The sequence below is a fragment of the Terrimonas pollutisoli genome (assembly GCF_029360765.1).
GTDB lineage: Bacteria > Bacteroidota > Bacteroidia > Chitinophagales > Chitinophagaceae > Terrimonas_B > Terrimonas_B pollutisoli.
This window is the reverse complement of record NZ_JARKNA010000006.1, coordinates 173,015-230,685: the sequence shown is the minus strand read 5'-3', so window position 1 is coordinate 230,685 and position 57,671 is coordinate 173,015. Positions and strand designations below refer to the sequence as shown.

At 41.0% G+C, this 57,671-nt stretch carries 46 protein-coding genes (1 of these 46 cut by a window edge); 35 read left to right on the top strand and 11 right to left on the bottom strand.

Annotation, left to right across the window (positions count from 1 at the left end):
* Positions 1-20: 20 nt before the first annotated feature.
* Together tamL and P2W73_RS13415 are read right to left on the bottom strand one after the other, a co-directional pair.
* A complete protein-coding gene (gene tamL, locus P2W73_RS13420) occupies positions 21-2,282 on the bottom strand; it encodes a translocation and assembly module lipoprotein TamL (protein WP_276502566.1) in 2,262 nt (753 codons plus the stop codon).
* 1 nt (position 2,283) lies between these two features.
* Positions 2,284-7,401, bottom strand: a complete 5,118-nt coding sequence (locus tag P2W73_RS13415) for a translocation/assembly module TamB domain-containing protein (protein WP_276502565.1) — start codon at positions 7,399-7,401, stop codon at positions 2,284-2,286.
* A gap of 140 nt (positions 7,402-7,541) precedes the next feature.
* On the opposite strand from P2W73_RS13415, the gene P2W73_RS13410 reads away from it, so the two are divergent.
* Positions 7,542-8,606 (top strand): 3-oxoacyl-ACP synthase III family protein, encoded by a 1,065-nt coding sequence (locus P2W73_RS13410; RefSeq protein ID WP_276502564.1) that lies wholly within the window; start codon positions 7,542-7,544, stop codon positions 8,604-8,606.
* 101 nt (positions 8,607-8,707) lie between these two features.
* Positions 8,708-9,607: a diacylglycerol/lipid kinase family protein gene (locus tag P2W73_RS13405; RefSeq protein WP_276502563.1), complete on the top strand. Its 900-nt coding sequence runs from the start codon at positions 8,708-8,710 to the stop codon at positions 9,605-9,607.
* A 5-nt stretch (positions 9,608-9,612) separates the two neighbouring features.
* On the opposite strand, the gene P2W73_RS13400 is transcribed toward P2W73_RS13405, so the two are convergent.
* Complete coding sequence (locus P2W73_RS13400) at positions 9,613-11,841, bottom strand: hypothetical protein (RefSeq protein ID WP_276502562.1); 2,229 nt, start codon at positions 11,839-11,841, stop codon at positions 9,613-9,615.
* A gap of 69 nt (positions 11,842-11,910) precedes the next feature.
* Positions 11,911-12,990 (bottom strand): COX15/CtaA family protein, encoded by a 1,080-nt coding sequence (locus tag P2W73_RS13395; protein WP_276502561.1) that lies wholly within the window; start codon positions 12,988-12,990, stop codon positions 11,911-11,913.
* Between the two features lie 117 nt (positions 12,991-13,107).
* On the opposite strand from P2W73_RS13395, the gene rnhB reads away from it, so the two are divergent.
* Positions 13,108-13,716, top strand: a complete 609-nt coding sequence (rnhB, locus tag P2W73_RS13390) for a ribonuclease HII (protein WP_276502560.1) — start codon at positions 13,108-13,110, stop codon at positions 13,714-13,716.
* Positions 13,717-13,725: 9 nt separating this feature from the next.
* Here rnhB and P2W73_RS13385 read toward each other — a convergent pair whose 3' ends face one another.
* Positions 13,726-14,334, bottom strand: coding sequence for an L-threonylcarbamoyladenylate synthase (locus P2W73_RS13385; RefSeq protein ID WP_276502559.1), 609 nt, complete (start codon positions 14,332-14,334; stop codon positions 13,726-13,728).
* A gap of 127 nt (positions 14,335-14,461) precedes the next feature.
* On the opposite strand from P2W73_RS13385, the gene P2W73_RS13380 reads away from it, so the two are divergent.
* Positions 14,462-15,346: a cupin-like domain-containing protein gene (locus tag P2W73_RS13380; RefSeq protein WP_276502558.1), complete on the top strand. Its 885-nt coding sequence runs from the start codon at positions 14,462-14,464 to the stop codon at positions 15,344-15,346.
* A 58-nt stretch (positions 15,347-15,404) separates the two neighbouring features.
* Here P2W73_RS13380 and P2W73_RS13375 read toward each other — a convergent pair whose 3' ends face one another.
* Positions 15,405-16,433 carry a 2-oxoacid:ferredoxin oxidoreductase subunit beta gene (locus tag P2W73_RS13375; RefSeq protein WP_276502557.1) on the bottom strand — a complete coding sequence of 343 codons (1,029 nt, stop codon included), beginning with the start codon at positions 16,431-16,433 and terminating at the stop codon, positions 15,405-15,407.
* A 184-nt stretch (positions 16,434-16,617) separates the two neighbouring features.
* On the opposite strand from P2W73_RS13375, the gene gnd reads away from it, so the two are divergent.
* The 5 genes from gnd (at position 16,618) to P2W73_RS13350 (ending at position 21,800) form a co-directional block, all read left to right on the top strand.
* Positions 16,618-18,021 carry an NADP-dependent phosphogluconate dehydrogenase gene (gene gnd / locus P2W73_RS13370; protein ID WP_276502556.1) on the top strand — a complete coding sequence of 468 codons (1,404 nt, stop codon included), beginning with the start codon at positions 16,618-16,620 and terminating at the stop codon, positions 18,019-18,021.
* 104 nt (positions 18,022-18,125) lie between these two features.
* Positions 18,126-19,652 carry a glucose-6-phosphate dehydrogenase gene (gene zwf / locus P2W73_RS13365; protein WP_276502555.1) on the top strand — a complete coding sequence of 509 codons (1,527 nt, stop codon included), beginning with the start codon at positions 18,126-18,128 and terminating at the stop codon, positions 19,650-19,652.
* 6 nt (positions 19,653-19,658) lie between these two features.
* Positions 19,659-20,381, top strand: a complete 723-nt coding sequence (gene pgl / locus P2W73_RS13360; protein ID WP_276502554.1) for a 6-phosphogluconolactonase — start codon at positions 19,659-19,661, stop codon at positions 20,379-20,381.
* Between the two features lie 68 nt (positions 20,382-20,449).
* A complete protein-coding gene (locus P2W73_RS13355; RefSeq protein ID WP_276502553.1) occupies positions 20,450-20,845 on the top strand; it encodes a c-type cytochrome in 396 nt (131 codons plus the stop codon).
* A 196-nt stretch (positions 20,846-21,041) separates the two neighbouring features.
* Entirely contained in the window at positions 21,042-21,800 is a 759-nt protein-coding gene (locus tag P2W73_RS13350) for a hypothetical protein (protein WP_276502552.1), read from the top strand.
* A gap of 1 nt (position 21,801) precedes the next feature.
* Here P2W73_RS13350 and P2W73_RS13345 read toward each other — a convergent pair whose 3' ends face one another.
* Both P2W73_RS13345 and P2W73_RS13340 read right to left on the bottom strand, forming a co-directional pair.
* On the bottom strand, positions 21,802-23,595 hold the full coding sequence (locus P2W73_RS13345) for an acyl-CoA dehydrogenase FadE (protein ID WP_276502551.1): 1,794 nt from the start codon (positions 23,593-23,595) through the stop codon (positions 21,802-21,804).
* Between the two features lie 50 nt (positions 23,596-23,645).
* A complete protein-coding gene (locus tag P2W73_RS13340) occupies positions 23,646-24,086 on the bottom strand; it encodes a MarR family winged helix-turn-helix transcriptional regulator (protein WP_276502550.1) in 441 nt (146 codons plus the stop codon).
* A gap of 83 nt (positions 24,087-24,169) precedes the next feature.
* On the opposite strand from P2W73_RS13340, the gene P2W73_RS13335 reads away from it, so the two are divergent.
* From P2W73_RS13335 to P2W73_RS13325, 3 genes are all read left to right on the top strand, one after another.
* Entirely contained in the window at positions 24,170-24,997 is an 828-nt protein-coding gene (locus tag P2W73_RS13335; protein WP_276502549.1) for an alpha/beta hydrolase, read from the top strand.
* A 29-nt stretch (positions 24,998-25,026) separates the two neighbouring features.
* Positions 25,027-26,148 (top strand): glycosyltransferase, encoded by a 1,122-nt coding sequence (locus P2W73_RS13330; protein WP_276502548.1) that lies wholly within the window; start codon positions 25,027-25,029, stop codon positions 26,146-26,148.
* A 155-nt stretch (positions 26,149-26,303) separates the two neighbouring features.
* Positions 26,304-27,392: an ABC transporter permease gene (locus tag P2W73_RS13325; RefSeq protein ID WP_276502547.1), complete on the top strand. Its 1,089-nt coding sequence runs from the start codon at positions 26,304-26,306 to the stop codon at positions 27,390-27,392.
* 9 nt (positions 27,393-27,401) lie between these two features.
* On the opposite strand, the gene P2W73_RS13320 is transcribed toward P2W73_RS13325, so the two are convergent.
* Positions 27,402-27,866: an Lrp/AsnC ligand binding domain-containing protein gene (locus tag P2W73_RS13320; RefSeq protein WP_276502546.1), complete on the bottom strand. Its 465-nt coding sequence runs from the start codon at positions 27,864-27,866 to the stop codon at positions 27,402-27,404.
* Positions 27,867-28,585: 719 nt separating this feature from the next.
* On the opposite strand from P2W73_RS13320, the gene P2W73_RS13315 reads away from it, so the two are divergent.
* Positions 28,586-29,515: a DUF3078 domain-containing protein gene (locus P2W73_RS13315; RefSeq protein WP_276502545.1), complete on the top strand. Its 930-nt coding sequence runs from the start codon at positions 28,586-28,588 to the stop codon at positions 29,513-29,515.
* A gap of 70 nt (positions 29,516-29,585) precedes the next feature.
* Here P2W73_RS13315 and P2W73_RS13310 read toward each other — a convergent pair whose 3' ends face one another.
* Complete coding sequence (locus P2W73_RS13310) at positions 29,586-29,798, bottom strand: energy transducer TonB (protein WP_276502544.1); 213 nt, start codon at positions 29,796-29,798, stop codon at positions 29,586-29,588.
* Positions 29,786-30,151 (bottom strand): hypothetical protein, encoded by a 366-nt coding sequence (locus P2W73_RS13305; RefSeq protein ID WP_276502543.1) that lies wholly within the window; start codon positions 30,149-30,151, stop codon positions 29,786-29,788. Before P2W73_RS13305 ends, P2W73_RS13310 begins: the two co-directional genes overlap by 13 nt.
* Positions 30,152-30,268: 117 nt before the next feature.
* On the opposite strand from P2W73_RS13305, the gene trmB reads away from it, so the two are divergent.
* The 22 genes from trmB to P2W73_RS13195 form a co-directional block, all read left to right on the top strand.
* On the top strand, positions 30,269-30,976 hold the full coding sequence (gene trmB, locus P2W73_RS13300; RefSeq protein WP_276502542.1) for a tRNA (guanosine(46)-N7)-methyltransferase TrmB: 708 nt from the start codon (positions 30,269-30,271) through the stop codon (positions 30,974-30,976).
* Complete coding sequence (locus P2W73_RS13295; protein ID WP_276502541.1) at positions 30,960-31,160, top strand: C1orf53 family protein; 201 nt, start codon at positions 30,960-30,962, stop codon at positions 31,158-31,160. The genes trmB and P2W73_RS13295 overlap by 17 nt, the downstream gene beginning before the upstream one ends.
* A 691-nt stretch (positions 31,161-31,851) precedes the next feature.
* Positions 31,852-34,341, top strand: coding sequence for a glycosyltransferase (locus P2W73_RS13290; RefSeq protein WP_276502540.1), 2,490 nt, complete (start codon positions 31,852-31,854; stop codon positions 34,339-34,341).
* 5 nt (positions 34,342-34,346) lie between these two features.
* Positions 34,347-36,128, top strand: coding sequence for an ABC transporter ATP-binding protein (locus P2W73_RS13285; RefSeq protein WP_276502539.1), 1,782 nt, complete (start codon positions 34,347-34,349; stop codon positions 36,126-36,128).
* A gap of 7 nt (positions 36,129-36,135) precedes the next feature.
* A complete protein-coding gene (locus P2W73_RS13280) occupies positions 36,136-37,362 on the top strand; it encodes a glycosyltransferase (RefSeq protein ID WP_276502538.1) in 1,227 nt (408 codons plus the stop codon).
* A gap of 15 nt (positions 37,363-37,377) precedes the next feature.
* Positions 37,378-38,289, top strand: coding sequence for a polysaccharide pyruvyl transferase family protein (locus P2W73_RS13275; RefSeq protein WP_276502537.1), 912 nt, complete (start codon positions 37,378-37,380; stop codon positions 38,287-38,289).
* Positions 38,279-39,211 carry a phosphotransferase family protein gene (locus tag P2W73_RS13270; protein ID WP_276502536.1) on the top strand — a complete coding sequence of 311 codons (933 nt, stop codon included), beginning with the start codon at positions 38,279-38,281 and terminating at the stop codon, positions 39,209-39,211. The genes P2W73_RS13275 and P2W73_RS13270 overlap by 11 nt, the downstream gene beginning before the upstream one ends.
* Positions 39,212-39,216: 5 nt before the next feature.
* Positions 39,217-40,197 (top strand): phosphotransferase family protein, encoded by a 981-nt coding sequence (locus P2W73_RS13265; RefSeq protein WP_276502535.1) that lies wholly within the window; start codon positions 39,217-39,219, stop codon positions 40,195-40,197.
* A 10-nt stretch (positions 40,198-40,207) separates the two neighbouring features.
* Positions 40,208-41,386 (top strand): glycosyltransferase, encoded by a 1,179-nt coding sequence (locus P2W73_RS13260; RefSeq protein ID WP_276502533.1) that lies wholly within the window; start codon positions 40,208-40,210, stop codon positions 41,384-41,386.
* Entirely contained in the window at positions 41,383-42,543 is a 1,161-nt protein-coding gene (locus P2W73_RS13255) for a hypothetical protein (RefSeq protein ID WP_276502532.1), read from the top strand. Before P2W73_RS13260 ends, P2W73_RS13255 begins: the two co-directional genes overlap by 4 nt.
* 2 nt (positions 42,544-42,545) lie before the next feature.
* Positions 42,546-43,721, top strand: coding sequence for a hypothetical protein (locus P2W73_RS13250; RefSeq protein WP_276502531.1), 1,176 nt, complete (start codon positions 42,546-42,548; stop codon positions 43,719-43,721).
* Between the two features lie 23 nt (positions 43,722-43,744).
* Positions 43,745-45,055, top strand: coding sequence for a glycosyltransferase family 4 protein (locus P2W73_RS13245; protein WP_276502530.1), 1,311 nt, complete (start codon positions 43,745-43,747; stop codon positions 45,053-45,055).
* Complete coding sequence (locus tag P2W73_RS13240; RefSeq protein WP_276502529.1) at positions 45,052-46,806, top strand: hypothetical protein; 1,755 nt, start codon at positions 45,052-45,054, stop codon at positions 46,804-46,806. The genes P2W73_RS13245 and P2W73_RS13240 overlap by 4 nt, the downstream gene beginning before the upstream one ends.
* Positions 46,791-47,933, top strand: coding sequence for a hypothetical protein (locus tag P2W73_RS13235; RefSeq protein ID WP_276502528.1), 1,143 nt, complete (start codon positions 46,791-46,793; stop codon positions 47,931-47,933). Before P2W73_RS13240 ends, P2W73_RS13235 begins: the two co-directional genes overlap by 16 nt.
* A 41-nt stretch (positions 47,934-47,974) precedes the next feature.
* Entirely contained in the window at positions 47,975-49,315 is a 1,341-nt protein-coding gene (locus P2W73_RS13230) for a DUF4910 domain-containing protein (RefSeq protein ID WP_276502527.1), read from the top strand.
* Positions 49,312-50,364 carry an NAD-dependent epimerase/dehydratase family protein gene (locus P2W73_RS13225; protein WP_276502526.1) on the top strand — a complete coding sequence of 351 codons (1,053 nt, stop codon included), beginning with the start codon at positions 49,312-49,314 and terminating at the stop codon, positions 50,362-50,364. Before P2W73_RS13230 ends, P2W73_RS13225 begins: the two co-directional genes overlap by 4 nt.
* Positions 50,361-50,915, top strand: coding sequence for a dTDP-4-dehydrorhamnose 3,5-epimerase (rfbC, locus tag P2W73_RS13220; protein ID WP_276502525.1), 555 nt, complete (start codon positions 50,361-50,363; stop codon positions 50,913-50,915). The genes P2W73_RS13225 and rfbC overlap by 4 nt, the downstream gene beginning before the upstream one ends.
* A gap of 9 nt (positions 50,916-50,924) precedes the next feature.
* Positions 50,925-52,172, top strand: a complete 1,248-nt coding sequence (locus P2W73_RS13215; protein WP_276502524.1) for a class I SAM-dependent methyltransferase — start codon at positions 50,925-50,927, stop codon at positions 52,170-52,172.
* A 124-nt stretch (positions 52,173-52,296) separates the two neighbouring features.
* Positions 52,297-53,106: a sugar phosphate nucleotidyltransferase gene (locus tag P2W73_RS13210; RefSeq protein ID WP_276502523.1), complete on the top strand. Its 810-nt coding sequence runs from the start codon at positions 52,297-52,299 to the stop codon at positions 53,104-53,106.
* The gene (locus P2W73_RS13205) at positions 53,107-53,757 is read left to right on the top strand and encodes a PIG-L deacetylase family protein (RefSeq protein WP_276502522.1); all 651 of its coding nucleotides are present in this window, start codon (positions 53,107-53,109) and stop codon (positions 53,755-53,757) included.
* An 18-nt stretch (positions 53,758-53,775) separates the two neighbouring features.
* Positions 53,776-55,083 carry a glutamate-1-semialdehyde 2,1-aminomutase gene (locus tag P2W73_RS13200; RefSeq protein WP_276502521.1) on the top strand — a complete coding sequence of 436 codons (1,308 nt, stop codon included), beginning with the start codon at positions 53,776-53,778 and terminating at the stop codon, positions 55,081-55,083.
* Between the two features lie 237 nt (positions 55,084-55,320).
* Positions 55,321-57,671, top strand: the 5' portion of a protein-coding gene (locus tag P2W73_RS13195; RefSeq protein WP_276502520.1) for a glycosyltransferase. The gene runs 346 nt beyond the window's last position; 2,351 of the gene's 2,697 nt are visible here — the first part of the coding sequence; the start codon lies at positions 55,321-55,323; its stop codon lies beyond the right edge, outside the window.

The following is a 57,671-nucleotide window of genomic DNA, read 5'->3' as shown; positions in this document are numbered from 1 at the left end:
TTTGTCAGGATGATCGTTCCTTAGAATGGATAACCGATTCCTAAATTGAAGATGATATTTTCCTTTCGCCACGCAGAATTGCTAAAATCAAATTGATTAAACACCCAGCGCTTTCCTGCCGGCAGCCAGGGTTTGCGGAAAGGTATGGCCACATCCAGCCTGACAACCAGGAAGGATATATCAAACCGTAAACCGACACCACCGCCCACTGCCATTTCCTTCAAAAACTTGCCCGTGAATTTAGCGCCGGGTTTTAATGGCTCATCATTATAAAGCCAGATATTACCGGCGTCAACAAACAATGCGCCGTGTAAAAAGCCGCTTAACTTTTGTCTCAACTCCGTATTCAGTTCAAGTTTTATATCGCCTGACTGATCGGGTAAGAAGGTGGTGATAACGGTATCTCTATAAGTACCCGGACCAATAGAGCGGCTGCGAAATGCACGGATGCTGTTAGTTCCGCCCACAAAAAATTGTTTGATATAAGGCAACTGCATAGAATTGCCATAAGGTAGGCCAAAGCCAAGGATAAGACGATTGGCCCACACCGTGGTCTTTGACAATTTGCTGTAATAGCGGTTATCTGCTTCTAACCTTATGTATTGGGAAAATGGCGCCTTGAATATCTCCTTTACCTTTCCATTCTTAGCATCGGCGCCGGATAATAAGCCAGCTACATTTCCTGACAGGTCAACATTACCATTGAAATATAAACCACCACTCATAGCGGGCTTTCCCTGCAATTGATTGTAATTGTAATTATAGTTAGTTCCTAAAATAAATTGATCTTCTATCGCCTTCAGCAACGTACGATTTTTAGCCGCACTGTCTTTATATAAATCAGTTATCAAAAGAGGCTGCACATAATTGATGCTGATAAAATTGAATTGGTGTTCTTTTTGAAATGTCTGTTGCCAGTTATATCCTAATCCGGCACGGAACGATTGCATTGTGTATAGTTTCTGTTTGGTTAACAGGTCATAGCCAAGCAAAAATTTTGTTTTGGGTACAAAGCCGCCCTTTGGATTCAACTTAAGAAAGATAAACCGGGGAACAACGAAGTTGGCCTCAATGCCATACCGGAAAGTATTAAACCCGCGAAACTGACTACCGGCCTGTACTTCAAACCCGCCGGTCGCATCAACCGTAAAGAGCTCACCACCGCGCAATGTATTCCGGTTGCGCCAGCCAATTGTAATTGACGAACCGGTAAGGTTATTTGATTTGGTATTAGCGTTAATCTCACCTCTTATTGCTTTTTTGGGAAAAGGTGTGAGATAGTAATACGCATTGAGTTTTGATGAATCTATTCCTGGTACGGGTTCAAACCTGTTTTTTACAAACTTGAAAAGATCGAGGTTTACCAGCCGGCTGATAGTTTGACCGTGGTCTGTACGGTTATAAACATCACCGGGGTCAAACTGCATAGTTCGTTCAAATAACTTTGGCTTATACAATTTTTGTGAATCAACAAGATAATAGCCGGCATAAAATTCCGCATAGGCTTTAGATGTATCACCTGCTGTTGGCCGCAACCGGTAGCGGGGATAAATAAAAACATCATTAATGGTATAAACTTCTCTTGACTGAACAGGTGTTTCGGGTTTTATTTTTACATACAGGTCCACCTTATGACCTCCAACAGTGCTATCCGCTTGTATAATCAGAAAGTCAGGGTCAAAATAATAAAAGCCCCTTTCTTTCAGGTAAGCATCGATTCTTTCTCTCTCACCTTTGATCACTGCCAGGTCAAAAGGATCACCAGCTTTCAAAAAAGTTTTCGCTGATGATTCATTGATCGTTCTTTGCAACACAGCACTTGTATCCTGTATATATTCAACCTTGCTGATAAAATATCTTTCACCTGCCTGTACTGTGTAAATAGCTCGTCCTCTTTTTCTTTTTACTGTTGTATCTCCCTGCACCTGTGCCTGGAAATAACCACGGTTTTCTAAATTGCTCCGCAATACTTTTACATTGTAGTCGACATTTACCGAACTGAGTAAGACGGGTGGTTCACCCATTTTTTTTCTTAACAGCTTATTATTGTTGAATAATAGCTTGAAGGGTATTCCCAATACCCGTTGATTAGGTTTTGGGCGGGTAAGAGAAATGAGTTCGCGTCGCAACTCTTTTTTTAAACTTGGTCTTGAGCCCGGCGCTTCGAGGTCAACTGTGGCGCCCATATAAAGGGCATCGCCTGGCGGCACCTTTTTCGTAGCACTGCAAGATGCCAGTATTGAAACAATGATGATACTTATGAAATAATTCCTGCCTGCCATTCTACTGATTATTTGTTGACGTAGTGCTGTCAGCTGCGGCAGCCTTTTGTTGCATTTCCAATTCCCGTTGTTTCCTTCTCTGCTCCCGGCGTTTCTGTCTTTCTCTTACTGAAATAAATATTTCCCTGAACTTGTTATAGTCAACCGTGATAATAAATGCCACGCCGGTTTCAATAATATATCCGTCGATCACACCCTGGTATTCGTTCTTTCGATAGGCTCTTAAGAGGTAACGATTGTCGCGGCTTACCCGATAGTCAAGGGCCACATTACCGGCGATGTTACTGGATTGCTGCCTGGAATTTTGCGGACCTTCAAGCTCAAAATTGCTTCCTACTGAAACCGTAAGCCGGTCATTCAACAATTGTTTGGAAAGACCCACATTCAGATCGGTTCTGTCTCTTCGCTGCCCCGTTGTATAATCTTCTGATGACAATACATCAAAATTCAAATCAACACCAGCTACCAGATTCTCCGCCAGGCGATTCAATTGTTCGGTTAAAAGTTTACTTACACTTTGTCTTGCAAACATAGAGGGATTAAGAACTTCGCCACTGCCCTGGAAGGGATTATCAGCCATAAACCTGTTCAATAAAAGGAGGGAGAAAACCTGTTTATTCATTTCACCGGGATCCTGGCGCAGCTGGTCAAGCCTTGTTCTTACATTCGTAATAATTTCACCGCCTACTACATAACTTTTATTCTCCGGTAAAATAATATCAAAGCTTATCTGCGGCTTCAACAGTTCTCCCTCCATTTTCAAATGAACATCGAAGGGAAGTTTTTGCAGGTAGGTATTTCTCTCAAAAGCAGAAGCAGAGTCCAATTGGTTTTTTACTAAATCAAGCGGGGCCGTGTTGGCGACATATATCGCCTCAATATCAACTGAAGCTTCTGTGGGAGCGCCTTCCCAGATAATTTTGCTTCCTTTTTGAATATTGAACTTGCGGCGAATAAAATTGAAACTAAGATTGTAGGTTCCCTCCTCCAGTTCATACGAACCTGTCAATGTAACCTTGCCACTGGGATCAATGCCACCTACTAACAACGCTTCACCTTTTACATTTAAAAAATCACCATTGCCTTCATCAATAATGATGCTGAATGTTGCTTCTTTTTCTACTTCGATATTGGTGGTGATATCCATTCCTGTGTAGGGACTTGTGTTCAGAGAATCATACGCTAATAAGAACAACGAATCATTTACCGGCTGATCCATATCTACAAACTCTACAATGCCTTCACGATCTACTACGCCGGGTTCCCGCTGGGGTATTACTACAGTCATGTTGGTTTTATCGTTCACTACCAGCCGGCCATCAATAGCAGGAGCTTCTTCGGTACCCTTCACCGTCATGTTAGTATTGATATAAAGCTTGCCGTAAAAAATCTTGTTATCTTTTTTGGTACTGTTTAAGATGCGGAAATCATTGGCCCTTATCCGCATATCAAAATTGTAGTTGATGAAATTATCCGTACCGGCGATACCATCGATTATCAACGAATTGCCGGCGGAATCTTTGATAGCAAACCGGTCAAAGCGAAAGCCTCTTTCCGTTACATTAATTTTTTCCTGGTCAATGCTGAAGCGGTTATTGAACTGGCTGTAGTTAAATTCAGTTTTATTAAAATGAAGATCGCCGTTGATAAGCGGTCTTGCCATCGTTCCTTTTACAGTAAACTTACCGTTGACAGAACCAGAAGCCTCTTTGATCATTCCATCGGAAAAAGCCTGGGCAGTTGCCATTGGCAGCTCTTTAATATCCAATAAAAAATCAAAATTGCTCTCAACCGGTTTTACAAAATAGTCTCCTGTTAGCTTCACGTTATTGCCCCGGCCACTAAGCGCAATATCAGCGCTATATACATCAGGTCTTTGATTATTAACAAGCAATTTTACATTTCCTACCGTATCTGTTTTTATACTCAGGTCTGTTATGGTTAAATCGCCGATGAAAACCGGTTCTTTCGCAAGATCATTAAATGTGATCTTGCCGTTTATTGTTCCGTCAGCAAAAGTGGAATCCGTATTGACAAAACCAGTGAGTGTTGCCAGCTTGAATTGATCGAATATCACATCCATCGGTGCATTGTTGCTGGACGAGACGCTGTTGATGGTCAGTTTCTGACCATTCTTACTCAATATAAAGTTGCTGGCATTTATTCCATCTTTTCCATAAATGATTTTGTTGTTACCTGCAACAGACCAGGCATCATAATTCAATAATAAACTATCCGGTTTTATGGCAAACTGGTAAATACCATTGGTAGGCTGCTGAAACAGGCCCTTTACATTGTACTTAACCCTTGCCTGCCTATCTTTTATATTGAGAGCAAAGTCAATGTTATTATTCGCAATCAATGCATGAATGGTTGTGTTGTCCAATACAATGCTTTTTCCGCTGGAAAAATTTTTTGCAGTCGCTGAAAGCCGGATTGCATTATTGCCCGTACCGGCATTGAGCACAAACTCTCTCAATTTATTGGGGCCGATATCCAATGCAGGAGCTTCTACTTTTGCCGACCATCCTGATTGACTTGTGAAACGACTTTGTACCGAAACAGAATCGATCCGTTGCAGGGAAGGAATGATCACTTTTAACGCTGGATTATCCAACACATAAGCATTTAAAGTGAAATCATATGGCTGGCTTACTGTGGCAGTATTTACAGGGCCGATCGCAAAATAAGGTTGAATGGCTTGTTGAAAATTAGTTCCTATATCGGTCAGTCGATATTGTCCCTCCAGCATTGCAGACATAACATCACTTTGTAGTTGCAGGGAATGTCCCTTGTCACTGCGATTGGCCAGCACCTGTATGGTGTCCAATTGTAATCGTTGATTATTTTGAACGATCACTGATTCTGTTACCAGCAACTTACCCTGCAGATCATTGGGATCAGATACCGGGAAGTCGGCATCTACCTTTCCTCTAAAAATAACCGGGGCCGTTGCAAAATGAAGTGGTTGCAGTTTTAGGCTATCGATCATTCCAGTCACTTGCACCCCAGGAAACTCTTTGCTAAGGTCTGCTTTTGCATTCAGCGCTAAATGAATATTAGGATCGGTAATGGCTGCATTTATATTGGCTTTTTGATTGGCTATATTTCCATTGAATCGAACATCCTTGTAAGTGTATTGATTAATGTATGCGGAATGGATAATACCATCAAAAGCGGCATCCACGGTTTTTGGATCAAACCCCATTCCCTTTGCTGTAACGGAAGCTGACACAGGTCCGAACATTTCTTTGTCCTGGATTATTGTTCCTAATTGCAATGATCTCGTATCAATTTTTGCATTATATCCTATGTGCTTTGGATCGTCTAACTGGCTAAACCTTCCTTTAATGGTTGAATTGCCCAAATCAGTGTTGACAGCGAGATCAGTATTCATTTGCGTATTATTCCCTTTGATCGCACCATTCGCATTAAACCTGGACGGAAGTGTGATTGTAGCAGGTAATATATTTTGAGGAATAAAAAGATCCATGTCTCTTTTCGAACTGCTGATATTCCGGATGTTGAGATCAGCCACCATATTTTTCATTGCCGGCAGTCCTGTAATCTTTCCAGCTATATCCACCTTCGTATCTCTTAATCCCTGCAATTGTAGTTCATCAATATTCAGTTCGTTGATACGGCCATTGATGCGGCTGTTTATGTACCATACTGCGCCAGGATAAGCGAAGGCGGGTTGCTGGCTCAATTCAGGCATGAAAGTCAATACATCCTTTACCGAGACTTTGCTGTCCTGCAAATCGAAATCAACGTACATATTACCAATGTCGTTTTTCAACGACTCCAGCGATTCATAGCGGATGGTGGCGGATCTTTTTAACTCCGTGCCGGGTGTTTCCAGGTAAAGGTCATGCAAGTATGTTTCTTTATCGGTATAGAGAAATTCGATTTGCAGATCATTCAGCACAAACCCACTTTTCTCCTTAAAACCAGCTTTGCTGATTTTAGCGGCCATCGAATCAACATCGAGTAAAATATTACTTGCCTTTAAGTTTAAAGCATCAGCTTTCAGGTGGGCATAGTCCATTCCCTTCGCCACTTTAGGATTGTTATCATTATCAAACTGAAAATTGTTATCAGCGATATCTAATGATTTTACCTGTATGTGCCAGCCTGCCTCTACCTGGCTTTTGGCTTCCTGTTTTACCTCTTTGATGACGACTTTAGTTTCCTGTTTTTTACCCAGCCTGACGGAAGTAGTGGATTTATTCAATACGATATTCTCCAGGTCGATGATGCGATTGTCCAGGTCAATATTGTTTGATTGCACATTTAATTGTCCCAGGTCAATCGTTGCATAGGTCGCGGAGACGTCGTTTTTGAAATCAAGTTTTATTTTTTCAAGGTTTACTTCATTGAAAGCGAGTTCAAGTGGGTTAGGTTGTTTTGCTTCAATTATGTCTTTGGCTTCAGGTTCCGGTTTTGCCAAAGGTTTTATTTGATAGACTCTCGCTATTAACCCACTGATATTTGTTTTAGGAACGTCAAACAACAACTTCGCAGGATCAAATTTTTTCACTCTTGTATCCAGGTGATCAAGCCAGGCTTCCATATCGCTGCCAGTGATCACGTCATTATACAAAATTCTTATTTTGTTCAATTCAACATAGCCTATGTTAAACGCAGAAGTTGAAGTATCAGCACTGGTTGCTGGGGAAGAGTTTTTTGTGGCAAAGGCATCGATAATAAACTGGAAATTAAAAATGGTGTCAGGCAACTGTCTTTTTACTTTAGCGGTGATGTTATTTAATGAAACGCTCCTGATATCAACTTCGTTTTTGGTAATCAACCGCCAGATATCAAGGTCGGCTTTTATTTTTTTACCGGAAAGCAGCGTATCTTTTTGCCGGTCTTCTACATAAATATTTTCCAGCACAATGTTTTTGGGCAGGCCGATGTAGATTCTCCCCACCTCAATCCGGGTGTCCAGTCTATTCTCCAGGTAGGTGACAACTTTTTTTCGGATGAAGCTTTGAACAGGCGGAGTCAGTATTAAAATAAAAATTAGCAGGATGAGGAAAAAAATCCACATCACAGTTTTCAACAAAAATTTGCCGACACGTTTCCAGGTGTTTTGCTTTACTGTTTGTTCCTGCATTACTACCAACTTATACGGTACCGAAAGATGTCATTCTAAGATTAGAAAATATCGTGCTATAAATGTTAAGGGTATAGCGATTTGCAGTGAAACAGGTACAATTTGCCCGTATTCGCTAAATTGCTCCAAATAATCTCGCCATGCGCCGTTCCAGGATTGCCGGTATAGGAATGTATGTTCCATCGAATGTTGTTACCAACAATGATCTCATAAAATATATGGACACCAGTGATGAATGGATACAGGAAAGAACCGGGATAAAGGAAAGAAGATACGCTGATCGCACCCGGGAAACAACTGCTACCATGGGTATTGAGGCATCAAAAATTGCAATTGAAAGGGCGGGCATTACGCCACAGGATATCGACTTTATCATCTTCGCCACCTTATCGCCCGATTATTATTTTCCAGGCTGCGGCGTGTTGCTCCAGCGGGCTATGAAGATGAAAGAGATCGGTGCTTTAGATGTAAGAAATCAATGCAGTGGTTTTATTTATGCCATCAGCGTAGCCGATCAGTTTATAAAAACAGGCATGTATAAAAACATCCTGGTAGTTGGTAGCGAAAAACATTCTTTTGGTCTCGACTTTAGTACCCGCGGCAGAAATGTATCAGTGATATTTGGTGATGGCGCCGGAGCAATAGTGTTGCAACCAACCGATTCTTCGACAAGCCCAGGACAAGTTCAGGGTATTCTGAGTACTCACCTGCACAGTGATGGAGAAAGTGCCGAGATACTGGCGATGTTTAATCCGGGCACACATGCAAACCATTGGACCAATGAATCGCTTGCCGATTTTAACAATGCTGAAATTGGCGATATGTTCATGAGCCATTCCATGATTGACAAAGCGCAAAATTTTCCCAATATGGATGGCCCCACCGTTTTTAAAAAAGCCGTTGTAAAATTTCCTGAAGTAATTATGGAAGCCTTAGCGGCCAACAGGCAACAACCATCGGACATCGGCTTACTCATTCCTCACCAGGCTAATCTTCGCATCGCCCAATTTGTACAACAAAAATTGGGATTGAAGGATGACCAGGTGTACAATAACATTGATAAATACGGTAACACGACGGCGGCATCTGTTCCGATTGCTTTATGTGAGGCCTGGGAGCAAGGAAAAATAAAGGAAGGCGACCTGGTTTGCCTGGCAGCTTTCGGCAGTGGATTCACCTGGGGTAGCGTATTGATCAGGTGGTAGTTCATCGATTGAAAAACTGTAGATGCTCTTCGGCTTATTTATTACTGGTGCAATTCACTTGTGAGAAGTACATTTGTGGCCCTTTTGATCTACGAAAAAGAATGCAGCAGCGTATTATCTATATTATCAACCCCATTTCCGGAACCAGAACCAAAAAAGATCTCCAGCAATTTGTTGAACAAAAAACAAAAGAAAAGGGAATTCCTTATCATATATTTCCATCAGTAGCAAGTGGTGATTATTCCTTTCTCCAACCCATCATTAAAGAAGAAAAAATTACAGATATAGTAATAGCCGGCGGTGATGGAACGGTGAGCCAGGTAGTAAGCAGCCTGATGGGTGAAGATGTAAACTTTGGTATTATCCCCTGCGGATCCGGCAATGGTTTGGCGTTAGCTGCAAAAATTTCCAAACAACCAGCCAAAGCACTCGATGTTATTTTCAGTGGTAAGGCATCAGCTATTGACGGATTTTATGTCAACAAACAATTTGCCTGTATGCTTTGCGGAGTAGGTTTTGACGCAAAAGTGGCCCATGAGTTTGCCCATCAACCCAAACGGGGATTAAAAACCTATGCGACGCTTGTCAGTAAAAATTTTTTCTCCATTTCTCCTTACGAGTTTTCCATTGAAAGTAATGGAATGGAATTTTCAACCGAAGCATTTTTTATCAGCATTGCTAATAGCAACCAGTTTGGCAATAATTTTACCATCGCCCCAAAAGCATTGCTGGCTGATGGCCTGTTGGATATTGTGATCGTAAAAAAATCGGCAAAGCCAATATTGTTGTACAACCTGGTGAAACAAATATTTGCCGGTAAAATAAAAAAGGTAGAGAGTTCCCTGCATCAGCCAATTATTTATTTTCAGACCAAAGCGATCGTTATCAAAAACAAAAGCAATGCTCCCATGCATATTGATGGGGATCCTGCGGAAACTCCCGAAAAACTAAAAATTGAAATCAGGAAAAAATGTTTCAGGTTAATTCAGCCGGCAAACTAAGGTTTTCATTGAATATTTAATAATCGCTTAAGCTCCCTGAAACTTTTAGCATTGGCAGAAGAGCTAACTGATATAGTAACGTCCTTTTTCTCCCTTTTACTAAGGTGAAAATTTAGTGCCGCCTTATTTTCTTCATTATCTGAAGCATACTGGAATAAAACTTTGTGAACGGTTCTACCCGGATGCTCGCTATAGTAGCTCAGCATATCGTTTTGAAAATATTCCATCATTTTGAACCAGTTGTGCTGCAGCAACAAAAACGGTTTGGTTGCATGATCGGTAATATCATCTGACATATACGGGAATTCCCAGCCACCGGGACTGCGATCTCTTATTTGTATAATTAAAACACCACTGGTATTTTCTTTTATCCAGCCATCGAACGCTTCCAGGAAGCGGAGTGATGTTTCCTGGCCATAATTATCACGCAGGCCGGCATCCATTACATCTATAACCGGGTTAGATGGCAGCCATACATTCGGTAACACAACGGGGAATGTTGCATTCATACGAAGTGCAGTAAGAATTCTCAAATTATACGGATCCTGGTTTTTGAAAAAAGCACCGAAATCAATTACATCAGGATCCATTTCCGGTATGCGACTGGTATCCTGCCAGCCCTGCATCATAAAACTTACGGGTTGTGTACTGATGATGAGTTTACGACTATCTCTTGTTACTACCGAATTATAAAAGATCAATGGAATATTTGCCTCCTTTTCATCGGCCGCATAGTCTTTTATATGCTTATCGAGAACTCCCCTGGTGTTCATGTTAAGCTTCTGTTCAAAAGCATATCCCCTGTCCTTAACATATGTATAATCGTTTACTTTAAACTTTTGCGCAGGTGCAATTAGATCTCTTGCTACAAATGAAGAGAACAAAGGGTTTAACACGTCGCTGGCAATATCATCCACATATTTTTCATCCTGCAGGTTAATGGCCTTTCCGTTTAATCGTTGTAAAAACAATTCACGGAAATAAGTAGCACCTATCATACCACCTGATGCACCATTGATAAGAAAGATTCTTTTCATGATAGCGCCATGAGTAAGACTATCCAGGTGTTGTAACATGCTCATGGTGAATGTGGCGCTCCGATGACCACCGCCGCTGGTGTTTAACAATACCAATAAAGGTTTTGCACTATCCTGTTTCCTTTTCCATTTTTCCAAAATGCTGATCATATTCTGCCGATCAGCTTCTACCTTTTCCCTGGTACATAAGGTCATTAGGCCTTCCTTTGAATAAGAAGGCCTTTCTTTTTTATTTTGATAATTGATACCGTAGGCCTTGTTACGCGGATCAATCCATTCCTTTTTATAAAAAAAGTTTAAAGCAATCAGCAACAATAAAAGATAAGGAATGCTCCAGCTCTGCAAAAAGTAAGAAAATGCGCCGGCTACACCGATAAGAATGGAAAAGAAAATCGTAATGCTGGCTGCGGCCGGGATCTGAAAAAAAGGTGAGTCAAGAAAAAAGCCGATACCGATCAATAGTATAAACGCAAAAAACACACACATGATGGCAGCAAAGTGATGCCGCTTGAACAAAGATTCTACAAATTGTGGCGTGTAATGTCTTACGTCTCTTGTTGGCCGCAAACGACTGGGTGAGTCAAAATACCATTCTACATGAATAAGACTTTCATCATATGAAACTTCTTTTGCAGGCCGAAGATGAGTGATATATTCACCAGGATTGTTGATAACCGGCATCATCCGTCTCAAGATCGATTTATCGGCCCGGAAAAAATAAATAAACGAAATAGCCAACACCAATGCAAGACCGCTGATAAACCCGCCAGCTAAAAAAAGAATCTCCACATTTGAAGTCAGTTCTTTGTAGCGGGTAAACTTGTACGCATTAAAAAAATAGAAGATGATAAAAAGAATAGGAATAACCGAGTTATTAATGCAATACTTCAAAAACGGATTGGTAGTGGCAGCCAAAAATCTGAAGTTCCGGCTGAACAAAACAAACGTACTGATATTCCAGCTCATGATAAACATGCCGATCGACGCACCGACCAGTGCCGCACTTATTGAATTCACATTGCCGAGGTATTCTGGTGCCAGGTAAAGTGAGTCGGCGCCGAAGGTATTCATGAAACTGCTGTTCACAACCGCAAAAAGAATAACCCAAAAAAGTAATAGGACCTGGTATTTCCTGAAGTGCAGGAATAAAAGTTGAACAGGAAATGAATAATAAAAGCCTCTTAGCCAAACTTTCATGAAAAAGTTAACTGGTGATGCTTAAAAATACTATTTAAAGCCAGCAATGCAAACAAGCTTTTCTCTAATTTATGTTAAACGATTTTTCTCATTACGGATGATAAAAAACATCCACACCAACGCTAATAGTAAAAGCATAGCAACAAATTGATGGGCCACTGCCAGCCAAAGAAAGCTGTATTGCTCAGGTGAATATAAAACAGATAATATTCCTAGTATAACCTGTACAAGCACTAAAAGCAACGGCAAGCCCCTTGTTCTGCTAAATAAATAAGCAGTCTTTATTTTAAACGCCTGCCAGCTCCATATAAATAAAAGAATAGTGATTATATAAGCGAGATTGCGATGGATAAAATGAATGACTAAAGGGTGATCCACTAAAAAACTAATACCGGCAAATTCACGGTCCCCAAATGAATGAATATTAACGGGCCACCAAACTCCGTTAATAGATGGCCATGTTGGTGCGGCGGTTGCAGCTTTCAGCCCCGCCATAAAGGCGCCGTATATCAACTGCAAGGTGAGCAAAGCGATCAACCAGCCGGTGAAGCTTCTTAATTTGTTGTTGTAGGCCAATTGAGAGGCAGGTACTAATAATTTTAATGCGAACCATAATGTGTAACATAAGAGAACCAGGGCAAAAATGAAATGAATCGCCAACTTATAATGGCTTACATATAATAACTCCGAATCATCCAATCCGCTTTGCACCATGATCCACCCCACAAGACCCTGCAATCCACCCAATAAAAACAGGATGATCAGCGGCCGGATCATTTCCCTTTTAAATCTTTTTTGAATAATGAAAATGATAAAAGGAATAATAAAAACTACACCGATCAATCTTGCCCAAAGACGGTGAAACCATTCCCAGAAAAAAATAAACTTAAAATCAGCAAGAGTGAAATGATAGTTGAGGTATTTATATTGCGCAATTTGTTGATACTTCTCAAAAGCAGCCATCCAGTCCTGTTCATTCATGGGCGGTAAGGCTCCCATAATAGGCTTCCATTCTGTAATGGAAAGTCCTGAACCGGTCAACCTTGTTATTCCTCCCAGCAATACCTGGATGATAATCATAAAAACGCCGGTGAGCAGCCAGATCGCTACGGGGCGTGAAGAACGGGGTTGCGTTAGTTCATTATGCATAGCGGGTGCAAAGGTAGTTCTGTTGATTTGCGAAGGGCAATTTTTGTGGAATAATATTTAACGCTATTTGTCCTAATTACAGGTAGGCTGGTTTATTTTCGCCTTGATTTTTGAACGATGCTGAAATCATTCTACCAGGACATTTTAATTGAAGCAGGCTGTGATGAAGCGGGTCGTGGCTGCTTTGCAGGACCGGTGTTCGCCGCAGCAGTTATTTTGCCAAAAGATTTTTGTCATCCTTTGTTGGATGATTCAAAAAAGCTGACAGTAGAAGAACGAAATGAATTACGACCTGTCATAGAGCAGCAGGCTATCAGCTATGCTGTATCGTTTGTTGACAACAACGAAATCGATACCATCAATATTTTAAAAGCTTCTTTTAAAGCAATGCACCTGGCGATTGCTCAATTAACGCAGCAACCCGGCTTATTGTTGATTGATGGCAATCGTTTTACAGCTTATCCCAAAATACCGCATCATTGCATTATCAAGGGCGATGGAAAGTATGCCAGTATTGCTGCGGCCAGCGTCCTTGCCAAAACTTACCGGGATGAATATATGGAACAGTTGCATGACGAATTTCCTGTTTATCATTGGAAGAATAACAAGGGTTACGGTACTCCTTTTCACCGCAATGCCATTGCAGAACATGGACTCTGTAAATATCACCGCAAAAGCTTTCGGCTGATAACGGAGCAATTTGAACTGTTCAATGAAGATGATTAAACAACTACATTATCCATTCCACTCACCCAAACCTTCTCTCATCACTATTGGCTCAGTTCCTGTACAATCAATAATTGTCGATGGAACAGTTCCGCCAATACCGCCGTCAATGACCATATCAACTTCACGCATAAAATTTTCATGCATTATTTCGGGATCTGTATAATCCTCTACCATTTCTCCGGGCAACGATGCACTCAGTATCGGTCGACCCAATTGATTAATGATAGCCTGGGCAATATTATTTGCCGGAATACGTAGCCCGATGGTGTCTTTTTTACTCTGCAAAATTTTCGGAACCATTTTACTGGCAGGCAAAATAAAAGTGTAAGGACCGGGCAGGTACTCTTTTAGCAAGCGGTAAGTGACCGTAGGAAGTTGCTTGGCGTAGTCACTTAGGTGACTCAAGTCGGAACAAATAAAAGAAAGCTGTGCTTTTTTAGGGTCCACGTTTTTTATCCGGCAAACTCTTTCAATCGCTTTATGTTGCAGGATATCGCAACCGAGACCATATATAGTATCGGTTGGATATATAATAACTCCTCCTCTTTCTAAACTTTCAACGACAGTCTTAATTTGCCTGGGCTGCGGATTTTGTGGATGAATGTGCAATAACATAGATTGAAACAACAATTAACCATTACAAACACATAAAGCTACAAGTGTTTTATGAAATATGTTAATTGATCAGAATCCGACGCTTTATATTTACCCTTAATTTTATCTTTGTTAAAACGTCTCTGCTATGCTTCTAAAGCCCGTCGTTACGGTCGATTCGATTGCACCAGGAGTTTTTAAGAAAGATTTTTATCAGCCAGGAACCCCGATAGTCATAAAAAATCTTGCAAAAGAGTGGCCTGCTTACACCAAATGGAACTGGGATTATTTCAAAGAATTGGTTGGCGATAAAAAAGTTCCTCTTTATAATAATATTAAAAGCGATGCTTACACGCCTATTAACAAAGCAGATGACTACAAAACTTTTGGTGAGTATATTGAAATGATCCGCAAAGGACCTGCCGGCTGGCGGATATTCCTGTTTAACATCTTTGATCACGCACCACAACTCATCGATGATTTTACGTGGCCCGAACACCTGATGAAAGGTTTTGTAAAAAAATACCCGATGCTTTTTACCGGCGGCGCTACCAGCATCACGCATATGCATTTTGATATTGACATGTCACATATTTTGCATACGCAATTTGCCGGCAGAAAAAGAGTGCTGATGTTTCCGTTTAAAGAACAATACAAATTGTACCGCAAGCCTTTTGAAGTATTAAGCCTCGCTGATTTCTCTCATTATTATGAGGGCAATGGCTCCCCGGATTATACACGATTCCCTGCTTTAAAACTGGCTGAAGGTTTTGACTTCATCCTCGAACCCGGCGATACTTTATTTATGCCTGCCGGTTATTGGCATCATATGGAATATCTTGACAGTGGGTTTGCGATGAGTTTGCGGGCACTGCATCCATCATTGAGCGGCAAATTAAAAGGAGCCTGGAATTTATTCGGCATGCGCAGCATTGATACCCTGATGAAAAAGACAATGCCCCGGTGGTGGTATGAAAATAAAAAGAGAAAGATTTTTGAAAATGCCGAAAAAGAACTTATGCTTACCTCCTGAGGCAAATCATAAAATTGCGCAAAGTGAAAAGACAACTTAATACCCTGAGCAACTATACTTACTGTATCGTCCACACTTCTTTTCCTCTTAATAATTTATCCAGGTCGGCAGGCTTGCTCGCAACAGCATTCTCCAATTGTAATTGCATCTGATCCTCGTAGCAAGGCCTGTCGTTTTGATAAAACACTCCGAATGGTCTTGGTAAATGACCTTCTATTTTGGGATCATAAAATATGCGAACCAATATCTGGGCTTTATAAATATCTTTTTCATCATGCACCCACAGATCATCAGCACTATAACCATTGTTGAGGTCCACCACTTTGGGTGTAAATCCATCCAGCTTAATCCCCTTATCACTCGAAGCGCCGAAGACGAGCGGTTTGCCTTGTTCTAAGAACAGTGTTTCCTGTGCTTTGCTGCCTTTTTCAGTAAAAATTTCAAAGGCACCATCATTAAAAATGTTGCAGTTCTGATATATCTCGAGAAAAGAAGCCCCTTTATGCTGGTTAGTTCTGATAAGCATGGCCTGTAAATGTTTCGGATCACGATCCATAGTACGAGCTACGAAACTGGCATCGGCGCCCATCGCCAGCGCTAATGGATTAAAAGGATGATCAATACTGCCAAACGGCGTTGATTTAGTCACCTTATTTTCTTCAGAAGTCGGAGAATATTGTCCCTTTGTCAATCCATAAATCTGGTTGTTGAACACTAAAAGGTTCACATTAAAATTGCGGCGTAATAAGTGGATAGTATGATTACCCCCGATGCTCAAACTGTCCCCATCTCCACTAACAATCCATACACTCAATTCAGGACGACTGGCTTTTAAACCAGATGCTATCGCTGTGGCACGACCGTGAATCGAATGCATGCCATAGGTATTCATATAATAAGGGAACCGGCTGCTGCAACCAATACCTGAGACTATTACAATATTTTCTCTTGGAATTCCAAGGGTTGGCATCACTTTCTGTACTTGGGCCAAAATAGAATAATCACCACATCCGGGGCACCATCTTACTTCCTGGTCGGTTGCGAAATCTTTGGCGGTTAGGGCGGGGGCTGTAATCACATCACTCATAACAAAATAAAATATTGGGTTGTAAAATTAATGAATATTAACCAAGGGAATGAGTTAAATGCTTTTTATGAGTTTATCATGACCGGTAAGTTCATCGGTTAGGCTAAAAAAACAAACATACGTAACCCTGTCACGAAGCGCTTTTTACAATTTGTACCTAACTTGCGACCCTAATTTTAGTTATATGGCATCTTACGATTTCGGTATGGTAGGCTTGGGTACTATGGGCCGCAACCTTTTGTTAAATATTGCAGATCATGGATTTTCGGCGATTGGCTTCGATAAAGATACCGCAAAGACAAGACTACTGGAAGAGTCAGCCACGGGAGGCACTACCGTGAAGGGCGTTAACTCTATGGAAGAGATGATCGCAGAACTTAAAAGCCCCAGGAAAATTATGTTATTGGTTCCGGCAGGGCCCATAGTCGATTCAGTGATTAAGGACTTGCTGCCTCTATTACAAGAGGGTGATATTATTATCGATGGCGGCAACTCCCATTTCACCGATACCCTTAACCGGATAAAATATGTAGAAGATAAAAAAATTCATTTCATGGGAATGGGCGTGAGTGGCGGTGAAGAAGGCGCAAGAAGGGGCCCGAGTATTATGCCGGGGGGAGATGTAGAAGCATGGGACCATGTAAAACCTATTCTTGAAGCAGTATCGGCTAAAGTAAATAATGAGCCCTGCGTAGCTTATATGGGTAAAAATGCCGCGGGCCACTATGTAAAAATGGTGCATAATGGTATTGAATATGCCATCATGCAAATGATTAGTGAGGTGTACGACTTTATGAAGCGAGGCCTGGAACTCAGCAATGACGAGATGCATGCTGTTTTTACAAAATGGAATGACGGAGAATTGCAGTCGTTCCTGATTGAAATAACCGCAGCCATCTTTCCCAAAAAAGATGAGCTGACCGGCATTAGCCTCGTGGATATTATTTTGGATAAAGCCGGTTCAAAAGGTACCGGTAAATGGACCTCGCAGGAAGCAATGAACCTGCCCGTGCCCCTGCCAACCATTGATATGGCGGTTGCCATGAGAGATATTTCAGGTTATAAGGATGAAAGGGCGCAGGCCGCCGCTTTGTACAAGCCTAAAACAAAAAGTTTTTCCAGCAATAAAGAAAAACTGCTGCTGCAACTACACGATGCGTTATACGCCGCTACTTTAATTGCTTATGCACAAGGATTCTCGATGCTTCAAAAAGCATCAGTAGAAAGACAAATGGATATCCCGATGAAAGATGTGGTGAAAATATGGCGGGGCGGCTGTATCATTCGTTCAGCACAATTGGAAATTTTTACAGCTGCATTTAAAAAGAATTCCTCCCTGGATAATATTTTACTGGATAAAAAAATTGCCGCTATTGTTAAAAAGAAACAGGCCGGACTCAGGAAAATGGTGCAACAATTTGCGACAGCAAAAATTCCTGCAGCGGGGCTAATGAGTGCTTTGGCTTACCTGGATGCGTATACCAGTGAACGAATGGCAACAAACCTGATACAAGCCCAGCGGGATTTTTTTGGCGCCCATACGTACCAGCGTATTGACAAGGAAGGGAGCTTTCATACCGAATGGTGAAAAACCGGATTTCAGAAGCCAGAGACCGGAAGATGAAGGCACTGTGTAACGGGCAAGTGGCGACTGTTCATAACATGATTTAAGATTCTAATACTTATTGATAAATGGAAAAGAAAACAAATTTACCCCCAACTATACTTTTTATTTTCGGCGGCAGTGGCGACCTCGCAAACCGCAAGCTTATACCAGCCATTTATAATCTTTATCTCGACGAACAACTCCCTGAAAAATTTATGGTGATCGGAGTTGGTCGTACAGCTTTTCCAAACATTGATGATTACCGAAATAAGCTCCTGGATGGAATCAAGCAATTTTCACGACGCAAAGAAAAGATAGAAGAAAAATGGCCCTCTTTTGCGCCGCTAATTTCTTATCATGTAATGGATCTTACGAATGATGAGTCGTATAAAAAAATGTATGAATGGACCAATGAGAAGAGCAAAGAATGGGGAGTGATGCCTAATCTTTTATTTTATCTCGCCGTAGCTCCACAGCTGGCTCCTCCTATCGCTAAAAAGCTATCAGAGCAAAAGATTTGTGATGACTCACAGCATACCCGGATTGTTTTTGAAAAACCATTTGGGCACGACTTGAAAAGTGCACATGACCTGAACCAGTTGCTGAGTGGCATGTTCAAGGAAGAGCAGATATTTCGTATCGATCATTACCTTGGTAAAGAAACAGTTCAAAACATTCTTGCTTTCCGCTTTGCCAATGCTATGTTTGAACCCATCTGGAACAATCATTATATTGATCATGTGCAAATAACAGCTGCTGAAACGGTCGGCGTAGAAGACAGAGGCGGTTATTATGAACAGGCGGGAGCCTTAAGAGATATGGTTCAAAACCACGCTTTGCAATTGCTTTGTATGATTGCTATGGAACCACCCACTTCGTTCGATTCAAATGAAATAAGAAATAAAAAAGTGGATGTGCTGACAGCTATCCGGAAAATCAGTACGGAAGATGTGCATGAAAATGCTGTGCGAGGTCAGTACGCTGAGGGATGGATGAAAGGACAGGAAGTTCCGGGCTACCAGCAGGAGAAAAGCGTGGCGACAAATTCGCCGATCGAAACGTTTGTAGCTGCCAAATTCTATATCGATAACTGGCGCTGGAAAAACGTCCCCTTTTATATACGCACCGGTAAACGAATGCATGAAAAAACAACTTCCATTACCATTCAATTTAAAGAAGCTCCTCATTATTCATTTCCGGCGGAAGCTGCAGATACCTGGCGGCCCAATAGACTGACATTTAGTATTCAGCCGCAAATGGACATCCGCATTCGTTTCCAGGCCAAGCGGCCCGGCACTGAGATGGTATTGAATCCGGTTGACATGGTATTTAGCTATAAGGACACGTTTGATGAACAGGAGCCGGAAGCTTACGAAACATTATTGGAAGATGTGATTGAAGGAAATCAAACTTTGTTCATGCGTGCCGACCAGGTGGAAGCTGCATGGGAAGTAATTACCCCTTTATTAGAGGCCTGGCAAAAGCGGCCACCTGTAGATTTTCCCAATTATGGCCCTGATAGTTGGGGACCCGAAGATTCCGATGCCCTGATAGCCCGTGATGGACATTTTTGGGCTAATTTTCCTATACAAAAAAACGACACTTCTAAATAGATGGCTATGCATAAATACTTGTCAAAAAACAGCGACGAACTAAGCGAAAAAGCGGCGGAATGGTTGGTTGAGTATATAAATGACGTATTGAAAAAACAGGATCGTTTTACGATTGCATTGTCCGGGGGCAGCACACCCAAAAAACTGTATCAACAATTACGCTCTGACAAATACAAGAATGAGATTGACTGGAGCAGACTCCATTTTTTCTGGGGAGATGAACGTTTTGTTCCTTTTGAAGATGAAAGAAACAATGCGAAAATGGCCTATGATGATCTGTTAAACCATGTCCCGGTCAGTAACGAAAATATCCATGTAATGAAGACAGATGGATTGAAACCGGAAGAATCTGCTGCTGATTATGAAAAATTATTGCATCAATATTTTGACGACAAACCTAACTCCTTTGATCTCGTTTTGCTTGGACTAGGCAATGATGCTCACACCTTGTCTTTGTTTCCGGGATATAATCATGTAAGAGAAAATAATAAATGGGCTTTAAGCTTTTATTTGAAAGAGCAGGATATGTACCGTATTACCCTCACCCCACCCGTAGTTAATATGGCGTCAAGAGTAGCTTTCTTAATAAGCGGTGGTGATAAAGCCGCTTCATTGTATCATGTTTTGGGCAGCGAGCATGATCCTGATCTTTATCCAGCCCAGATTATTCAGCCTTTCAATAGTGAGCTATATTGGTTTTTAGATGAGGCCGCCGCCGCGGATTTATAGATAAAAAATTGTATGGGCTGTCAACCAAATTAAACAGTGGATCGTCACTTATCATACATCCCGGTCATATGATCATAAAAAAACAATTCATTATAGTTTTTTTGTTGATGGCTCTGGTTACAGCCGGAGTAGCAGCCGTAACCTTACCAAAACCAAAACATAAAAATCTTAAAATACTACCACAAGACATCAGTGAGTTTATGCTGGATAGTATCATGGAATCTTATACAAAGGCGTTGGGAGTGAGTTGTAAGTTTTGCCATGTGCCTTTTAAAAACTTTCCCGATAGTTTAGATTACGCATCAGATGATGAGCCTATGAAAGAGAACGCCCGGAAAATGATGCGAATGACTATCCATCTTAACAAAACTTATTTCAATTTTGACACTACTACAAGACCTGAATATCTAAAGGTGGTCAATTGTAAAACTTGTCATCGCGGCGAACCTTACCCTGTAGATTGATGAAGATATCATACCTGATTTGTCAATCACATAAAAACACTTGCAACCCTTTGCGTATTATTACCTAAACACCCTCACAGTTTTACTGAATTTTAGTATAAACCATTAAACGAAAGCACTATAAAGATAAAAAGGCCGTTTCTTTATGGTGAAGATCAGGTGTTGATGTGTACCTATCCTAACGAAAACCAATTTTATGTCTCTATTTAATTGGATGGGCCTATTCGCAACTATTGCTTTGAGTGCGCCCATTATTATGCTCCTAATAAACCGGCTTGCCTGGTACAGAAGTTTCCCTGCATTATTCTTTTACTATGTCCTCGTGGTAGGTTATATCATTATGCTACTTGGCTACGTAAACGTGGGCAAGACATTTATGAACCGGCTTGGCGTAATTAATAATTTATTAGATGCGCCGCTGATGTTATTGTTCCTGGTATACTTTAGTAAAACTGTCTTTTTTCGAAGAAAATTGATTTTAGTGGCAGTCGGCTTTGTTGTTTTTGAAGCTATTGTTCTCGCATTATATGGATTTAATTCTACAGCTACCACTATTATACTAGCGCCTGGCCTGATATTGGTGCTGACAATCTCTATATTGTTTTTTGTGCACCAGGTAAAAATTGCAGTCGTCTATCACAAAGCAATTGGCAAGGCCCTGATGGTTGCCGCTTTACTTTTTGCTTATGTCGGATATTGTTTTGTGTATGTGGTATATTATCTCATACAACCTGTCTATAAACACGATGCGCATCTTGTTTATTTTCTTATCACTATTTGTTCCTGTATTGTGATGACAACGGGAATTTTCATGGAAAGAAAAAGGGTCAACCAGCTGACTGAAATTAAAACTACCCGCAGGGAACTAAAAGCTATATACGGCGGTCAGGAAGAAAAGCCAAAAAAAATGACTGCTCCATTAGAAGCAGTCATTATCAATTTCAGTAAAAAATAAATTAGAAACAGTATTTACCTTCTGCAACCATCTTATCAGCCAATCTTCTCCTTGCATCTTTTGTATTGAATGGTTCAGCCTTGGTAAAGCGTTTTAATCCCATCAATATCATCCGCTGCTCATCGCCATCAGCAAAGGCATTAATAGCGTCTTTACCTGATTTGTTTACTTTGTCAGCGGCATCATATAAATAAGTCCGCATAATATCCTGGTAAAGCTGTGTGGCAGCATCACCCTGCTGATCGGTCATCTTCATTACCCGCAATAGAACACTCTCTGCATTGAAGGTTTCGATAGCCATATCAGCAAGATTCATCAATACTTCCTGTTCACTTTCTATTTTCATCATCAGCTTTTGAACAGCGGCGCCTGCAGTCATCAGGATTGCTTTCTTCAGATTGCCAACAAGCTTTCTTTCTTTTGCAAACGGAGTTTCATCTTCACTGCCAAAATCGGGGATGCTCATCAACTCTTTTTGAACACTCATGGCCGGACCCATCAGATCCAGTCTTCCACCCATCGCTCTTTTCAAAGTCATGTCAAGTGTGAGCAGCCGGTTGATCTCATTGGTGCCTTCATAAATCCTGTTGATACGGCTATCCCGGTAAGACCTTGAAATATTATATTCAGCACTGAAGCCATTACCACCATGTATTTGTACTCCTTCATCTACCACATAGTCCAAAACTTCACTGCCATAGACTTTTAACATAGCACATTCGATAGCATATTCTTCCGCTGCTCCCAACAAAGATTCATTAAATGGTTTGCCTGCGGCCAACAGTTCTTTTTCTTTCTCATCAACCCAATTGGCGGTGCGGTAGAGAGCAGATTCAGCTACAAAAACTTTGATAGCCATTTCCGCTAATTTATGTTTGATAGCACCAAAATTGGAAATGGGCTGCTTGAATTGCTCTCTTGTTTTAGCGTATAAAACCGACTCTGTCAATGACCTCCTGGCGCCGCCGGTAGCAGCAGCACACAATTTCAACCGGCCAATATTCAAAATATTGAAAGCGATTTTATGACCTTTGCCAATTTCTCCCAGCACGTTTTCAACCGGCACTTTTGCATCCTGGAAATAAAGTTGAACAGTCGAAGAACCTTTGATACCCATTTTATGTTCTTCGGGACCCTGGGTAAATCCTTCAGTTCCTCTTTCTACTATAAATCCTGTAAACTTGTCGCCGTCCACTTTGGCAAAAACAGTATACACTTGCGCAAATCCGCCATTTGTAATCCAGCATTTCTGTCCATTCAGAATATAATATTTTCCATCATCGCTCAATTTTGCTGTTGTTTTTGCACCCAATGCATCACTTCCACTATTGGGCTCCGTTAATCCATAGGCGCCTGCCCATTCACCAGTAATTAACTTGGGAATATACTTTTGCTTTTGTTCGGGTGTACCAAAATATAATATTGGCAATGTGCCAATACCGGTATGTGCCGCAATAGCAACAGAAAATGAGTGACCGGCACCCAGGTATTCATTTACTATAGTAGAAGTAACAAAGTCTTTTCCTAACCCACCATACTCTTCCGGAAAAGAAACTGATAGCAACCCTTGTTCACCGGCTTTTGTAACCAGCGATTTCATCAGGCCAGGTTCCAGGTTATCAATGCGATCTAAAATAGGATAAACTTCTACATCGAGAAACTGGTTACACATGTCCCTGATCATTCGCTGTTCCTCAACGAAGTTTTCAGGCGTAAAGGTTTCAAAAGGCGAAGATTCTTTGATAAGCCATTCGCCCCCTTTCAATGTCTTTTTGGCTTCTGTGGCAGCACTCATGGTATGTAAGTTTAAAGGTTTAAGGTTTGTAATTTTATCTATCCGACTCTCTACTTTAGGTTGTCATACACAATTTGCAAGACTTCTTTACACACATCTATTTTATCCGGCGAAACGCTTTTCAATGCTTCGTTCAGCGTTTCGTCAGCTATTTGCATAGTTTCTTCTTCCAGCTTTTGCGCATTTTTGGTCAGGTAAATCAAATTGATCCGCCGGTCATTTTCCGATGCTACTCTTTTTACCAGGTTTAGCTTTTCCAGGTTATCCACCAGGCGGGTTATGCTGGGCTTATCCCTGAAAGTAGCATTACATAGTTGTTGTTGACTACGTCCGTCTTCTTTCCACAAATGATATAACACACTCCATTGCTCGATCGTGATATTAAGCCCGGCATTATTGAACTTTTTCTGCAAGCGACGGGCTATAGCGGTCGAAGCCTTGCCGGTTACAAAACTGTATAGCTCTCCTTTCTTAAAATGGTTGTTTGACATATAGTTGTTTGTGCAACTATTCAAAAATAATATTATTTTCGAATAGTGCAACTATATTTCCGGTAAAATTTTATCCGCTAAAAATGCAAGAATGGCTACTTCATTATAAATCATCGCAGATCAATTGTTATCGGTTTGGTAACGGGGAAAAAATAGCAATTTGTTTTCATGGCTATGGTGAAGATGGCAGCATGTACCGGTTCCTGGAAAAGCATGCCGGTGATCAATACAGTTTTTATTCCATTGATCTGCCTTTTCATGGAAAAACAAAATGGAATGAAGGATTAATCTTTTCTCACGTGGATTTGCAACATATAATTGCGGAGATGTTGGGTGAAAATAAACAACGACTGAAAACTGGTAACCTGCGACTTTCTCTTCTCGGTTTCAGCCTGGGCGGTCGCATTGCCCTAAGTCTTTATCAGGCGCAACCTGACAGAATTGGAAAACTTGTCTTATTGGCTCCGGATGGATTAAAAGTCAACTTCTGGTATTGGTTGGCCACGCAAACACAACTGGGTAATAATCTTTTTGCTTTTAGTATGAAACATCCCGGCTGGTTTTTTGGATTTATCAAATTGCTGAATAAGCTGGGGGTGGTTAATACCAGTATTTTCAAATTTGTGAACTACTACATTGGAAATTTTGAGGTAAGGGATTTGCTATATAAAAGGTGGACTACTTTAAGAAAACTAAAACCTAATCTGCATCGCATAAAAAAATTTGTTCGTCAATATCAAACACCTGCCCGGCTAGTGTATGGGAAATATGATCGCATTATTTTGCCAATCAGGGGTGAAAAATTTCAGGAAGGCATTGAAGAGTTTTGCACGGTTTCTATCATTCATTCCGGTCACCAGGTCTTGCATGAAAATCATGTTGAAGGAATTATGAATGCGCTGGTATATTAACATCCAATGATTAGATTTGCTTTCCCTGCATGATACTCCTGTTCCTTTTTATATTAATTTTTATCGCCTACAGCATTTTGATCCTATTCTTTTGGCAAAGCTGGAATTCCATACCAGCCCCATTACTTACAACTGATTCTGATGAACATGATACCGCAATTTCAGTAATCGTTCCTGCCCGAAATGAAGAAGGACGCATTGGCAATTTGCTAAGAGCATTGGAAAGCCAAACTTATCCCAGGCATCTTTTTGAAATCATTGTAATTGATGATGATTCAACAGACAAAACCACTGAAATTGTTTTGCAGTTCCCCGGAGTAAAATTGCTTCAACTAAAGGAAAACGAAATTAATTCTTACAAGAAGAAAGCAATTGAAACAGGTATTGCCGCTGCCGCCAATGAATTAATTGTAACAACAGATGCAGACTGTATTCCCACCGCAGAATGGCTGCAAAGCATTGTTTCATTCAGGGAAGAAACCAAAGCTGGGTTTATTGTTGCACCGGTATCATTTAGCTGCAATTCAAACCCGGTGGAAGTTTTCCAGGCGATGGATTTTATGGTATTGCAGGGAATTACCGGGGCTTCAGTTTATAAGAAAATGCTGTCTATGTGCAATGGTGCCAACCTGGCATATGAAAAAAAATTGTTTACCGAAGTAAGTGGTTTTGCAGGCATAGACCATATTGCTTCAGGCGATGATATGCTACTGATGCACAAGATCGCAAAAAAATTCCCCGAGCGGATTCGCTACCTTAAGTCAAAAGATGCTATTGTAAGTACCCGACCCATGCCAACCTGGAAACAATTTTTTAACCAACGCATCCGCTGGGCCAGTAAAGCCACTTATTACGATGATAAAAAAATAATTGGGATTTTATTACTTGTTTATCTTTTCAATTTTTCTTTTCTGATTTTATTGATTGCCGGTTTTTGGAACAGCTTCTATTGGATCATTTTCCTGATTGGCTGGGCGGTAAAGACTCTTGTGGAGTTGCCCTTTTTTTATGCAGTCGCTACATTTTTCAATAACCAATGGGCTATGAAATTCTTTTTCGTCTTTCAACCGCTGCATATTTTTTACACTATCTTTTCCGGCTTATTGGGACAATTTGGCAAGTATGAATGGAAAGGTAGAACTGTAAGCTAAGAGGCAAAGGAGAAAAAAGGGCGAAAGAGATTTAATAGCAGTTTATTAATGATTCCAGAAAATCAAAAACTAAACTCTTTACATTGTCTCTTTTCCTCTTTTGAACTCTTAGCTTTTTTCTCTTTCAGGCTCTTAGCTTATCTTCCCCATGTTTCATGAATAATCATTCCATATCATTTCAACGGGCTGCATGGAAACGCCTCCGGAAAAATAAAGGTGCGGTATTTGGCCTGGCCATTATTATACTCGCCGTCATCGTCGCCTTATTTGCTTATTTCATTGCACCCGATCCATCACCCTATGCTAACAGAATTATTTTGGAAATAGGAGGCAATAAACCGGGTTTTGAGCAAACATTTATTAAAGTAAAAAAGGATATTTCTGCCAATCAAACCAGCTTCTTCGAACGCCTGGCAAATGGTAAAAAAGATAGTTACAACTATGTTCCAATCGTGGGCTTTGAAGAAAACAAGGATAGCATTATTGTTCAAAAATATATTGATGAAGGCCTGAGTGAACGCCAATCATTTGCCAAATCACAAACTGCTGATAACCCAATATACCAGGCAACATACACACTGGGTACAGATAAATTTGGCCGGGATATTCTTAGTCGTCTCATTGTAGGCACGAGAGTGAGTTTAAGCGTTGGGCTTATCACTATCCTTATTTCACTTTCCATTGGTTTGGTATTGGGCTCATTGGCCGGCTACTTTCGCGGACGAACAGATAATATAATCATGTGGTTCATTAATGTCATTTGGAGTATACCTACTTTATTATTGGTATTCGCTATCACCCTGGCATTGGGCAAAGGATTCTGGCAGGTGTTTATCGCTGTAGGACTGACTATGTGGGTGAGCGTAGCCAGATTGGTAAGAGGCCAGGTATTAGCAGCCCGTGAATTGGAATATGTTGAAGCAACAAGAGCCTTGGGCTATTCGCATTTCCGAACGATAGTCAGGCATATCTGGCCCAATATCATGGGACCGGTTATGGTGATTGCTGCATCGAATTTCGCTTCTGCAATTGTGATCGAAGCGGGCCTGAGCTTCCTGGGAGTCGGTGTTCAACCACCACAACCCAGTTGGGGGTTGATGATAAAGGAGAACTATAATTTTATTATTACCCAAAACCCCATGTTGGCTCTGGCGCCCGGATTTGCAATCATGTTATTGGTGTTGGCCTTTAATTTATTGGGCAATGGCCTGCGTGATGCGTTGAATGTAAGAGGAAGAATATAAGCTGACCTTTCAAACCACTTTCACGTTCCGGCTAAAACTCTCATCAAGGGAAATAAAGGTTTCTGTTCTTTCAATCCCTTTTATCTTTTGCAATTGATCATGTAACACAAATCTTAATTGTGTAATATCCTTACAAACGATTTCGGCAAACATGCTGTAGTTACCAGTGGTATAATTCAACCGGACAATCTCGGGTATTTTTTGAAGATCTTTCGCTACCGTATCATATAAAGAGCTTTCTTTCAGATATATTCCGATAAAAGCAATAACATCATAACCCAACTGCTTCAGATCGGCTTTAAGGCGTGTACCCTTTACGACACCAGCCTCCTGCAGTTTCTTTATACGAACATGAATGGTACCCCCGGAAACAAAAAGCTTTTTACCCAGATCGGCATAAGAAATTTCCGCATTCTCCATCATATGATGAATTATATCCAGATCAAGTTTGTCGAGGTTTAATTTAGCAGACATTTTAGAGGGCTATTTTAAAAAATTTTCATTGAATAATGCAAATATTTAAACAAAATCTATAATTTCAAAATAATTGTTGAATAATTTGGAACAAAAAGGACAATCGTCCTATATTTGTCTTATCAAAGTTCTTTAACACGGATTACAAGATACTTAAAACTAATCCGGCATATACTGTGGGGTGATGAAATTTTAGGCAGACATGCCCTCTCGTCTCGGGGGTGAGGATCACGGGATAAACGTAGCATAGAGCCGACCGTCAGGCCGACCAGGATTGACCACTAAAACTTTGTACTACGGCTAACCGCCTCGTGGAGGTTCGACCCCTCCCCCTACAGCTCTCTCTTTTCTCATGTGATTGTTAGGTCCCGATGTCTATCGGGATTTTTTTTTGTCTATACCTCAAAGCATTTTTTAAATAATTCAGGAAAATTTTAGGCAGCGATCCTCTTGTCCCGGCGATGAGGATCGGGGATAAACGTAGCATAGGGGCCGACCGTCAGGCCGACCAGGATTGACCACTAAGACTTTGTGCTATAGCTAACCGCCTCGTGTCCCGAAGACATTCAGGCCCCCTACAGCCCTCTCTTTTCTCATGTGATTGTTAGTCCCGATGTTTATTGGGATTTTTTTGCCCCTACCTCAACAACAGTCATCAACGCATTGTCCTCAAGTCGCTTTCAGGAACTAGTTTTGCTCAAATAAAAAATCTTAAACCGATGAGAAAAATAGCTTTGACCTTTGCCTTATTCTCCACTCTTGTAGTCTCCGCACAAGACGAAACTGTAAAAGAATTAAAGAAAGAATCCGAAAAATCAATCAAAAAGGATGCTAATGACACTATCCCGAAAACCTGGAAAAAAGGCGGGTTGTATGGACTTAATGTGTCCCAGGGATCACTGAGCAATTGGGCGGCAGGCGGTGATGACTTTTCACTCTCTCTTAATTCTGTATTGAATCTCTTTGCACTTTATAAAAAAGACCGGCATAGCTGGGATAACACTTTCGACTTTAACCTGGGCTATGTAAAAACAACCAGCCTTGGCAGCCGCAAGAATGACGATCGGATTGATCTGCTTTCAAAATATGGTTACGCTTTAAATCCCAAACTAAACCTGGCGGGTTTGGTCAACTTCAGGTCCCAGCTATTCAAGGGTTACACCTATGATGGTGATGATAATAAAACATTGGCTTCCGCTTTTCTTTCACCCGCTTATATTTTGGTGAGCCCAGGTTTGGATTACAAGCCCGCTTCCAGTCTTTCTATTTTCGTTTCGCCTATTACAGCCAGATGGACTATTGTAAAGGATGATTCATTATCTGCGAAAGGACTATACGGCGTTGATCCGGGCAAACATTCAGAAGGAGAATTCGGCGCATTTGCTTCTATTAATTTTCTGAAAGAGTTTAATAAAAACATCACTTATAAAAGCAGGCTGGATCTTTTTTCCAACTATCAAAACAATCCTCAAAACGTTGACCTCTTTTTTACGAATGTTTTGAATGTAAAACTTTCAAAAGTGTTGGCCCTGACTTATAGCCTTGACATGATTTATGATGATGATGTACGGTTGTTTGGAAAAGATAACAATGGAGCAGCCTTACAGGTCAAATCTCTTGTAGGGCTTGGCTTATTGGCAAAATTCTGACTGAATTAAATAAGAAGAGAAAGCCTTTGCCAGGCTTTCTCTTTTTTACACCTCAACTCTACCTAGGGTATCAGCTTTCTTCTAAACGATAATTTATAGGCAGCGTACGCCAAGTTTTCACATTCTTTCCTTTTACTTGTCCCGGAGTCCATTTCGGCATTTTGGACACTACTCTTATGGCTTCTTCTTCCAAACCATAGCCAATCTTATTTCCCACCGTTGAAACGTTGGTTACATTTCCATTTTCATCCACCCCAAACTGAACTTTAACTACTCCCTCCACATTGTTATCAATAGCATCTTGCGGGTATTGAATATATTGCTGATATAGTTTTCCAACGCAGTTTGACCACCTGAATAGGCAGGCAAAATCTCAGTACGGTTATAATAGCCCATTTTATCTTTTTTCATTTCCGATTTTGTGTCGCCATCATCAACACCGGTGCTGATCTTCGCCGACTTTTTGGCTTTAGCTACCGGAGCAATTGGCGTCATAGTGGTATCGGCCGCAACCTCCTTGGCGCCCGATGTAGAATTATTTGCCGAATTCTCGTTATTACAGCCTATAAAAGTCATCGCTCCGATAAAAAAGCCCAGGCATTTCCCAAATAAAGTTCTCAATATATTGAAATTCATACGGTTTATTTTAAATGAAAAATTCGCATGTGAATTGTAATCCAATTAAAATGCCACACCACTTCGCAACCTGAATGGTTAGATTTTGACAAAGGCTTGAGTTACCTTTGCCGGCCTATGGGTCAAAAAAAATTAGTCCGTTTTGAAGAGTTAAAAAGTTTTCCCAACGTGCTTCAATTTCCAACTGACATAGCAGGTAACTGGAGCTCATTTTGGAAAAACGACCATCCAATTACATTGGAGCTTGCATGCGGAAAGGGAGAGTATGCGGTTGGTTTGGCCAGACTCTATCCTGCCAGGAATTTTATCGGTGTCGATTTAAAAGGAAATCGTATTTGGGTAGGTGCGAAAAAAGCTTTGCTTGAACAAATAAATAATGTTGCTTTCTTAAGAACGCAAATAGATCAAATTGACAGCTATTTTTCCAATAATGAAGTAGAGGCAATATGGATTACCTTTCCTGATCCGCAATTGCGAAAGTCCAAAGCAAAAAAAAGATTAACGCATCCAAAGTTTCTCCGGCTATATCAAAAGTTTCTTGTTCTTGGTGGTCTTATCCATTTGAAAACGGATAGCCCGGAATTATACCAGTTTACAAAATTGGTGATTGATTTATACGAATGTGCAGTGCATACTGATTATGATAATGCTTATTCTCAGCCATCCATTTCAGATGAACTTCGGATAAAGACGCATTATGAATCACTGGACATCGCAGGGAGCAATCGAATCCACTATGTATGTTTTTCATTACCTGATACACTGCCTGGAAAGGAAAAAGATGAATTGCTAAAAAAAATTCTCAAAGATGAGCCAATGGATTGAAGGTGTTCATTATTATATGAACGAAGATGACCTGGTTGTTCTCACAGAAAAGTTTCATTTGCAACGAGGATATTGTTGCGGCAATGGATGCAGGCATTGTCCTTTTAATTATAAGAACGTCCCCGAACCAAAGCGAAGTGAGCTGTTAAAAAGCAAAGACTCGTCAAACCTGAGAGAGTCATAGTAAAATTACGATGCCGATTTCTCAATCAAATCTTTGAAATCATCTGATCATATTCTTTTAAATTTTATTTAATAAAAAACAGGAAATTATTTTATTATTAAATATATTTTATACTTTTAGTGCCTCTTAACTCTCCTGATAATCCACATCCTTGCTAGTATAATTCCGATATGTCCAATTCCGGATTTATGTTTAAGCCAGCCAAGTAAAATAAAGTTCAGTTAGTACGTAATCCATTTTCCTGTGTGCCTTCTCTGCAAGGCAACTAAAGGCACTTTTACTTAATGCTTAGCAGTTTTTTTATGTGTATTATCCTTGTAAGTCTGCCTGTTCCTAAACAAGTTAATTTGCTCTGCTTAGAGCATAAGTTGATGTTATTCAAACATTGGCCTTTGAATTTCATCAACAATTCATGCGCCTGGCCTGCTTCTTCAACAAAGCCAGAAAATAGCATTTCTTATAATAACAAAACCAAGAGAACTATAGATAGCTGGCTTCACCATTACTTATCTTCTATGTTGTCATAATAGGTGGCTATTTAAAGAATGATTGTTCCCCTCCTATAGAAAACGATTTTATATCCTGGAATTGCTCAATCGAATTAAACAAGCATCACCCAATCAAGGACGATAACATGGTACCATCAAGCACAGTTACTCCAAGCTACCCCAGTGTCGAAAAAAAGTCGGCAGTGGTTTTACACCCCACTTTACATTTAGATAAAATAGAAGTAAGAGGAAAGTTCTTTTATCATAATAACCATAAGTTTTACGTAAGGGGCGTGACTTATGGAGCTTTTAAGCCAGATTCAAATGGAAAAGAATATGCTGACCTGGAACAGGTAGATCGTGATTTTGCTCTGATGGCGGCAAATGGGATTAATACGGTGAGAATTCCGCATACAACACCACCAAGAACGCTGTTAGACCTGGCTCTTAAACACCGGCTTAAAGTGATGATTGGGCTCTCCGCTGAACAATATATTGGTTATGTCATTGATAAGAAGAAAAGCCCAAATATTCTTGACATAATTCGGGAAAAAGTAAAATCCTGCGCAGATCACCCTGCGCTATTATGTATCGCACTTGGCAATGAAATACCGGCAAGAACGGTCAGGTGGTATGGCCCGAAAAAAATTGAGCGTTATCTTAAAAAAGTTTACCAGACAGTAAAAGAAGTAGCTCCGGAATCTATAGTTACCTATGTTAATTATCCAACTACAGAATACCTGCAATTATCCTTTTTAGATATTATTTGTTTCAACGTTTATCTCGAACAAAAAGAACAGCTTGAAAAATACCTGGCAAGACTGCAAAATATTGCAGGTGATAAGCCTTTGCTAATGGGAGAAATAGGCTTGGATTGTTTAAGAAATGGAGAATACAAACAATCGGAAATACTGGATTGGCAAATCAAACTTGCTTATAAGATGGGCTGTGCCGGCTTATTTGTTTTCTCATGGACAGATGAATGGTTCAGAGGAGGTGAAGAAGTTTACGATTGGGCCTTTGGGCTTACCGATAAACAAAGGAGGCCAAAGCCTGCGCTGGAGACCGTAAAAAAGGCTTTTAGTCATTTGCCACTTATTGCTAACGCTGATTGGCCATTTTTTTCTATTGTAGTATGTACCTATAACGGCTCACTTACAATTCGGGAATGCCTGGAAGGGCTTATGAGGCTAAACTATCCGTTTTATGAAGTTATTGTGATCAATGACGGTTCAACAGATAAAACTGCTGAGATAGCTGAAGAATTTGATGTGATGCTTGTTAATACCCCCAATAAGGGTTTGAGTGCGGCTAGAAACCTGGGCGCCTTGCAGGCCAAAGGAGAAATCATCTCCTACATTGATGATGATGCAATACCGGATCCCGACTGGCTTTTGTTTTTAGCCGCTACCTTTAATCAAACTTCCTATGCAGCCGTTGGCGGACCCAATATTGCGCCAAATGATGTTTCATTGATAGCTGACTGTGTTGACCATTCACCGGGAGCTCCATCACACGTATTAATTACAGATGTTGAAGCAGAACATATTCCTGGTTGTAATTTTTCCATTCGTAAGTCTGTATTAAATAAACTGGGTGGTTTTGATGTGCAGTTTACGACGGCCGGGGATGATGTTGACATGTGCTGGCGTGTGACAGAAGCGGGTTGGAAGATAGGGTTCAACGCAGGTGCTATGGTTTGGCATCATCGGCGAAGAACAGCTAAGTCTTACTGGAAACAGCAAGTCGGTTATGGAAAAGCAGAAGCGTTACTGGAGCGAAAATGGCCGCAGAAATATAATAACATTGGCCACAAAACATGGGGACGGATCTATAGTAACGGCGAAATCAAAACTCCTTTTTTTAGAAAATGGCGGGTATACCATGGCGAATGGGGGCAGGCGCCCTTTCAGTCAGTGTATGGGTCTTCTTCCTCGAATCACTTAGCGATTTTGCAAATGCCAGAATGGTACTTGTTGTCGACAGCCCTGCTATTGGTTACGATATCAGGATTATTTTGGTATCCCATGCAATATTTATGGCCCGTTGCCTTAATCGTTACATTATTGCCGATGGCGCATGTAATGTATAATGTTTCTAAAATCACAAGAAAAAAAGGCAGGAGACCCTTGTTGGAGGAATTGCGATTCCGCCTGATCACTATATGGTTTCACATTATCCAGCCGATAGCCCGGTTACTGGGACGCTTTAAAAATGATCTCACACCATGGCGCAATTATGGAAAAGGCAACTACGCCATTCCAATAGCTCAGAAGGTAAACGTCTGGTGTAATAACTGGGTGTCGCCGGAAGAAAGGTTGGAGCATATCGAATCAACACTAAGATCTGAGAATGCCTGTGTGGAAAGAGGTGGGATCTATTGCAGGTGGGACTTACTTATCAAAGGAGGTGCACTTGGATCGATCAAACTTTTTATGGCCGCCGAAGACCATAATGAAGGCCGTCAATTCCTTCGTTTTCGCTTTACGCCCAGACTCTCGTTAACAGCTATGTGTTTATTATTTTTTGTAACCACATTGTTAACCACCGCACTGGCATATGGGTCCGCTATTCCGGCTATCATCTTTGGAGTTGTCTTTTTCCTACTATCACTGCGTATCCTGGAAGATTATGGCAGAGCCTATTATATTATTAAAACAGTTGTAAAAAACCAGGGACATCTGATAAAATAGTACTCATGAAAATTCCCGATCTGTCAATATTAAAAAAGGTATTGTTGAGGGCAAAGCCTTATTGGTTGAATATTGTTGCCATTTTTGTATTAAACCTGGCTGCGGTACCCATTGCTCTCTTAGCACCTATTCCTTTAAAAATCATAGTGGACAACGCCTTTGGTAAACAACCCATGCCCGGGATAATTACCTTCTTTTTCCCGCAACATTTTGATTTTAGTTTTTCTGCCATTATTCTGACGGCCACCATCCTGATGATACTGATTGAATTGCTCGGTCAACTGCAAGGTCTCTTGAGTTGGCTGATTCAATCTTATACTGGCGAAAAACTAGTGTTGTCACTGCGAACGTTGTTATTCAATCATGTGCAACGATTATCATTATCTTATCATGATAAAACAGGAGTTTCTGATTCTCTTTACCGTATTCAAAATGATGCTACCGCCATTAAGAACCTGGTAGTTTCCGGTTTATCACCCATCATCACTTCCCTGCTCACACTTATAGGAATGCTGTACGTGATGACGACGCTGGACTGGCATTTTACATTAATAGCTGTATGTGCTATACCGCCTTTAATGCTATTAGCCCGTTTTTCCAGAACCAAACTAAAAAATCAATGGCAGGAGGTAAAACGATCTGAGAGTGCCGCGATGTCTGTCATCCACGAAACACTGTCGGCGCTGCGGGTGGTTAAAGCATTTGTCAGGGAAGACTACGAAGAGCAAAGATTTGTCAACCGTTCCAATGATGCATTAAAAAATCAAATCAAAGTTGTTCGCTACTCCGGGATCTTTGATGTGGGCATAGGTTTAGTGTTAGCAACCGGCACTGCTTTGTTTTTATATTTCGGCTCCATGTATGTTCACCAGGGAAAGATAACCTTGGGCGAACTTATATTGATAATGGCTTACCTGGCTCAGTTCTTTTCACCGCTGAGAACTATCACCAAGCAATACACTAACCTGCAATCAGCATTTGTTGGCCTGGAAAGAGTATACAGCCTGATCGATAAAGAGAAAGACGTTGAAGAGCATCCCAATGCCAGGAAGACCAATAAGATCAACGGCTCGATAAAATTTGAAAATGTTTCTTTTGAGTACAACAAAGGGACACCCGTGTTACAGGACATATCATTTGAAATCAAACCTGGTCAGCAAGTTGGCATTATGGGATCAACCGGTTCAGGCAAAACAACTTTGGTAAACTTGCTGGCAAGGTTTTACGAACCAACCCGCGGCCGCATTGTTGTCGATGGAACAGATATCCGGGAATATAAGGTGGCTGATTTCCGGTCCCAATTCAGTATTGTCTTGCAGGAACCTGTCTTATTCTCAACAAGCATAGAAGAAAACATTGCTTATGGAAAACCTACTGCCAGTAAAAAAGAAATTCATGCAGCAGCGAAAGATGCGCATGCTCATGAATTTATTTCTCATTTCCCCAACGGCTACCAATCTAAAGTGGGTGAACGAGGGATGCAGTTATCAGGAGGTGAAAGACAAAGAATTTCAATTGCCCGTGCTTTTCTAAAAAATTCTCCCTTGCTTATTCTTGATGAGCCCACCAGCTCCGTTGATATCCGGACTGAATCGCTGATCATGAATGCGACGAGAAAGTTAATGGACGGAAAAACCACCTTTTTTATTACACACCGGCTGGATGCACTGGCACATTGTGATCTTGTTATCCACCTGGAAAAAGGAAAAATTGTCGACATTATATATAACGATCACCCCGAATGGTTGAACACCAAAATCAACTCCTTCAGGGAGAAAGCAATTTGACCCATTTATGAGAATTATTGTAACCGGCCTTATTGCCCAGCATTACACCCTGGCGGGTGTAACCTGGGATTATCTTCAATACTGTATTGGACTGAAGCAACTAGGCCATGATGTCTATTATTTCGAGGACTCCGGAGAGTGGCCCTATAACCTTGATGGCGGACCTGCAGGAAATGATTGGGTGGAGAAAAACTGCGATAAAAACATTTCTTATCTAAATAAACTTTTTGACCGATACGAGTTGAAAGAGAGGTGGGCTTATCGTTTCCCGCTTAAAGACAAGTGGTATGGCTTGAGTGACCAGAAGCGCCATGAGGTGTTGCAAACGGCGGACATTCTCATCAATGTTTCCGGAACACTTGAAAAACCGGCAAAATACAGGGCTGTCAAAAAAATGATTTATATCGATAGCGATCCTGGTTTTACTCAAGTAAAAATAAAATTGGGTTTTGAAGAGTTTTCAAAGAGAGTCGCACTTCATGATTGCCATTTCAGTTTTGGTGAGTCTCTTCCGGAGTTTTTAAAAGATGAGAAATATAATTGGCAACCTACCCGCACACCCATTGTATTATCTGAATGGATCAATCATAAATCGCATAGTAACCGGTTCACCACGATTATGAACTGGACAAGCTACAAACCCATGGTGTTCGGGGGAAAAAGTTTTTACCAGAAGGATGTAGAGTTTATAAAATTTCTTGAGCTAAAGAGGAAGCTGAAAGATATCCATTTCGAAGTAGCACTCAGCAGGCTTCAACATAAAAACTGGCAGTCTGTTTTGCCGGATCATTTTGCCGGGAATAATGAGAAAGAACTTTCATTCGGTACGCCTGCAGATCTTTTAGCACATTATGGATGGGAAATTGTTGATCCCGCTATCCGGTGTGGTGATATAGACGCTTATCGTGATTATATTTTTTATTCAAAAGGGGAATGGAGTGTTGCCAAAGGTGGTTATGTGATTTCCAAACCCGGTTGGTTTAGCTGCCGTTCGGCTTGCTACCTGGCGGCTGGTCGCCCGGTTATTGTACAGGATACAGGTTTCGATAAAGTATTGCCAGAGGGAGAAGGCATTCTAACTTTTAATACCCTTGAACAGGCTGTTGATAAGGTTCGTGAAGTGGAAGCTGATTATTCGCTACATGCAAGAAGAGCTAAAGAAATTGCTGTAGAATATTTTGATGCTGCGAAGGTGTTGCAACAATTAATTGAAAAGTCAAATACGGCTTATTGATCAATAATAACGTTTATGAGAGTTTTATTAGCAGGATGGTTCAGTTTTGATAATATGGGCGCAACGGCAGGTGATATGATTGCCCGGGATATTATTTGCCAGTGGCTCAGCGAAGCAAACATAGGATATCGTGTCGCCGATTGTCCAGCCTTTCCGTATACAGGTGGGATAAACTGGCAAAAAGCAAATCCCGGCGAGTTTACAGATTTGTTGTTTGTGTGCGGACCATTTGGAAATGGTTGGCCGGTTACAGAGATGTTAGCTCATTTTTCGAATTGCAGGCTGACAGGCGTTAACCTGTCTTTGATGGAGCCACTTACTGACTGGAATCCATTTACACTATTGTTAGAAAGAGACAGTTCAAGAACCACCAATCCCGATATTACCTTTTTGGGTCCACTACCGGCGGTACCGGTAGTTGGAGTTATCTTATCACATAAGCAAAAAGAATATGGCTCACGGTCTTTACATGATGAGGCCAATAAAAAAATTGAAGAATTACTAAATACTGTCGAAGTTGCCCGGGTGTCCATTGATACTTCATTGCTGGATAATGAAGGTGGATTGAGAACCGCCGGCGAAGTGGAAGCTATGATCGCTAAAATGGACCTCGTTATTACCACCAGGCTGCATGGAACCGTACTGGCTATTAAAAATGGTATTCCTGTTATTCCCATTGATCCCATTGAAGGCGGCGCCAAAATTTCATTGCAGGTAAGAGAATTGGATTGGCCAATTTTATTTAACGCCGCTACACTCGACGAAGTATCATTATCTACCGCTTTTCACTATTGCTTGTCCAGAACTGCCCGTGCCAAAGCGTTGGAGTGTGCAGAACTGGCCGGTAAAAAAATAAAGACCTTGAAAGAAACCCTTTTATCAAAACTGTTACAATTATCCGGTAAAGAATTAGCTTATGGAAATTAGTACTTTGCCCAATACTGAATTGCTCACTATTCATTTGTCAAAACTACTTTCAGCAAATGGACCGGCACCTGTTGAAATAATTTCACGTTCTCCATTCAAGGGGAGCAGCACATTCCCCGCAGAAATTATTAGTTGTAAACTTTCAGATGGACGGGTAATAAATCTTTTTGGAAAATATTTAGCTGGCCTCGGTCCAAACAATCATGGCCATAGAGGAGGTGTTGAGTATGAAATAAAAATCTATGATGAAGTGTTGAGAAACCTTCCGTTAACGAAAGTAAATTTTTGGGGCAAGTGTTATTTTAATGAAACAAATGAAACACTACTCCTGATGGATTTGCTGCAGGACAGTGTATCATTGAAAGGTAACCCGGATATTACATTATACCTGAAAGCTGCATCATGGGTTGCACAAATGCATCATTTTTTTGAAAGCAAAGTTCCTTCTTTTGTAAAGAGGTATGACCAGGACTATTATTTTATTTGGTTGAAAAGAATGGAGGACGCTCCTGAAATCCTGTCCGCACAACCCTGGCTGGTGGATGTTATCAAATTCTTCCGTCAAAATATTGACATCCTGTTAAAGGCGCCACAAACATTGATTCATGGCGAATATTACTCGAAGAACATTTTAATAAAAAGTGGAATTATTTACCCGGTTGATTGGGAATCGGCAGCTTATGCCCCGGGTGAGATTGATTTGGCAAGTATTATTGAAGCAAGGAAAGAAGAGGTCGTTGAGCGTATCAGGGAAAGTTATATCGCCAGCCGGTTCACAGGTTTTGACTTTGATGAGCAGGCTTTCGAAAAAAGGCTTTTAATGGCCCGGCTCTATTTGCATTTTCGGTTTTTCTTTCCTAAGAAAGAAGAGTGGAGATATGATCACATTTATGCGTTAGCAAAAAAACTGGAAATTTTTTAGGCTTTATGAAATTAAACGGCACTTTTTCATTTCCCGAAACTGAAAACCTGAATTCACAATTAGAAAAATTTGTGAATAAGGTTCACCCTCCTTTTCAAATGACAAAAATGGTGAGAAGGAAAAAATTTGATTATCACAGCACATCACCGGCTGAAATCATTACCTGCAGTCTGGATAATGGTCAGCTGATTCACCTTTTTTGTAAGTATGCAGGAAGCCACACACAATTTTCAAATGGTCATCGTGGTGGGGTTGAATACGAAACAAAAGTCTATCGAAAAGTTTTGGATAAATCTTCATTGAGTTCACCATGGTTTTATGGGTTTTACAAGGAGAAAAACAGGAGTTGTTTAATCATCCAATACTTAAAAGGATCCAAATTATTAAAAGACGACCATGATCCGGATCACTTTGCCAATGCAGCTGCATGGATAGGTAACCTGCACAGAATACATTCATCAAATCCGCCTTCGTCTGTTAAAATATATGACGAAGCGTATTATATGATTTGGCTAAAAGCGATGGAGAAAATAACCATTACGTTTCATGGAAAATATCCCTGGTTGACAGGTGTGTGTGAATGGTTCAAGGAAAATATGCACTTGCTTTTAAGCAGTCCACAAACTTTCATACATGGCGAATATTATACAAAAAACATCTTGGTACGACGTGGAAATATATATCCGATAGATTGGGAATCCGCAGCCATCGGCGTTGGCGAAATTGACCTCGCCAGTTTGATAGAAGGATGGGACTACAAAAGACAAAGAATTGCCGTGAAAAAATATATCTCAGCCCGATGGCCGGAGGGCAATTTTTCCGAACAGGAATTCAGGCAACGATTGCTTATGGCCAAAATTTATTTCTTCTTACGATGGACTGGTGAATATGATGATCCTGAGTGCTGGAGAGACCGGACAAATTGGTTCAAAAACTTTTACGGGGAGATTAAAAAAGCCGGCTACAGGCAAGTGGTGACAGTTTAATACAAAATCTATGGCAACTATCATCGTTGGTGCATATATGGTCAGGTATCCACTGGGAGGCATGATGTCATGGGTCTTTCAGCACCTCGCTGGCTTCAGGGCATTGGGTCACGACGTGTATTTTGTAGAAAAATATGTATACGATAATTCATGCTACAACCCGGTTACACGCAGCATGAACAATGATTGCAGTTATGGCATAAAAATGACCAACGACCTCCTGGCATTAACCGGGCTTCAAAACAAATGGTGTTTTGTTGATCATCAGGAACACTATCATGGATTGTCCAAAACAAAAATTGAAACAATTTTTAGACAGGCGGATTGCTATATCGACCTGGGTACGCAAAATGGATGGGAAGAAGAATCACAAGCTTGCAAATTCAGAGTACTGATAGACGGCGAGCCGGGTTTTTCGCAAATAAACTGTTACAACAATGATGAAATGGTTTCACGTTACTCCCGTTACAATTATTTTTTTACCAATGGTTACAATATAGGCCGAAAAGACAATATCATTCCCACCGGCGATATTCATTGGCGGCATATGTATTCCCCGGTAGACACTACTTCTTTTAAAACCGGGTCGGCTCCCGCCAAAGAAGCACCTTTCACCACGGTGATGAACTGGCAATCTCATAAGCCAATTTCATTCAAGGAAAAAAAATACGGGCAAAAAGACATTGAGTTCACCAAATTTATTCAACTGCCAACTTTAGTTGGAGCCAATATGGAAGCAGCCGTCTCCGGAAAAAATATCCCGTTTGATCTGCTCAGGAATTATAAATGGAATATAGTGAACGGTACATCAGCGACGATGTCTTACCAAACCTTTTGCGACTACATTGAAAATGCAAAAGCAGAGTTCAGTGTATGCAAAAATGTTTTTGTTGCATTAAATACTGGCTGGTTCAGTGATAAAAGTGCGGCCTTTCTTGCCTCGGGAAGACCGGTTGTGCTCCAGGATACGGGCTTCAGTGAGCACTTGCCCTGCGGAGCGGGATTATTTGCTGTTAATAATGTGGAGGAGGCTGCCGCTGCAATCAACGAAATAGAAAACAATTGGCATAAACATTCAAAGGCTGCAAGAGAAATAGCAATGGAATGCCTGGATGTAAAAGTGGTATTAAAAAAAATGCTGAATGAGTTAAGTGAACAAACTCTTGAAAAATATAAACTCGTTTTATGAAAGTCACAAATATCAATTTAAAAATTGTCGATGGCTATATCAGGGCATCCGCCGATGTGATTTGGGAGCAAGCGAAAAAACAGCCACTCAATTTTTTCGTGGAGGCGCCTGAAGAATATGAGTCGGCGCTGTGGGCCGATCCGAATGCAGTTTTATTGGCGGTTTATTTAGCGGCCTGGCATGCCGGTGAAGAAAGAATTCAGATTGATGAACCCATTTGCCCGGTATTATTTCAAAATTTGAAAGTAGTTGTTCCTGTATTTAAAAGTTGGTACCATGACATTCCGCATGCCGCACCGGTAATCGAACCGACGGCAGGATTTAAAGTATATGATTTTAATGCAAAGGAAAGCCTGGGCCTGTTGTCATGCGGGATCGATTCCCTGGGAACACTGCGATGGAATAAATTAAATATTCCTGATCAGCATCCCTTATCTATTAGTGCAGGAATGACGATAGGTTATCATAACCATACTGAATCAGGAAGGGATCGGGCTGAAAGAATCATCAATGGCCGTTTGATCACGGCAAAAAAAGTAGCAGACGATGCTGGTATTGAACTGATCCCGGCCCTCACCAATATTAAGTTTCTCGACAAAGATGGCTGGTTCTATACTTATAAATCACTGGGTGCATTGCGGAGCGCAGTAGCCTGTTTTTTCAGTAAAAGATTTCACAGCACTTATATCGCTACTAATCACACCCCGGTTTCTATTTATCCATGGGGATCTCATCCATTGTTGGATCAATACTATTCTACTTCTTATTTCCGGGTTATTCATCATGGCGTTGATCTTACCAGGTTAGAAAAAGTGGCAATGGTGGGCGATTGGAAAACCGGCCTTGATAATATCCGGGTTTGTCAAAATGATGATGAAGGAGTATACAATTGCTGCACTTGTGAGAAATGCATTCTTACCATGTGTGAGTTAGAAGCTCTTGGTAAATTAAAAGATTCTGCAGCATTTTCCCTTAAGGAGCTTACTCCTGAATTGCTGGAAACGATCCGAACTTATGATATGATCTATAACGATTTCCAGGTGGATTTCTATGAAGAGATCATGCCGGCATTAGAAAGCAGGGGAAGAACCGATCTCGTCAATGTCCTGAAATCTGTTTTAGATGATTACAAGCAAAAGAAATTAATTGCTTCATAGCAATGAAGAGCGGTTTAAAAAATAAAAAACTACGGATTCTTGTTCTTGGCTATATCGTCAGGGGACCTATGGGTGGCATGACCTGGCACCACCTGCAATATTTTTTAGGCTTGCACCAGATGGGCTACGACGTTTACTTTTTAGAAGATAGCGGCGATACCATCTATTCATGTTACGACCCGGATCGAAATATAACCGATCAAAATCCAACTTACGGATTAAATTATGCAAAACAGGTATTTGAACAATTTGGGCTCGGAGATCGCTGGGGTTATTATGATCATCATCAACAGCAATGGCACGGCCCAATAGCAGAAAAGGTTTTGCAACTTATCAGCGATGCAGAAGTTTTATTAAATCTTTCCGGCTCTAATACTTTACGATCCCGGCTACAGGATATTCCCGTCAGGGTACTTATCGATACTGATCCGCTATTCACGCAGATCAGAAATCTTACAGACAATGCACGGTTGGATTTTTGCAAACAACACAATGTATTTTTTACCTACGGTGAAAATTTTAGACAAGAGGGCTGCCTGGTTCCCGATGATGGATTATCGTGGCAACCAACACGACAACCGGTGGTGCTTAACGCATGGCCGGTTACAAATGGAAACGAAGCTGCTCCTTTTACTACGGTGATGAAATGGGAAAGCTATCCCGGTAAAACTTACAACGGACGTTACTATGGGATGAAGGCGGAATCATTTGATCAATATTTACAGCTTCCCCGGCATACAAAATCAATCATGGAATTGGCAGTAAGTGACTCTTCAGCTCCCAGAACACGATTGAAAGAAAATGGCTGGCAGCTCTCGTATCCGCAGAAAATCTCAGGCGATCCCTGGAAATACCAGGATTATATTCAACAGTCCAAAGCAGAATTCAGCATTGCCAAACATGGATATGTAGAAGCAAGAACGGGCTGGTTCAGTGAAAGAAGTGCCGGCTACCTGGCAAGTGGCAGGCCGGTGGTAGTACAGGATACCGGTTTTTCGGATTGGCTGAAGGCAGATCACGGATTAATCCCGTTCTCTGGTATAGATGAAGCATTACTCGCTATTGAAGAGGTAAATAACAATTATAGCAGGCATTGTCAGGGAGCGAGAGAGTTGGCTGAAACTTATTTTGCATCCGATAAAGTATTGACTGAACTAATAGAAAAGTCAATTGCATAAAGAGTATTGAAGGTTGTATAATGATGAAAACACTGCAACAAAATACTGACCCTACTTTAAATCAAAATGGAAGGCGACCACGGATAGCTTTCTTTGATTACCCGGATGTATTTGAAGACTTTTATACACACTATGGCGTTTCGCAGGAAGCGTTTGCGAGATCATGGCACAATACCGCCAACCATGCAAGGATGAAAATAGTGCAGGAAGAAATTGGTGATGTTACCTGGTATGTGCTAAGCCTGAAACCAACATTTAAGGAAGACGTTACACACAACTATGTAGGCTGTAAAGTCAAAATCCTTCCTTCATCATGGTTGCATCGCCAGCTATGGAAGTTATTTTATTCCAAAATAAAAAGTTGGAAGTTTCGAAATCGCTGGTATTATACTTACGCAACGCTTGCTTCGTATTCCGCTATTTTATCCTGGCCATTATTCAAGGCATTGCGAAGAGATAAACCAGATGTTATTTTTTCACAAGACTATTGCAGCGGTCGTTTTGATTCGCTCCACTTGGTAGCCAGGTGGCGCAGGATACCTTTGGTGGCAGTTCATTCCGGCAGTACCGGAAAATACCTGGGAACCCTCTTAAAACGAATCACTATCCCAAAAACCGATTGGATTTTTACATCCGGAAAACGGGAAGAAGATTTTCTTGAAAAAAACTATAAACTCGATCCCCGCCGGATGAGTATTGTACGATCTCCCATTAATATTTCAATTTACAAACCCGGTTGTCGCGAAGAGGCCTGCTTAGTTTCTGGCCTCAATAGTGAAAAAAGATATTTTTTGTTTATTGGCAGGCTTGATGATAGTGTCAAAAGAGTTAGTTCGATAATTAGCGCATTTCAAAAGGTAGCTGTGCATTTTGCCGATATTGATCTTTTAATAGTGGGAAGCGGGAAAGATGAAATGAAGTTGAAGGATCAGGCAACAAGACAAATTCCCGGCAGGGTACATTTTCGTGGGTGGGTAGCAAATGATGAAGAGAAAGTTCGCTTACTAAATATTGCTGAATGCCTGGTACTGGCATCTAAACGGGAAGGGTTTCCGACCGTTGTCGGCGAAGCGCTGGCCTGTGGGCTACCGGTTGTTTCGTCTGATGTAGGCGCCATTTCAGACCTGGTAATAGAAAATAACACAGGGTGGCTTTTTCCTCCACAGGATGACGAAGCTCTTTTCAAGCGTTTACAGTTTATTGCTGAAAATCCACAGAAGGTAAAAAGTATGCGAACCTCTATCAGGGATTTTGCCAGGGAGCATATTTCAATAGAAGCACTGACAGGTTCTTTAAAACGTGGCTTTTCCTCTTTAAAATTGAGAAGCGAGTGATAAAACAACGAGAAGATACCGTTTTAATCCTTACCCCATTTGCCGAAAAGATGAATGGGGCCCTGGTATTGGGAACCGGCGGGTGGCTGCCACCAGAAGAAAGAGAAGCGTTGGATTGGATGACGCTTGTGGCGATGCTGGGCTGGAAAGTAAAGCTAACGGATCCCGGTTCACTTCACCTCGTCGATTTTAACAACCAGGCCGTCAAATGGGTCATACTTACAGGAGATCCTGACGATATTGATAGCAATACATGGGAACAACTCCTGCTTACAATCAGAACAAATCAATTTTTATTTATCACCCGTGCCGGGAAAAAAAATGGTTGGTTATCCCATCAATTTGAAGTCTTCCTTTCTGAAAATAAACCAGCAGGCGACCGTTTACTATATAAACGACCCGGATTTTGCAAAGAATGGAAGCTGCAAAATTCATTGCAATTAGCGGAACTGGAAGCCACTCAAGGTTTGAACAAACGGGCCCATTTATCGGAAACATGCATCGCCGGTACCGTCGAAGAATCAGGCTCAAAGATCTTGTTTCTAAGTTTTCATCCCAGTATGGCAAGGGACAGTGAACCCGTTTTTACCGCTCTTTTAAAACAACTTTTAATAGTTGAAAACTTATATCCTGTCGCCTGGTTTGAATGGAAGAATACGATGATTCTACGCATGGATGATCCCGGTAGTTCACAGCCGGTTCATGATAATTCATTTCAAACAGCAAAACTTGGCGAAGAAGAATGGGACCTCATTGGTCAGACTTTATTGGAAAGAAATGCACGGATGAGCCTTGCTTATGTTCCGGCCTGGGTTGATGATGGTGATAGTACAAGAGGCCGGCTCGAAATTGACGGCCTGCCCACGGTTAGAACAGCCGGAAATATTTATCCTTCTCCATCTGTAAAATATTATAAAAATCTTGCGAACGGACATACCCGTGTTTTTGACTATGAAGATGAGTTTCGTGGAATTGAAAAACTAAGAAACAGCGGACTGGCCGAGGTGGAACTGCATGGATATACCCATATACATCCTGATAAAAAAGCATGGCTAAAAGCAGATGACAGGTACGAAAACAAGAAGTGGTTCCGGGAGTTTGGAAAGTCGGCTGTAAGCTTTATCAATAGCCTGGCGGAAGAAAAACACCCTTTGCTTTCAGGCATTGAAGCCTTTCAAAAAAACTTTCAATCACTGCCTTCAACACTTATTTGTCCTGGCGAAGAGTTTACCAATAATGTGTTGGAAAAAGTATTGAAATCAGGATTAAATCTCGTAAGCAGTTATTATCTTGGTATGCGAATTGGCCATCAGCTTTGCTGGAATCAGCACGTATGTTCTCCTTACCTGGATTTAGCTAATCCGCGTTGGTTTGAACAGGAACTGCCTGTAGTTGGCTACTTTCATGATTTTGATGTTAGCATCCATGGCACAGGTTGGTTCAGTGAACAACTGGAGAAATGGCAAGAAGCCGGGGCAAAGTTCTTTATAGATTTTAGAGAATTATCTACTATTCTTAGCCACACCGTCAGTATCAATGAAGTTACCAGCCAATATAGATTGAGGTTATATTCCGAAAATCATCTTCCGTTTATCAAACCGGTACGCATTGGTTTCCATATCCCCGCCAAAAACTTTACGTCAACGTTTTTATTAGATAGTAACCAGGAAACCCATACTTTAAACTTATCAGCGTTTGAAAAGATAAGTACAAGTCAAACTATAAAACAAAGCAAATGGCAAGAATTATAGTGAGTGGTACGATGGTAAGGGAACCAAGAGGCGGATCCAATTTATGGTACCTGGCGTGGCTGGTTGGATTTAAAATGAACGGCCATGAAGTCTATTTTGTTGAAAAAAGCGAATGGCCCGATGACTGTTATGACATTCCCAACAGAACCATGACCAGTGATTGCAGTTATGGCTATGGTGTAGTAAGAAAGCTGATGGAAAAATATGACCTGCATAATAATTTATGCTTTGTCGATCACTATGGTGTTTATCATGGATTAAGTAAATCAACTGTCGATGAATTATTCCGGACTGCGGATTTATATGTCGATCTCGAATGGGCTCAATGGAAGGAGGAATCTGCTCATTGTAAAATGCGGGTCTTTGTAGATGGCGAACCGGGCTGGTTCCAGGTGCGTATAAAAAAATGGATTGAATCAGGTGTGACATTACCGGCATATGATCATTTTTTTACCGATGGGAATTTGATAGGAACAGAACAATGTGATGTGCCTGCTTCCGGAATCGACTGGAAACATAATTTACCTCCGGTCTTGCTACAGGAAGTAAAAAATGCACCTGTCAATGGAAAATCAGCTTTTACTACCGTGATGAACTGGAACCCCACTAAAAGAGTGGAATATGATGGAAAAGAATATGGACATAAGGATATAGAGTTTGAAAAAATCATGAGCCTTCCTTCTAAAGTTGATGAGTTGATGGAAGTAGCCGTTTCGGGCAAAAAAATACCCTGGGAAAGATTACAGGAAAATGGATGGCTGGCTAAAAAAGGAGATGATATCAGCATCTCGGCCGCATCATACCTGGACTATATTGCCGGATCAAAAGCTGAATTCAGCGTCGCCAAACAGGCTTTCGTTTCTACGCAATGTGGCTGGTTCAATGACAGATCGGGTTATTATATGGGATTTGGAAAGCCGGTTGTGCTGCAGGAAACAGGCTTCTCGAAAGTTTTACCGGCCGGAAAAGGTTTGCTTGCTTTTACAACGATTGAAGAAGCTGTTGATGCTGTCAGGAATGTATCGCTAAATTATGCCGTGCATTCAAAAGCAGCCCGTGAACTGGCCTTTGAATACATGGAAGCGGGGAAAGTGATCAGAAAATTTCTTGACAAGATTGGCATCTGAAAAGCTTTGAATAGATAAAAATAAGAAGTAGTTTAAAGAGAATGGAATCCGTAAACATATTGGAACAAGGAGAGAAAATGTACCAGCTAATCAGCAGGCTTTACCCAATCTGCCGCAGTATTACCGGCGATGGCGTAAGAAAAAGCCTGTCGATCCTGCAGGAATACATCCCACTTGAGGTACGTGAAGTACCTACGGGGACCAATGTGTTTGACTGGACCATACCCAAGGAATGGAATATCAGGAATGCGTATATAAAAAATAGCAAGGGCGAAAAAATTGTTGACTTCAATACATCAAATCTTCACGTCCTCAATTACAGCATTCCGGTAAACGGTAAGTTTTCATTAAAGGAATTAAAGCAGCATCTCTTTTCATTACCGGATAAACCCGGATGGATACCTTACCGCACTTCTTATTACGAGGAAAACTGGGGTTTTTGCTTAAGCCATTCTCAACTACAGTCAATGCAGGATGATGAATACGAAGTTTGTATTGATTCAACCCTGCAGCCGGGTTCGCTTACTTATGGCGAATATTATTTGCCGGGTGAAACAGCTGATGAAGTGCTGTTCACCTGTCATATATGCCATCCATCTTTGTGCAACGATAACCTTTCGGGTATAGCAGTGATTTCATTTTTGGCAAAATTGTTAAGTACAAAAACAAACCGCTTATCGTACAGGTTTTTGTTTATACCCGGAACAATAGGCGCTATCACCTGGTTGTCTTTAAATGAAGATAAGTTGAGCAATATTAAAGCCGGCCTGGTAGCCACTTTATTGGGAGACGCTTCCTCATTTACGTATAAAAAAACAAGAGCAGGCGATGCCTTAATTGATAAAGCGGTGATACACTACCTCAGTCACATAGGTGAAGATTATAAAACAATTGACTTTTCTCCCTATGGCTATGACGAAAGACAATTCAATTCCCCGGGATTTAATTTAAATATTGGCAGCCTGACAAGATCTCAGTATGGTCAATACCCCGAATACCATACCTCTGCCGATAACCTGGAATTGATACAACCAGCAAAGCTCCAGGGTTCATTAAATGCTTATTCAGCAATTGCTGGTATCCTGGACAATGACATTGTTTACATAAACCAATATCCAAAATGTGAACCGCAATTAGGCAGACGGGGATTATATCAAAAAATTGGTGGTACAACTGAAAAGGAAAAGGAGCAACGAAGGATGGCGATGCTATGGCTGCTCAATCTTTCAGATGGTCAGCATAGCCTGCTGGATATAGCTGGCCGTGCATCAATACCATTTGATGTGATCAAAGAAATTGCTGCTGTACTGGAACAGAGCGGGCTATTAATTCAACCAGCTAAGCCAACAAAAAAATCAGTTTATAATTTATATAACGCATGAAAATTTTAATTACCGGTAACCTTGGTTATGTTGGTCCCGGCGTTGTCAGGGAGTTCAGAAAATATTATCCCGCTGCAGAGTTAGTGGGTTATGATATCGGTTACTTTTCACAATATGTAACCAACCGGAACATTATTCCGGATGCGGGCCTCTCTGCGCAACATTATGGCGACGTAAGAAATTTCCCTGCAGAACTTTTAGATGGGGTGGATACCGTCATTGGTTTAGCTGCTATTTCCAATGATCCTATAGGCAACCGTTACGAAAGTCAAACGCATGATATCAATTGTAAAGCTATCATTGATCTGGCAGTAAAAGCCAAAAGCAAAGGAGCTAAAAAATTTGTGTTTGCATCCAGTTGTAGTGTATACGGTTCGGCAGAAGATAAACCAAGAACTGAAGAAAGTGTATTGAATCCATTGACTGCCTATGCGAAATCAAAGATCAATGCCGAAACCGGTTTGAAGGCGTTAGCAGATGAAAACTTTCAAATTACCTGTCTTCGCTTTGCAACCGCTTGCGGCATGAGTGACCGGCTCCGGCTTGATCTTGTGCTAAATGATTTTGTGGCAGGAGCTATTACCAACAAAGAAATAAATATTCTAAGTGACGGAACCCCCTGGCGACCATTGATACATGTTTTAGATATGGCACGGGCTATGCGTTGGGCGCATGAAAGAAATGGAAAGTCTGGCGGCGACTTCCTTGTGGCAAATGCCGGCAGTAATGCCTGGAACTACCAGGTAAAGGAGTTAGCCAATATGGTCAATGAAATGCTGCCTGAAACAAAAGTATCCGTTAACAGCAATGCCGAACCGGATAAACGGTCCTACCGCGTGAATTTCGATCTCTTTGAAAAACTGGCCCCGGCTCATCAGCCGCAGTATGATTTGAAAGCGGCAGTGGATGGCTTAATTGACGGAATAAAGAATCTTGATTTTATTGACGGGAATTACAGGAATTCAAACCTGGTACGGCTGAATGTTATTCAAAATCTCGTGAAGACAGGAACCATTGATCAATCATTATTCTTAAATCATAAGCCATGATTTTTGAACCTACGCCCTTGCAAGGCGCTTATCTTATCCGGCTGCAACCGATCGAAGATGATCGTGGTTTTTTTGTACGAACATTTTGCAAAAAGGAGTTTCAGGGTATTGGACATGATAAAGAATTTGTTCAGATGAATCAATCTTATAATAAACAAAAAGGTACGTTGAGAGGGATGCATTACCAGTCGGCCCCACATGAGGAAATTAAGCTGGTAAGATGTATCGCCGGCCGGGTGTATGATGTCATCATTGACCTGCGGAAAGAATCTCCAACTTACCTGCAGCATTTTGGAGCAGAGTTGTCAGAAGATAATTTTTGCATGTTGTATGTGCCGGAAGGTTTTGCTCATGGTTTCCAAACACTCAGTGATCATACATCACTTGTTTACCATCATACGGCCTTTTATGCACCGGGGAGCGAAAGCGGTCTGCGCTATGATGATAAACAAATTGGGATTCATTGGCCGATGACTCCTACCTGTTTATCTGAAAAAGACAAACAATATCCTTACCTAACCGAAAATCTTAATGGAATTCGCAATTTTTAAATCAACACCATGAATTCAACGTCATCAAAACCCCACTGTCGATTTTGTAATGCGCCACTAACGCATGTGTTTGCTGACCTGGGCACATCACCACTTTGTGAAAGCTATATCAAGCCGGAAGACTCAAATAAAATGGAACCGGTGTTCACACTCAAAACTTATGTCTGTGATCAATGCTATTTGGTGCAACTGGAAGAGTTTGTTTCACCGGGCGATATCTTTAGCGACTATGCATACTTCTCTTCTTATTCTACCAGCTGGCTCAAACATGCTTGTAATTATTCCAACCAAATGGTGGAAAGATTTGGCTTCAACGAGCAAAGTTTAGTGGGGGAAATAGCCAGCAATGATGGATACTTACTGCAATATTTTGTAGAAAAAAATATTCCTGTATTGGGCATTGAACCGGCTGCTAACGTAGCTGAATACGCCAGGAAAAAAGGTGTTCGCACTGAAGTAAAATTTTTTGGCGTACAAACCGCAAAAGAACTGGTAGCCCAATATGGAAAAGTGGACCTGCTCGCTGGTAATAATGTGTTGGCGCATGTTCCCGATCTGAATGATTTTGTCGGTGGCATTCCAATCTTATTAAAAGAAGATGGGGTGTTGACCATGGAGTTTCCCCATCTGCTGCGATTAATGGAAGAAAATCAATTTGACACGATCTATCATGAACACTTCTCTTATTTTTCATTTACTACCGTAAAAAAAGTTTTTGATTTTCATGGGATCACCTTATTTGATGTAGAAGAGATACCTACTCATGGAGGGTCGCTGAGAATTTATGGTCGTCATCATAGTGATACATCAAAACCTGTATCAGCCAAAGTCACTGAGCTGTTGCAAAGAGAACTGGAAGCCGGTGTAACGCAAATGGACTTTTATAAAAATTTTGAAGAACAGGTAAAAGAAACCAAAAGAAAACTGCTTGAGTTTTTGATAGAGGCTAAAAGAAATGGTAAGAGACTGGCTGGCTATGGCGCTCCCGGCAAGGGCAACACCTTATTAAATTATTGTGGCATCCGAACTGATTTCATTGATTTCACTGTTGACAGAAGTCCGCACAAGCAAGGCAGTTTGCTACCCGGCACCCGTATACCCATTTATCCTCCTGAAAAAATAGACGAAACAAAGCCTGATTATGTATTAATACTTCCCTGGAACCTGAAAGAAGAAATCATGGGGCAAATGTCTCATATCCGGAACTGGGGAGGACAGTTTGTAGTTCCAATTCCTGAAGTAACTGTGTATGCTTAATCAATCGTAAACTTAAAATCGTTTATTATGAAATGAGCTATAAAATTTTCGAGCTATCATCACAATCAGCGATGAAAATTTTATAGCGAATTCCATTTGGCTAAAAACAATAAAAAATAATCAAATGAAAGTCGTTCTTTTTTGCGGAGGATTGGGATTAAGACTAAGAGACTACTCGGATAAGATCCCCAAGCCAATGGCTCAAATAGGTTACCGCCCTATTTTGTGGCACCTGATGAAATACTATGCGCATTATGGGCATAAGGATTTTATTATTTGCCTCGGCTATAAAGCGGATTATATAAAAAATTATTTCGTCAAGTACGATGAATACATCTCCAATAACTTTATTTATCGCAATGGGGGTGCGCAATTGGAGTTGTTGAACTCAGACATTCATGATTGGACCATTACATTTGTGGATACTGGCATTTCTTCTAATATTGGCAGCCGTTTAAAAGCAGTGCAACCTTATCTTGAAGGTGAAGAAGTCTTCCTGGCCAACTACTCAGATGGTCTTACCAATATGCACCTGCCGGATATGATCGATCATTTTAACTACAATAATGCCATCGCCAGTTTCATGGCTTATTATTCTACGAAGAGCTATCATGTAGTAAAAATCGGCGAGAATGACAGGGTGGCAAATATCAGCCATATTGGAAACTCGGGCCTCTGGATCAATGCAGGTTTCTTTATTCTCAGAAATGAAATATTTAATTATTTGGAAAATGGTGAAGAGTTAGTCGATCAGCCTTTCCAGCGGTTGATCAGTGAAAATAAATTACTCGCTTACCGGTTCAATGATTTTTGGGCAAGCATGGATACATTTAAAGACCAGCAAATGCTTGACGACTTATTTGCCGCCGGCAATCCACCCTGGATGGTATGGGAAAGAGGAACGAATAATCATAAACTAATTATTGAAAAGTAAATGTTGAATTTTCCCTTTATCACAAAAAAAGCTGGTTACAAGATTCTTTGCATCGGCGCACATTGTGATGATATCGAAATTGGTTGTGGCGGCACTTTGTTGCACTTATTGGAGAGTCATCCCATTGATTTTGTTAAATGGATTGTCTTCACATCCACCCAGGAAAGAAAAAAGGAAGCTATTGCCAGCGCAAACTCATTTCTGAAAAACGCCAAAGAAAAAGAAATTCTGGTTTTTGATTACCGGGATGCTTTTTTACAATACTCAGGCCTGGAAATAAAAGAAAAATTTGAATCTTTTAAAAACGAAATCGATCCTGATTTAATTTTTACTCACTATCGTGACGACCGGCACCAGGATCACAGGATACTATCTGATTTTACCTGGAATACATTTCGTCGGCATTTTATATTGGAATATGAAATTCCAAAATTCGATGGTGATTTGGGTATCCCTAATTTTTTCGTTCGGCTAACTGAAGAGCAAGCCAGCAAAAAAATTCGGATCATACAAGACAGTTTTATATCGCAAGCTGGTAAGCATTGGTTTGATGAAGAAACCTTTAAAGCTTTAATGCGAATTCGTGGTATGGAATCAGCCTGCACTACAAAATATGCTGAGGCTTTTCATGCGAGAAAGATCATATTATAAATTAAAAAAGGGGAAAACATGCAGTTTGATAAATCATTGTTGCTAAATGAACGCCTGCATCAATTGGTTCCCGGGGGTTCCCACACTTATGCCAAAGGCGATGACCAATTTCCGCCGGGTTGTTTTCCGATAATGACGAAGGGAAAGGGTTGTCACGTATGGGACGCAGATGGTAATGAATATATAGAGTATGGCATGGGCCTGAGGAGTGTTACATTGGGTCATGCTTATGAACCTGTGGTGGAAGCTGCTTACAGGCAAATGTTACTGGGAGTAAATTTTGGCAGGCCGGCAACAATAGAATTGGAATGCGCTGAGAAATTCCTGGAAGTCGTTCCCGGCATGGATATGGTGAAGTTTGCCAAAAATGGATCTGATGTGACCAGTGCAGCGGTGAAACTGGCGAGAGCCTATACCGGAAGGGATTTGATTGCCATTTGTTCTGATCATCCTTTTTTTTCTGTTGATGATTGGTTTATCGGTACTACTGCTATGAATGCCGGCATTCCAAAATCTATACAGGAATTAACGGTGGGTTTTCGGTACAATAACATTGAAAGTGTCCGGCAATTGTTTGAAAAATATCCGGGGAAAATTGCAGCAATAATATTGGAAGCAGAAGAAAGAACGCCACCCGAAGATAATTTTCTTCAAAATTTAAAAACCCTTTGTCATGAACAAGGCGCCATTTTAATTTTTGATGAAATAAAAACAGGCTTTCGTTTACATCTGGGTGGCGCACAACAGCTACACGGAGTTGTACCTGACCTCTGCACATTTGGAAAAGCAATGGGAAATGGTTTTTCTGTTTCGGCTTTAGCGGGAAAAAAAGAACTGATGGAATTAGGAGGACTACATCATTCAAAAGAACGGGTGTTTCTATTGTCCACCACTTTTGGCGCAGAGTATCATTCATTGGCAGCAGCGATCGCAACAATAAATATTTTTCAAAAAGAAAATGTAATTGATTTTTTATACAGGCAGGGTCAACGACTAGCGGATGGAATCAATAAAACTGTTACGGAGATTGGGTTAAACAACTATTTTGGGGTGATGGGCCGGGCCAGTAACCTGGTTTATTTTACGCACGATGAAAATGGTAAACCATCCCAATTATTCCGCACGTTGTTCCTGCAGGAGACAATCCGGCGCGGGTTGATTCTGCCCTCGTTAATTGTAAGCTATTCGCATAAAAATGAAGACATTGATCGCACCATCGAAATAATTTACGAAGCGCTTCTCGTTTATAAAAAAGCATTGACCGATGGAGTAGAAAAATATTTACACGGCCGCTCAGTACAACCGGTATTCAGAAAAAAAAATTGACCAGGTACTCCGTTATTATTTAGTAACAATAAAAAAATTTATCGTTTTGATTGAATGATAAATTAATTCCATATCTTTAAGTACAACATTATCCCGCCCTTCTTGCTCGCCATATAAGTATTATTGCCGCCCATTTTATCACATTAAATAAGGCTTTTATCGTAGCAAAGTCTGATTGCTTGCCAGGCATTCTTGTGTAAACACATGCAGGTACATTAAAAAACTAAACTAATTCTTATGTCAATCAAAGAAGCCGGGCATTCTATTCCCCAGCCATTCATTCATTCCTCCTTACTTCGCCCGGTCGTAAAAGGAAAATTTATTATGCTGGGCAATGAAAAGTTTTATATCAAAGGAGTTACCTACGGTACATTTCGTCCAAACGAAAAAGGTATCCAGTTTCCTGACACCACTGTGATTGAAAAAGATTTTTCTCAAATGGCCATGTATGGGATCAATACTGTCAGAACTTATACAACTCCTCCTGGTGAACTATTGGATATTGCCGGGAAATATGGGTTGAAAGTGATGGTTGGATTACCATGGGAACAACATATTACGTTCCTTGATTCCAATGAACGAAAACAATCAATAGTTAACAATACAAAAAAATATGTTGCCGCATGTGCCGGTCATCCGGCCATATTGTGCTATTCGATTGGTAATGAAATTCCAGCTCCTATCGTACGTTATTATGGGAAACAAAAAATTGAACAGTTTCTTCATAAACTTTATGCAGCTGTAAAATCAGTAGATCCGGAAGGATTGGTAACGTATGTAAACTATCCTACTACTGAATATTTAAAATTGCCGTTTCTTGATTTCGACTGCTTTAATGTTTACCTGGAGACGCAGGAAAAATTAAACGCCTACCTGCAGCGGTTACATAATATTACAGGCGATCGTCCCCTGGTATTAGCCGAAATCGGCTTGGACAGTATGCGGAATGGTGTTGAAAAACAATCTGAAATTCTAGACTGGCAACTAAGAACAATTTTTGCAAAGGGATCCGCCGGCGCTTTTGTATTTGCCTGGACGGACGAATGGTGGCGTGGAGGGTTTGACATCGAAGATTGGGATTTCGGGCTGGTAGACCGCCAAAGAAATCCAAAGCCGGCGCTTGATACCGTAGCGAAAGCATTTGCCGATATTCCATTTCAAAGTGAACAGGAGTTACCACTTATCTCGGTTGTTGTTTGCAGTTACAATGGCTCGGCCACTATCCGTGACTGCATGGAAGGATTGCAGCAGCTCAATTATCCCAATTACGAAGTAATCGTTGTCAATGATGGATCGAAAGATAGATTGGCCGAAATCGTCAGTGAATATCCTGTTCGCCTGATCAGTACATCCAACCGCGGTCTTAGCAATGCAAGGAATACAGGTATGCTGGAAGCCAAAGGGGAGATCGTTGCATATATTGATGATGACGCTTACCCCGATAAAGATTGGTTACGTTACTTGGCATATGCTTATCAAACAACTCCGCATGCAGCCATTGGTGGTCCGAATATAGCGCCGGACAATGACGGACCTATTGCAACTTGTGTTGCGAATGCACCTGGTGGCCCCGTGCACGTTTTACTGACTGATGAAATAGCCGAACATATACCAGGCTGTAACATGTCTTTCCGAAAAGATATCCTGCTTGAATTAGGTGGCTTCGATCCTATTTACCGGGCAGCAGGTGATGATGTAGATCTTTGCTGGCGAATTCAGCATACCGGTAGAACGATTGGCTTTCATCCCGCCGCTTTTGTATGGCATCACCGCAGAAATTCGTTGAAAGCTTATTGGAAACAACAAAAAGGTTATGGAAAAGCCGAAGCATTGTTAGAAGCAAAGTGGCCCGAAAAATATAATGGCTTTGGTCATCTATCATGGGCCGGCAGAATCTATGGAAATGGCATTACCTTACCTATTAAACTGAAGAAGGACAAAATCTTTCATGGCATTTGGGGATCGGCGCCTTTTCAATCTGTTTATCAACAAGCTCCCGGCTTTATCAGTTGCATTCCGTTAATGCCGGAATGGTACCTGCTTGTTTTTATTTTATGCTTTTTATCATTTCTTGGATTGAGCTGGCTGCCTCTATTATGGTTATTGCCGTTTTTATTCATCGCCCTAACTATTTCAATTTTGCAGGCCGGTATCAGTGCAGCAAAGTCATTAAGCACAAAGAAATTTGAAAGCAAAAAACAATACTTGAAATATTGGGGGTTGACAACCGTGTTGCATATTGTTCAGCCTTTTGCCCGTTTGTATGGCCGCATTGCACATGGCCTGGCCCCGTGGCGCAAGAGAGGATCTAATCGTTTTCATCCAAGCTTGTTATTCAAAAGTAAATTAACATTAAAGCATTGGTCGGAAACCTGGAAATCAGCTGAACAATGGTTGCAGGAGATTGAAAACAATTTATTGCAATCAAGAGTACGGGTTAGGCGGGGTGGACAGTATGATCAGTGGGACCTGCATGTAACCTGTGGCTTTTTCGCCAGCGCAAAAGGTCTTTTGACCATTGAAGAACACGGCGGCAATAAACAGTTATTGCGTTTCAAATGTCAACCCGAATATTCAGCAACCGGAAT

Bases quoted from the DNA above. Each gene is read 5' to 3' on its own strand.
- P2W73_RS13410 (WP_276502564.1), top strand. From the start codon at position 7,542: ATGCGCCGTTCCAGGATTGCCGGTATAGGAATGTATGTTCCATCGAAT.
- P2W73_RS13405 (WP_276502563.1), top strand. From the start codon at position 8,708: ATGCAGCAGCGTATTATCTATATTATCAACCCCATTTCCGGAACCAGA.
- rfbC (WP_276502525.1), top strand. From the start codon at position 50,361: ATGATTTTTGAACCTACGCCCTTGCAAGGCGCTTATCTTATCCGGCTG.
- P2W73_RS13355 (WP_276502553.1), top strand. From the start codon at position 20,450: ATGATCATAAAAAAACAATTCATTATAGTTTTTTTGTTGATGGCTCTG.
- rnhB (WP_276502560.1), top strand. From the start codon at position 13,108: ATGCTGAAATCATTCTACCAGGACATTTTAATTGAAGCAGGCTGTGAT.
- P2W73_RS13235 (WP_276502528.1), top strand. From the start codon at position 46,791: ATGGCAAGAATTATAGTGAGTGGTACGATGGTAAGGGAACCAAGAGGC.
- tamL (WP_276502566.1), bottom strand. From the start codon at position 2,282: ATGGCAGGCAGGAATTATTTCATAAGTATCATCATTGTTTCAATACTG.
- P2W73_RS13415 (WP_276502565.1), bottom strand. From the start codon at position 7,401: ATGCAGGAACAAACAGTAAAGCAAAACACCTGGAAACGTGTCGGCAAA.
- P2W73_RS13350 (WP_276502552.1), top strand. From the start codon at position 21,042: ATGTCTCTATTTAATTGGATGGGCCTATTCGCAACTATTGCTTTGAGT.
- P2W73_RS13215 (WP_276502524.1), top strand. From the start codon at position 50,925: ATGAATTCAACGTCATCAAAACCCCACTGTCGATTTTGTAATGCGCCA.
- P2W73_RS13320 (WP_276502546.1), bottom strand. From the start codon at position 27,866: ATGTCTGCTAAATTAAACCTCGACAAACTTGATCTGGATATAATTCAT.
- P2W73_RS13380 (WP_276502558.1), top strand. From the start codon at position 14,462: ATGCTTCTAAAGCCCGTCGTTACGGTCGATTCGATTGCACCAGGAGTT.
- P2W73_RS13280 (WP_276502538.1), top strand. From the start codon at position 36,136: ATGAGAATTATTGTAACCGGCCTTATTGCCCAGCATTACACCCTGGCG.
- P2W73_RS13265 (WP_276502535.1), top strand. From the start codon at position 39,217: ATGAAATTAAACGGCACTTTTTCATTTCCCGAAACTGAAAACCTGAAT.
- trmB (WP_276502542.1), top strand. From the start codon at position 30,269: ATGGGTCAAAAAAAATTAGTCCGTTTTGAAGAGTTAAAAAGTTTTCCC.
- P2W73_RS13315 (WP_276502545.1), top strand. From the start codon at position 28,586: ATGAGAAAAATAGCTTTGACCTTTGCCTTATTCTCCACTCTTGTAGTC.
- P2W73_RS13335 (WP_276502549.1), top strand. From the start codon at position 24,170: ATGCAAGAATGGCTACTTCATTATAAATCATCGCAGATCAATTGTTAT.
- P2W73_RS13200 (WP_276502521.1), top strand. From the start codon at position 53,776: ATGCAGTTTGATAAATCATTGTTGCTAAATGAACGCCTGCATCAATTG.
- P2W73_RS13305 (WP_276502543.1), bottom strand. From the start codon at position 30,151: ATGAATTTCAATATATTGAGAACTTTATTTGGGAAATGCCTGGGCTTT.
- P2W73_RS13270 (WP_276502536.1), top strand. From the start codon at position 38,279: ATGGAAATTAGTACTTTGCCCAATACTGAATTGCTCACTATTCATTTG.
- P2W73_RS13325 (WP_276502547.1), top strand. From the start codon at position 26,304: ATGAATAATCATTCCATATCATTTCAACGGGCTGCATGGAAACGCCTC.
- zwf (WP_276502555.1), top strand. From the start codon at position 18,126: ATGGAAAAGAAAACAAATTTACCCCCAACTATACTTTTTATTTTCGGC.
- P2W73_RS13230 (WP_276502527.1), top strand. From the start codon at position 47,975: ATGGAATCCGTAAACATATTGGAACAAGGAGAGAAAATGTACCAGCTA.
- P2W73_RS13400 (WP_276502562.1), bottom strand. From the start codon at position 11,841: ATGAAAGTTTGGCTAAGAGGCTTTTATTATTCATTTCCTGTTCAACTT.
- P2W73_RS13250 (WP_276502531.1), top strand. From the start codon at position 42,546: ATGAAGAGCGGTTTAAAAAATAAAAAACTACGGATTCTTGTTCTTGGC.
- P2W73_RS13330 (WP_276502548.1), top strand. From the start codon at position 25,027: ATGATACTCCTGTTCCTTTTTATATTAATTTTTATCGCCTACAGCATT.
- P2W73_RS13275 (WP_276502537.1), top strand. From the start codon at position 37,378: ATGAGAGTTTTATTAGCAGGATGGTTCAGTTTTGATAATATGGGCGCA.
- P2W73_RS13260 (WP_276502533.1), top strand. From the start codon at position 40,208: ATGGCAACTATCATCGTTGGTGCATATATGGTCAGGTATCCACTGGGA.
- P2W73_RS13210 (WP_276502523.1), top strand. From the start codon at position 52,297: ATGAAAGTCGTTCTTTTTTGCGGAGGATTGGGATTAAGACTAAGAGAC.
- P2W73_RS13255 (WP_276502532.1), top strand. From the start codon at position 41,383: ATGAAAGTCACAAATATCAATTTAAAAATTGTCGATGGCTATATCAGG.
- P2W73_RS13205 (WP_276502522.1), top strand. From the start codon at position 53,107: ATGTTGAATTTTCCCTTTATCACAAAAAAAGCTGGTTACAAGATTCTT.
- gnd (WP_276502556.1), top strand. From the start codon at position 16,618: ATGGCATCTTACGATTTCGGTATGGTAGGCTTGGGTACTATGGGCCGC.
- P2W73_RS13285 (WP_276502539.1), top strand. From the start codon at position 34,347: ATGAAAATTCCCGATCTGTCAATATTAAAAAAGGTATTGTTGAGGGCA.
- P2W73_RS13385 (WP_276502559.1), bottom strand. From the start codon at position 14,334: ATGTTATTGCACATTCATCCACAAAATCCGCAGCCCAGGCAAATTAAG.
- P2W73_RS13245 (WP_276502530.1), top strand. From the start codon at position 43,745: ATGAAAACACTGCAACAAAATACTGACCCTACTTTAAATCAAAATGGA.
- pgl (WP_276502554.1), top strand. From the start codon at position 19,659: ATGCATAAATACTTGTCAAAAAACAGCGACGAACTAAGCGAAAAAGCG.
- P2W73_RS13225 (WP_276502526.1), top strand. From the start codon at position 49,312: ATGAAAATTTTAATTACCGGTAACCTTGGTTATGTTGGTCCCGGCGTT.
- P2W73_RS13375 (WP_276502557.1), bottom strand. From the start codon at position 16,433: ATGAGTGATGTGATTACAGCCCCCGCCCTAACCGCCAAAGATTTCGCA.
- P2W73_RS13395 (WP_276502561.1), bottom strand. From the start codon at position 12,990: ATGCATAATGAACTAACGCAACCCCGTTCTTCACGCCCCGTAGCGATC.
- P2W73_RS13340 (WP_276502550.1), bottom strand. From the start codon at position 24,086: ATGTCAAACAACCATTTTAAGAAAGGAGAGCTATACAGTTTTGTAACC.
- P2W73_RS13345 (WP_276502551.1), bottom strand. From the start codon at position 23,595: ATGAGTGCTGCCACAGAAGCCAAAAAGACATTGAAAGGGGGCGAATGG.
- P2W73_RS13295 (WP_276502541.1), top strand. From the start codon at position 30,960: ATGAGCCAATGGATTGAAGGTGTTCATTATTATATGAACGAAGATGAC.